47 protein-coding genes, 2 tRNA genes and 1 pseudogene (1 of these 50 running past the window's edge) are annotated in these 57,671 nt (G+C 39.2%); 23 read left to right on the forward strand and 27 right to left on the reverse strand.

The features are described from left to right. A pseudogene (locus C7384_RS08350) lies at positions 1-1,737 on the reverse strand (hypothetical protein); the annotation flags it as partial. Between the two features lie 214 nt (positions 1,738-1,951). Here C7384_RS08350 and C7384_RS08355 point away from each other — a divergent pair. Genes C7384_RS08355 through C7384_RS08370 form a run of 4 tightly spaced genes read left to right on the forward strand, consistent with a single transcriptional unit; the run spans position 1,952 to position 4,042 of the window. Next, positions 1,952-2,107, forward strand: coding sequence for a hypothetical protein (locus C7384_RS08355; RefSeq protein WP_165806800.1), 156 nt, complete (start codon positions 1,952-1,954; stop codon positions 2,105-2,107). Between the two features lie 51 nt (positions 2,108-2,158). Next, on the forward strand, positions 2,159-2,314 hold the full coding sequence (locus C7384_RS08360; protein ID WP_165806800.1) for a hypothetical protein: 156 nt from the start codon (positions 2,159-2,161) through the stop codon (positions 2,312-2,314). 51 nt (positions 2,315-2,365) lie between these two features. Next, entirely contained in the window at positions 2,366-2,521 is a 156-nt protein-coding gene (locus C7384_RS08365; protein WP_165806801.1) for a hypothetical protein, read from the forward strand. A 51-nt stretch (positions 2,522-2,572) separates the two neighbouring features. Then, complete coding sequence (locus C7384_RS08370) at positions 2,573-4,042, forward strand: hypothetical protein (RefSeq protein ID WP_116585386.1); 1,470 nt, start codon at positions 2,573-2,575, stop codon at positions 4,040-4,042. Here C7384_RS08370 and C7384_RS07035 read toward each other — a convergent pair. From C7384_RS07035 to C7384_RS08175, 6 genes are all read right to left on the reverse strand, one after another. Further along, on the reverse strand, positions 4,039-4,971 hold the full coding sequence (locus C7384_RS07035) for a MucBP domain-containing protein (RefSeq protein WP_089940186.1): 933 nt from the start codon (positions 4,969-4,971) through the stop codon (positions 4,039-4,041). The two genes, C7384_RS08370 and C7384_RS07035, sit on opposite strands and share 4 nt — an antisense overlap. Beyond that, entirely contained in the window at positions 4,946-5,743 is a 798-nt protein-coding gene (locus C7384_RS07040; RefSeq protein WP_133240787.1) for a lectin-like domain-containing protein, read from the reverse strand. The genes C7384_RS07035 and C7384_RS07040 overlap by 26 nt, the downstream gene beginning before the upstream one ends. Positions 5,744-5,751: 8 nt before the next feature. Then, positions 5,752-6,369, reverse strand: a complete 618-nt coding sequence (locus C7384_RS07045) for a KxYKxGKxW signal peptide domain-containing protein (RefSeq protein ID WP_089940192.1) — start codon at positions 6,367-6,369, stop codon at positions 5,752-5,754. A 473-nt stretch (positions 6,370-6,842) separates the two neighbouring features. Next, positions 6,843-8,834 (reverse strand): glycoside hydrolase family 68 protein, encoded by a 1,992-nt coding sequence (locus C7384_RS07050; protein WP_243400733.1) that lies wholly within the window; start codon positions 8,832-8,834, stop codon positions 6,843-6,845. Positions 8,835-9,058: 224 nt separating this feature from the next. Further along, positions 9,059-9,679 carry a hypothetical protein gene (locus tag C7384_RS07055; RefSeq protein WP_089940195.1) on the reverse strand — a complete coding sequence of 207 codons (621 nt, stop codon included), beginning with the start codon at positions 9,677-9,679 and terminating at the stop codon, positions 9,059-9,061. Further along, positions 9,669-9,824, reverse strand: coding sequence for a hypothetical protein (locus C7384_RS08175; RefSeq protein WP_165806802.1), 156 nt, complete (start codon positions 9,822-9,824; stop codon positions 9,669-9,671). The genes C7384_RS07055 and C7384_RS08175 overlap by 11 nt, the downstream gene beginning before the upstream one ends. Positions 9,825-10,541: 717 nt before the next feature. Here C7384_RS08175 and C7384_RS07060 point away from each other — a divergent pair. Continuing rightward, entirely contained in the window at positions 10,542-10,721 is a 180-nt protein-coding gene (locus C7384_RS07060; protein WP_089940197.1) for a hypothetical protein, read from the forward strand. A gap of 92 nt (positions 10,722-10,813) precedes the next feature. Here C7384_RS07060 and C7384_RS07065 read toward each other — a convergent pair whose 3' ends face one another. The 4 genes from C7384_RS07065 to C7384_RS07080 all read right to left on the reverse strand — a co-directional run bounded on the left by C7384_RS07065 (position 10,814) and on the right by C7384_RS07080 (position 18,107). Further along, a complete protein-coding gene (locus C7384_RS07065; protein ID WP_089940200.1) occupies positions 10,814-14,698 on the reverse strand; it encodes a glycoside hydrolase family 70 protein in 3,885 nt (1,294 codons plus the stop codon). Positions 14,699-15,008: 310 nt separating this feature from the next. Then, positions 15,009-15,464: an ASCH domain-containing protein gene (locus C7384_RS07070; protein WP_089940203.1), complete on the reverse strand. Its 456-nt coding sequence runs from the start codon at positions 15,462-15,464 to the stop codon at positions 15,009-15,011. 21 nt (positions 15,465-15,485) lie between these two features. Then, positions 15,486-17,495 (reverse strand): ABC transporter ATP-binding protein/permease, encoded by a 2,010-nt coding sequence (locus C7384_RS07075; protein ID WP_089940206.1) that lies wholly within the window; start codon positions 17,493-17,495, stop codon positions 15,486-15,488. Between the two features lie 264 nt (positions 17,496-17,759). Next, complete coding sequence (locus C7384_RS07080; protein ID WP_089940209.1) at positions 17,760-18,107, reverse strand: iron-sulfur cluster biosynthesis family protein; 348 nt, start codon at positions 18,105-18,107, stop codon at positions 17,760-17,762. Positions 18,108-18,252: 145 nt separating this feature from the next. Here C7384_RS07080 and trhA point away from each other — a divergent pair, with 145 nt between their 5' ends. The 5 genes from trhA (at position 18,253) to C7384_RS07105 (ending at position 22,097) form a co-directional block, all read left to right on the forward strand. Then, positions 18,253-18,894 carry a PAQR family membrane homeostasis protein TrhA gene (trhA, locus tag C7384_RS07085; protein WP_089940212.1) on the forward strand — a complete coding sequence of 214 codons (642 nt, stop codon included), beginning with the start codon at positions 18,253-18,255 and terminating at the stop codon, positions 18,892-18,894. A gap of 266 nt (positions 18,895-19,160) precedes the next feature. Beyond that, on the forward strand, positions 19,161-19,814 hold the full coding sequence (locus C7384_RS07090) for a carbonic anhydrase family protein (protein ID WP_089940215.1): 654 nt from the start codon (positions 19,161-19,163) through the stop codon (positions 19,812-19,814). A gap of 100 nt (positions 19,815-19,914) precedes the next feature. Continuing rightward, a complete protein-coding gene (locus C7384_RS07095) occupies positions 19,915-21,801 on the forward strand; it encodes a M13-type metalloendopeptidase (RefSeq protein WP_089940217.1) in 1,887 nt (628 codons plus the stop codon). A 107-nt stretch (positions 21,802-21,908) separates the two neighbouring features. Then, positions 21,909-21,991 (forward strand) — tRNA-Tyr (locus C7384_RS07100). Between the two features lie 34 nt (positions 21,992-22,025). After that, positions 22,026-22,097 (forward strand) — tRNA-Gln (locus tag C7384_RS07105). Positions 22,098-22,187: 90 nt separating this feature from the next. Here the strand turns inward: C7384_RS07105 and C7384_RS07110 are convergent. Then, complete coding sequence (locus C7384_RS07110) at positions 22,188-22,712, reverse strand: HdeD family acid-resistance protein (protein ID WP_165806803.1); 525 nt, start codon at positions 22,710-22,712, stop codon at positions 22,188-22,190. Between the two features lie 457 nt (positions 22,713-23,169). Between C7384_RS07110 and C7384_RS07115 the strand changes: the two genes are divergently transcribed. Continuing rightward, positions 23,170-23,928, forward strand: coding sequence for a hypothetical protein (locus tag C7384_RS07115; protein ID WP_089940365.1), 759 nt, complete (start codon positions 23,170-23,172; stop codon positions 23,926-23,928). Between the two features lie 1,372 nt (positions 23,929-25,300). After that, entirely contained in the window at positions 25,301-26,131 is an 831-nt protein-coding gene (locus tag C7384_RS07120; RefSeq protein ID WP_133240788.1) for a hypothetical protein, read from the forward strand. A gap of 6 nt (positions 26,132-26,137) precedes the next feature. Here the strand turns inward: C7384_RS07120 and C7384_RS07125 are convergent, their stop codons facing one another. From C7384_RS07125 to C7384_RS07150, 5 genes are all read right to left on the reverse strand, one after another. Next, the gene (locus C7384_RS07125) at positions 26,138-27,475 is read right to left on the reverse strand and encodes a reverse transcriptase family protein (RefSeq protein ID WP_089940359.1); all 1,338 of its coding nucleotides are present in this window, start codon (positions 27,473-27,475) and stop codon (positions 26,138-26,140) included. Between the two features lie 1,109 nt (positions 27,476-28,584). Then, positions 28,585-29,343, reverse strand: a complete 759-nt coding sequence (locus C7384_RS07135) for a helix-turn-helix domain-containing protein (protein ID WP_089940354.1) — start codon at positions 29,341-29,343, stop codon at positions 28,585-28,587. 305 nt (positions 29,344-29,648) lie between these two features. Continuing rightward, a complete protein-coding gene (locus C7384_RS07140; protein WP_116585387.1) occupies positions 29,649-30,050 on the reverse strand; it encodes a CPBP family intramembrane glutamic endopeptidase in 402 nt (133 codons plus the stop codon). Positions 30,051-30,161: 111 nt separating this feature from the next. Then, entirely contained in the window at positions 30,162-30,344 is a 183-nt protein-coding gene (locus C7384_RS07145; RefSeq protein ID WP_089940349.1) for a hypothetical protein, read from the reverse strand. A 175-nt stretch (positions 30,345-30,519) separates the two neighbouring features. Next, positions 30,520-30,927 carry a MarR family winged helix-turn-helix transcriptional regulator gene (locus tag C7384_RS07150; protein ID WP_089940346.1) on the reverse strand — a complete coding sequence of 136 codons (408 nt, stop codon included), beginning with the start codon at positions 30,925-30,927 and terminating at the stop codon, positions 30,520-30,522. Positions 30,928-31,052: 125 nt separating this feature from the next. Here C7384_RS07150 and C7384_RS07155 point away from each other — a divergent pair, with 125 nt between their 5' ends. Next, entirely contained in the window at positions 31,053-32,804 is a 1,752-nt protein-coding gene (locus tag C7384_RS07155) for an ABC transporter ATP-binding protein (RefSeq protein ID WP_089940343.1), read from the forward strand. Between the two features lie 45 nt (positions 32,805-32,849). Here C7384_RS07155 and C7384_RS07160 read toward each other — a convergent pair whose 3' ends face one another. From C7384_RS07160 to C7384_RS07170, 3 genes are all read right to left on the reverse strand, one after another. After that, a complete protein-coding gene (locus C7384_RS07160) occupies positions 32,850-33,542 on the reverse strand; it encodes a CPBP family intramembrane glutamic endopeptidase (protein ID WP_089940340.1) in 693 nt (230 codons plus the stop codon). Between the two features lie 506 nt (positions 33,543-34,048). Beyond that, positions 34,049-38,509 (reverse strand): glycoside hydrolase family 70 protein, encoded by a 4,461-nt coding sequence (locus C7384_RS07165; protein WP_116585388.1) that lies wholly within the window; start codon positions 38,507-38,509, stop codon positions 34,049-34,051. Between the two features lie 125 nt (positions 38,510-38,634). After that, on the reverse strand, positions 38,635-41,691 hold the full coding sequence (locus C7384_RS07170; RefSeq protein ID WP_165806805.1) for a glycoside hydrolase family 68 protein: 3,057 nt from the start codon (positions 41,689-41,691) through the stop codon (positions 38,635-38,637). Between the two features lie 344 nt (positions 41,692-42,035). Here C7384_RS07170 and C7384_RS08180 point away from each other — a divergent pair, with 344 nt between their 5' ends. Both C7384_RS08180 and C7384_RS07175 read left to right on the forward strand, forming a co-directional pair. Further along, positions 42,036-42,206 (forward strand): hypothetical protein, encoded by a 171-nt coding sequence (locus C7384_RS08180; RefSeq protein WP_165806806.1) that lies wholly within the window; start codon positions 42,036-42,038, stop codon positions 42,204-42,206. Positions 42,207-42,239: 33 nt separating this feature from the next. Beyond that, positions 42,240-42,482, forward strand: a complete 243-nt coding sequence (locus tag C7384_RS07175) for a hypothetical protein (protein WP_089939976.1) — start codon at positions 42,240-42,242, stop codon at positions 42,480-42,482. A gap of 49 nt (positions 42,483-42,531) precedes the next feature. Here C7384_RS07175 and C7384_RS08290 read toward each other — a convergent pair whose 3' ends face one another. Both C7384_RS08290 and C7384_RS07180 read right to left on the reverse strand, forming a co-directional pair. Beyond that, a complete protein-coding gene (locus C7384_RS08290) occupies positions 42,532-42,702 on the reverse strand; it encodes a hypothetical protein (protein WP_243400734.1) in 171 nt (56 codons plus the stop codon). Next, entirely contained in the window at positions 42,659-43,513 is an 855-nt protein-coding gene (locus C7384_RS07180) for an FUSC family protein (RefSeq protein ID WP_243400735.1), read from the reverse strand. The genes C7384_RS08290 and C7384_RS07180 overlap by 44 nt, the downstream gene beginning before the upstream one ends. Before the next feature lie 470 nt (positions 43,514-43,983). Here C7384_RS07180 and C7384_RS07185 point away from each other — a divergent pair, with 470 nt between their 5' ends. Further along, complete coding sequence (locus C7384_RS07185) at positions 43,984-46,635, forward strand: GNAT family N-acetyltransferase (protein WP_089940020.1); 2,652 nt, start codon at positions 43,984-43,986, stop codon at positions 46,633-46,635. 34 nt (positions 46,636-46,669) lie between these two features. Here C7384_RS07185 and C7384_RS07190 read toward each other — a convergent pair whose 3' ends face one another. Together C7384_RS07190 and C7384_RS07195 are read right to left on the reverse strand one after the other, a co-directional pair. Further along, positions 46,670-47,353 (reverse strand): YoaK family protein, encoded by a 684-nt coding sequence (locus C7384_RS07190; protein ID WP_165806807.1) that lies wholly within the window; start codon positions 47,351-47,353, stop codon positions 46,670-46,672. 174 nt (positions 47,354-47,527) lie between these two features. After that, entirely contained in the window at positions 47,528-48,229 is a 702-nt protein-coding gene (locus C7384_RS07195; RefSeq protein ID WP_089939982.1) for a CPBP family intramembrane glutamic endopeptidase, read from the reverse strand. Positions 48,230-48,359: 130 nt separating this feature from the next. Here C7384_RS07195 and C7384_RS07200 point away from each other — a divergent pair, with 130 nt between their 5' ends. The 3 genes from C7384_RS07200 (at position 48,360) to C7384_RS07210 (ending at position 49,996) form a co-directional block, all read left to right on the forward strand. Beyond that, positions 48,360-48,800 carry a hypothetical protein gene (locus tag C7384_RS07200; RefSeq protein WP_089939984.1) on the forward strand — a complete coding sequence of 147 codons (441 nt, stop codon included), beginning with the start codon at positions 48,360-48,362 and terminating at the stop codon, positions 48,798-48,800. Continuing rightward, positions 48,801-49,001 (forward strand): helix-turn-helix transcriptional regulator, encoded by a 201-nt coding sequence (locus C7384_RS07205; RefSeq protein WP_089939986.1) that lies wholly within the window; start codon positions 48,801-48,803, stop codon positions 48,999-49,001. Between the two features lie 83 nt (positions 49,002-49,084). Continuing rightward, complete coding sequence (locus tag C7384_RS07210) at positions 49,085-49,996, forward strand: magnesium transporter CorA family protein (protein WP_089939988.1); 912 nt, start codon at positions 49,085-49,087, stop codon at positions 49,994-49,996. Positions 49,997-50,054: 58 nt separating this feature from the next. Here C7384_RS07210 and C7384_RS07215 read toward each other — a convergent pair whose 3' ends face one another. After that, a complete protein-coding gene (locus C7384_RS07215) occupies positions 50,055-50,846 on the reverse strand; it encodes a TraX family protein (protein ID WP_089939993.1) in 792 nt (263 codons plus the stop codon). A 441-nt stretch (positions 50,847-51,287) separates the two neighbouring features. Here C7384_RS07215 and C7384_RS07220 point away from each other — a divergent pair, with 441 nt between their 5' ends. Both C7384_RS07220 and C7384_RS07225 read left to right on the forward strand, forming a co-directional pair. Beyond that, positions 51,288-52,868, forward strand: coding sequence for an Nramp family divalent metal transporter (locus C7384_RS07220; protein WP_089939996.1), 1,581 nt, complete (start codon positions 51,288-51,290; stop codon positions 52,866-52,868). Positions 52,869-53,189: 321 nt separating this feature from the next. Next, entirely contained in the window at positions 53,190-53,882 is a 693-nt protein-coding gene (locus C7384_RS07225; protein ID WP_089939998.1) for a CPBP family intramembrane glutamic endopeptidase, read from the forward strand. A 211-nt stretch (positions 53,883-54,093) separates the two neighbouring features. Here the strand turns inward: C7384_RS07225 and C7384_RS07230 are convergent, their stop codons facing one another. Both C7384_RS07230 and C7384_RS07235 read right to left on the reverse strand, forming a co-directional pair. Next, positions 54,094-54,636, reverse strand: a complete 543-nt coding sequence (locus tag C7384_RS07230; protein ID WP_089940001.1) for a DUF4811 domain-containing protein — start codon at positions 54,634-54,636, stop codon at positions 54,094-54,096. Continuing rightward, the gene (locus C7384_RS07235) at positions 54,626-56,104 is read right to left on the reverse strand and encodes an MDR family MFS transporter (protein ID WP_089940005.1); all 1,479 of its coding nucleotides are present in this window, start codon (positions 56,102-56,104) and stop codon (positions 54,626-54,628) included. The genes C7384_RS07230 and C7384_RS07235 overlap by 11 nt, the downstream gene beginning before the upstream one ends. A 138-nt stretch (positions 56,105-56,242) precedes the next feature. Here C7384_RS07235 and C7384_RS07240 point away from each other — a divergent pair, with 138 nt between their 5' ends. Then, entirely contained in the window at positions 56,243-56,791 is a 549-nt protein-coding gene (locus C7384_RS07240; RefSeq protein WP_089940009.1) for a TetR/AcrR family transcriptional regulator, read from the forward strand. Positions 56,792-57,447: 656 nt separating this feature from the next. Then, a protein-coding gene (locus C7384_RS07245) for a hypothetical protein (RefSeq protein WP_089940012.1) crosses the window boundary here: on the forward strand, positions 57,448-57,671 show its 5' portion. Its footprint extends 142 nt past the window's final position; 224 of the gene's 366 nt are visible here — the first part of the coding sequence; its start codon is at positions 57,448-57,450; its stop codon lies beyond the right edge, outside the window.

A 57,671-nucleotide genomic window follows, 5' to 3' on the forward strand; every position in this document is an offset into this window, starting at 1 on the left:
TGAAACAGACGTTGAATCACTACTTGACTTTGAATCAGAATTTGAGTTCGAAGTCGAAGTACTTGCTGACTTTGAAGCTGATTTTGATCCAGAAATTGAATCAGAAATCGACGTACTAGTTGAAGTTGACGTACTCATTGAAGCAGCTGAAGCTGATTCACTGACCGAAACAGACGTCGAATCACTACTTGACTTTGAATCAGAATTTGAGTTCGAAGTCGAAGTACTTGCTGACTTTGAAGCTGATTTTGATCCAGAAACTGAGTCAGAAACCGAAGCAGCACCAGAGATTGACTGGCTAATTGAAGTCGAGTCACTCGTTGACTTTGAATCGGATTCAGAACCAGAAGTTGACGTACTTGCCGACTTTGACTTTGAAGTGGACTTCGAGCCAGACGTTGATTCTGAAGTTGAAATTGATTGTGAAATCGAGTCACTCATTGACTGAGAATCTGATCCAGATTCGGAAGTTGAAGTACTTGCCGACTTAGAAGCTGACTTTGAGCCAGACATTGAATCAGAAATCGAAGCACTCGTTGAAGTGGATTGACTAGCCGATTCCGAAGTTGACGTTGCCTTCGAATCACTCTTTGAAATTGACGTACTAATTGAAGCGGAATCGCTCGTTGACTTTGAATCTGAGCCAGATTCAGAAGTCGAGGCGCTAGCAGACTTTGAAGTCGACTTTGAGCCAGACATTGAATCAGAGATCGAAGCACTAGTCGAAGTCGAAGCACTGGCTGATTCAGATGTTGAGGTTGCCTTCGAATCACTCTTTGAAATTGACGTACTCATTGAATCAGTTGAAAGCGAACCAGAAACTGATGTTGAAGTTGAATCACTGCTTGACTTTGAATCAGAGTTAGATTCGGAAGTTGAAGTACTTGCTGACTTTGAGGTTGACTTCGAATTTGACGTTGAATCAGAAGCAGATGTTGAGCTTGAGATGGACTGACTAATTGAAGTGGAAGTGCTTGCCGACTTTGAATCAGAATCTGAGTTTGAAGTTGACGTACTTACTGACTTAGAAGTCGACTTTGAACTAGAAGCAGAACCTGAGATTGAAGTTGAAGTACTTACTGACTGGCTATCTGATTCAGATGTTGAATTTGACGTCGAATCACTCTTTGAAATCGAAGTACTAATTGAAGCTGAATCACTCGTTGACTTTGAATCAGAGTTTGACCCAGAAGTCGAAGTACTTGCCGACTTGGAGGCTGACTTTGAACCGGATGTTGAATCAGAAATTGACATACTTGTCGAAGTCGAAGCACTGGCTGAAGCAGTTGAAGCTGATTCTGAAGCTGCCTTTGAAGCACTAGCTGACTGTGAATCAGACGTTGAAATTGAACCAGAAACTGAGGTTGAAGTCGACTCACTCATCGACTTTGAATCAGAACCAGATTCGGAAGTTGACGTACTTACCGACTTTGATGCCGACTTTGAGCCGGATATTGAGTCAGAGCTAGAAGTGCTGGTAGAACCAGACTGGCTAGTTGATTCTGAAGTTGAACCAGACTTTGAAGTACTAGTTGAGATCGAAGTACTGGTTGAAGTCGAGGCACTCGTTGACTTCGAGTCTGAGTTCGAGTCAGAAGTTGAAGTACTTGCCGACTTTGAAGCGGACTTTGAGCTTGAAGTTGAATCAGAAATCGAAGCACTCGTTGAAGTCGATTGACTTGTTGATTCAGAAGCTGAGGCCGACTTTGAAGTACTAGTTGATGTTGAAGTACTCATCGAAGCCGTTGAAGCCGACTTTGAAGTCGAAGTTGAACCAGAAATTGAAGCGCTCGTTGAGGTCGATGTACTTGCTGAATTTGTTGAAGCTGATTCAGAGGCTGACTTTGATGCGCTAGTTGACTCACTGCTTGACTTCGAACTTGATGCACTAGTTGACTGAGAAGCCGACTCACTAGTTGACTTCGAATCTGAGTCAGAAGTGGATGTCGATATGCTTGCTGATTTTGAAGCAAAAGTTGAACCAGAAATTGAATCACTAGTTGATGTCGATGTGCTTGCTGAATTTGTTGAAGCTGATTCAGAGGCTGACTTTGATGCGCTAGTTGACTCACTGCTTGACTTCGAACTTGATGCACTAGTTGACTGAGAAGCCGACTCACTAGTTGACTTCGAATCTGAGTCAGAAGTGGATGTCGATATGCTTGCTGATTTTGAAGCAAAAGTTGAACCAGAAATTGAATCACTAGTTGATGTCGATGTGCTTGCTGAATTTGTTGAAGCTGATTCAGAGGCTGACTTTGATGCGCTAGTTGACTCACTGCTTGACTTCGAACTTGATGCACTAGTTGACTGAGAAGCCGACTCACTAGTTGACTTCGAATCTGAGTCAGAAGTGGATGTCGATATGCTTGCTGATTTTGAAGCAGAAGTTGAACCAGAAATTGAATCGCTGGTTGAGGTTGAGGTGCTTGCTGAATTCGTTGAAGCTGATTCAGAAGCTGACTTCGAAGCACTCGTGGATTCGCTACTTGACTTCGAACTTGAAGTCGATGTTGACTGAGAAGCCGACTCACTCTTTGCCTTCGAATCTGAGTCAGACGCTGATGTTGAGGTGCTTGCTGACTTTGATGTCGAAGTTGAGCCAGAAATTGAATCGCTGGTTGAAGTCGAAGTGCTTGCTGAATTGGTTGAAGCGGATTCTGAAGCTGACTTCGAAGCACTCGTGGATTCGCTACTTGACTTCGAACTTGATGTCGATGTTGACTCCGAAGCGGATTCGCTCTTGGCCTTCGAATCTGAGTCAGACGCTGATGTTGAGGTGCTTGCTGACTTTGATGTCGAAGTTGAGCCAGAAATTGAATCGCTGGTTGAAGTCGAAGTGCTTGCTGAATTGGTTGAAGCGGATTCTGAAGCTGACTTCGAAGCACTCGTGGATTCGCTACTTGACTTCGAACTTGATGTCGATGTTGATTCTGAAGCGGATTCGCTCTTGGCCTTCGAATCTGAGTCAGAAGTTGAGGTTGAGGCACTTGCTAACTTTGAGGCCGATGTTGAACCAGAAACTGAATCACTGGTTGAGGTTGAAACACTAGCTGATTCAGTCGAAGCAGAGTCAGAATCAGATGCTGAAGTTGAAGTCGAAATTGACTCGCTCTTTGCCTTTGACTCAGAACCTGAAACTGATGTTGATGTTGAAGCGGATTCACTCTTTGCCTTTGAATCTGAGTCAGAAGTTGACGTTGAAGTACTTACTGACTTTGATGTCGAAGTTGAGCCAGAAATTGAATCACTAGTTGAGGTTGAAGTGCTTGCTGAATTTGTTGAAGCGGACTCAGAAGCTGACTTCGAAGCACTCGTGGATTCGCTACTTGACTTCGAACTTGATGTCGATATTGACTCTGAAGCCGACTCACTCTTTGCCTTTGAATCTGAGTCAGACGCCGATGTTGAGGTACTTGCTGACTTTGAGGCTGAAGTTGAGCCAGAAACTGAATCACTTACTGAAGTCGAAACACTAGCTGATTCAGTCGAAGCAGAGTCAGAACCAGATGCTGAAGTTGAAGTCGAAATTGACTCGCTCTTCGCCTTCGAACCTGAATCAGAAATTGAGGTTGATGTTGAAGCCGTTGAATCTGATCCATTAGCTGAAATGGAGTCACTGGTTGAAATTGAGGTCGACGTTGAAGTACTTGCTGATTGCTTCGAGTTCGACTCTGAAGTTGATGTTGATGTACTTGCCGATTGCTTCGAGTTCGAATCAGAAATTGAGGTCGAAGTCGACGTACTTGCTGATTGCTTTGAGTTTGAATCAGAAATCGAAGTTGAAGTCGACGTACTTGCCGACTGCTTCGAGTTCGAATCAGAAATAGAGGTCGATGTTGACGTACTTGCCGACTGCTTTGAGTTTGAATCAGAAATCGAAGTTGAAGTCGACGTACTTGCTGACTGCTTCGAGTTCGAATCAGAAATCGATGTCGACGTTGACGTACTTGCCGACTGCTTCGAGTTCGAATCAGAAATTGATGTCGAAGTTGACTCACTAGCCGACTTGGAAGTACTGGTTGACTTTGATGTTGACTAACTGGCTGACTTTGAACCAGAGGCCGAAGTTGAGGTACTTGCTGACTTCGTTGAATCTGATTCGGAGGCAGACTTTGAAGTACTAGTGGATTTTGATGTTGATTCACTGGCCGACTTTGAGCCTGACGTCGATGTACTTGCCGACTTCGTTGATTCTGATTGTGAAGCAGACGTTGAAATACTATCCGACTTCGAACTACTATTTGACTGAGAAGTCGACGTTGATTCAGCAGGAGTAATGTAGTGGTAGAGATAAGTAACGGTTCCGTTATCTCCCCAATCGTCCAAATTACCATTAGCTGGCAAACTACCAGGAGCTAGACCAAGATACTTATAGTTAGGGCTAAGATCCAAGGCCTTAGTCTGATAAGTCTTACCCTTTTGCCATCCATCAGGATAGGTAACATCGCCCTTGGCAATTTCGTTACCGGCTTCATCGACATACTTAACGTTGACCGTAGCGGCACGGTAGTAATCCATGCTAGTCAACTTAAAGGTTTGCCTGTTAGACACACCTCCGGTAGAAGCAGAAATTGCCAATCCATCCGGTTGGCTCACATCAGCTTCAGAAAGCTGCTTAGTCCAAGTAAATATCGAACGTGCGGCACCACCACTATCCTTTGTAGTATCACCATAACGAATGGTTAACATTCTTGTTGTGGCATCAAAATCAATACTAAAATCTGTTTCCGTACTCCAACGCTTTGGCGCAGTATATTGGAATGGAATCCGCTTGGGAGTACGATTCTCTCCAGCAGCCTGTTTGCTACCGTCATCAATGGTGATGCGCCCGTTATCATCGGTCGAAACAAAGGCACCGTATGGTCGGTTCTTTTGACCGCCGGAATCCGATCCAGCCCAATCGGCAGGATGTCCTAATTTATCAACCGGACTGGCATTGGGGTCAGTAACTTGGCGCTTGTGCGTCATTATAGAAACTATCTAACTTAAAGCCGGTAACATCACGTAATCCACCGATTCCGTTAAGGGCACCAGAATAACCAACCGAACCAATGTTTTCCTTACTGAAGGCGATTCCGATACCATCGGCACCGTCAGGATAGTACTTAGAACCAAGGTCAATTCTTCCAGTTAAGTGGAAGTCATGCTTTAAATCAATCTTATCCTTGGTAGCGATACTACCAACTTGACTCTTCTTATCTTCCGTTAAAACAACGGAACCATCCGCACTAATTTGAGCGGCGTTATTAATCTTTTGACCAGTTGGATCAAGCGTTGGCTTAGAGAAGACATCGTTAATTCCAGTTCCGTCGGTAACGGTAACTCGACCAGTCTTGTCATCCTTAGTAGTGGCCGCCGAAAGGGCTGGCGTAGCAGCCCGGAAGCTTAACTGATTATCATCTTCATCCCCCAAAGCGCCCATGCGATCTTGGATAGCAAGGGTTTGCGCTTCAGATTGGGAAGCAGCCTGAGCCAAAACCGAAACCTGCTCGCGAGATGTTGATTGGCTAGCAGCGGTTTGAATGGCCAAAGAACTGGCCGCACTTAAATCATGGGCCAACAAAGTACTATCAGATTGTGACGCTACATTACTAGCAGAATCAATGACTGAAGTACTATTGGCTTGTGAAACCGCCTGGCTCAAATCCTGACTATACTGAGTATTGTCAGATTGTGAGTCAACCCGGCTACTTGCCTGACTTAAAGAAGTGCTATTAGCCTGAGAAGTAGCTTGACTCATATCCTGAGTCAAAAGTGTCTGGCTAACGCTAGACTAGGAGTGTTTACCTCCTGAGTAGCACTAGTTGGTTGAGATGTCGTCTGAGTATCGACTTGTGAATCTTGATGGCGTGAAGTATCGCTAGCCGATTGCTCGGACGTTGACGTCTGAGAATTGCTCTGGCTAGCACCCTGATTCCCCGTCGTACTTTGCGTTGCCCCAACTTGTCTTTGAACTTTATCAGTAGCTTGGCTAGCACTGTTACTCAAAGAAGCTTCATTAGAAGCAGATTGTTGTTGTTTGATCTTTGCGTCAGCCTGACTTAGGCTTTGGCTTTGACTCAAAGATGTACTCTTAGATGCGGACTGTTCAACTACAGTAGCTGAATCTGACTGACTAGCAGTAGAATTTTCTGGCGAAAGAACCACCTGACTCTGCTGGGCCAAAGTTGGTTGACTTTGAACCGAGGTCACGGATTGGTCATCAGTTGTATCAGTCTTAGCAGCGGTATCAGCAGAAACATTCGCTGACCCTCCTAATCCAAGAGTGAATAAACTAATTCCAGAAACCAACCATAGCTTTCCAGACTTATACATCTTGAAATGCGTTTTGACCGAATTACGATCAAAAATATTGTTCGATTTCATATCTTATCTCCTAATTTATGTGACATACACTACTTCACGTTTTCCTATTATATAACAACCTGGCAATAATGACGCATAAAAAAGAGTGAACATTCTTCTAATATTTCCCTTTTCAAGCCTATTGTTGACATATAAGGAATTTTAATAACCTTACCAATTCGGCTTGTCAAAAACGTTCCTTATCAGTAGATAAAATCACCACATCTACACACCTAAATATATCGCCAAAGTGACCACCAAAACACCTTAAATAAACTCTTTATTATAGGCATTCTCGACCAATATATCACTCACAATTCTAATAAACCAATTTCAATTTTAGTAAATCCTGTAGGTATCACTAATACACATATTGAATATAAAAATAAAATATTTTACATAGACCAATTTTTATATTTTTTTTAATTAAAAAGTATCCCAATAAATACATATATTGGGATACTTGCTAAATGTTATACCTATGTGAATTTAGTTTAAAACTCATATCCCATCGCACCATCTTCAGAAATAGTCGGAAAGTCAATATTATTACTAACCAATAAGGAATCATCCTGACTATCAGCATTCCAAATCCAATTACCCTGCTTAGTAGAGTGTGACAAGACGGTTGTAGTGTTATCTGGATTTAAACGAACCAAGAAACTAGGCGCCCAGGTTGAGTTCATCCCCGGGCCGGCTACATAATTGCGATTAGTCATATAAGCAGTGATGAGCACACAGTCGTCATGGCCAGCAACCGGCAAGGCATAATATGAATAAGTAGCCGTTCGCCAATTGATTGGCACAGAAGAGGTTAACACAACTCCGGTAGAGTTCAAGGGCTGGTAACCGTCGGTTAGATGGTCAGATACATAACCAATCATGGCGACATTATCACCAATAACCCGGTTAGCCTTTTGCCAGGCGTAATCGTTGCTACCACGATTCAAGCGGGTATCGGCAAACAAATAAAACTTGCCACCAATTTTCACAACATCGGGACGCTCAATCTCATCACTGACCATATTTGCGGTTATCAAGGGTGTATATAATTGGGCAACTGTTGGCGTTTTCCCCTGATCACTCAGGCGTAATATCCCGATAGCAGCATTAGCCCAACTAGCTCGGCTTTTAATATCTTGATTATGAAGGATGGTAAAGAAATCTTGGTAATTTTGATGGTCAGAGCCACCATAATTTTTCCAATTGTAGACTTGATGCTCTCCTTGATAATTTTGAGAACCTGTGGCCCCTTCGAAAACTAAGTAGCGCGAGCCATCGGCATCATCAACGACGTGTGAATCGCGCAAGGCGATGTTATCAGCACCTTGATTAGTAGCTCGCCATTGTGGATAACTTTGATAATAATGACCATCCCCTTCAAATAAGACACGGTTATTTTCAACATTATTAATAACAACATTGCCATCTTGTTCAGATAAATTCACCATGGCAGTTGCTAACTTTTGATGGTTAGAATTATCATCACTGGTATCAACCTGAGTGTAAAACATTTGGATAGAATCGTCGGGATTAACAATCGCTGAACCCGACCATTCTTGTGACAATGGGCTAGCATTATAACCAAAAATCGGTCCAGCATTTTGCCAATGACTTAAATCACTATCGTTATAGCGGTTATACAAGAGGTAGACATGATTATCATTTTGATTAGGCACGCCCATCATGGCCATGACTAATTGATAGCCGTGCCAGTTAACAACTTCACTGGTTTGAGGATTTTGGACCGGCCAACTATCCCAAATATCAAGATGTTCGTATTGACCGGTTTGAGCATCACGGGCATAAGCGGCTGGTAAATTTTCAATTTTCCCAGCATCAAAAACGGGAACAGCATAACGTTGATCACGATCTACTAAACTATCGGCAACGCCCCGAAAATCATGGTAAGTCCACCGTGATCCAGCCGGAGCAGCATTATTATAGTCGATTTTATTGAGCGCCGCTTGATCAACGGGCTGTAAATTATGTAGGTCAATATCGTGATTAACTACTACATGATTACCAGAATCAGATTGACTCGACTGAGAATAAGCATCCAGTGGTATGACTGGACCTTGGTCAGGAGTAGCAGCTGGTACTCCCTGTTTTTGATCAGTAACTGGACTAATTTGGTCCGTTGGATTATTTGTTTGAGTGGTACTATCACTCGTTAAATCAGTCGCATTACTATCTTGGTTGGCATCACTAGTTGCCGAGGTAGGAAGATCACTAGCTTGATCAATGCCACTACTCTCGGGAATGTGGTCCTGTAGATTAACCGCTGCTACGTTTACCACTGAATGGGGAGTGTCAGCCTGAGTTTCCATCTGATCATTAGCTGGCTGATCGTCTACTTGCTCGGTATTCGCACTGGCAGTTGCATCCAGTGTACTTAACAGTAATAGGGTGGCAATCGACGAGCAGAGCCACATTTTACCTTTTTTATACATCTTAAAATGGTTTTCACCACATTGTTGATTCATACCATCATCTCCCAATAAAAGCACTCTAAACATTCATTTAATATACAATATCCATTTAATCACAAATAATGTGAATTTTTAAGAGTTATTGGCTAAGAATTGTTTATTATGGGCAATTGCATGTGAATTTATGATGTGAAAAAAGGTGTTTGGTTGGAGGTTAAGTAATTTTTACGAAGATAAAAATATCTATTGTGGATAAAAAAGAGCCCTAAGGCTCTTTTCTAAACGATATCAAGATGGCGACCAACATATAATTCATCATCATCTTTTTGTTGGTTAACTTTTTTATCACTTTCTGATTTTGGTCCCAATAAAGCAAATTGATATTTTGAATAAAACTTCTGGAATAAAATTCTTTTACATTTTAAAAGAACAGTATCACCACCAATATTTGCTTTTGAAAGTCTAAAAATTGTAAGGCAATCATCTAACATTTCCTTACCAGAAATATCAGTAGCATTCTCGGCTTTTCCAAGAATTCTAATATTATATGCCGGTAAAACTCTCTTTTTATCAAAATGTTGTATCTTACTGTTACTAACTCTTTTAACACTTTTCTTACCAAGAGTTGTATCAGGCATGGCTGGCCCATCTACAAATCCTGGTTGGATACTAAACAAGCCAACTACTTGAATTTTAATTTGCAATGTAGATGTATCAAAACTCGGCTTTAAATACACATACGTCCTAGTAAAGTTAGTATTTTCATTTTTGATTGCAGCAACCTTACAGTACTTTTCTATTGCATCTTCTCTGCATACAAATGAATCTAAAAGAGCTTGAGTTTCACTTTCTCCAAAAATAGCGATTAAATTAGCAAGTGATAATAGTCTAGTATCCAAGAGCCTTTTTAACCCTCTCTAACTTCTCTGGTGTGCTCTTTAATGGGTCTGTAGCAGGATCTGCAACGGAATTTAATTTTGAATCAAATTCTGCAAATTCTGTGTCATCAAGAACAAATGTTGTTCCATTATTGATTAATTGCATGACTGGCCTCCTAATTTTTAGTTACACTATCACGATAATTACCGAAAGTTATAATTTACTGAATTTTAACACGTTTTGCGATATCTAACTTACGAAAGTGATTTCTAGTAATTCACTTATCTTTTAATTTTGGAATTAACGGTTGCAAACGACCCAACTAATCATTAATTTTCCATTCTTGACCGTCACTGATGATACCATAATCCGATTGGTCCATATTTATTCCAATCCTCTAAAAACTCTTCTTGTAAGTTCATCCGACTGAGTTTTTACTGTCACATGTTTAATAACATCATAATAACCATAGGTAGATATTAATTTATTAAAAAATCCTTGTGTAAAGGAAGGTGCGATTCTAGTAATATTATCTGGGAAAATTATTTCTATCCCTTCATCAAAGTTAGAATTAACCTAATTCGCTACCTGTTCTTTAAAATTCTCTTTTCCATAAGAAAATCCAACAAGTCTTCTTAATGAAGAATCAAAATTCAGCTCAATTTTTTTCATTTTCCGCCCTCCATAAAATACTACGTAATTAATACTCTATATTCACATATAATGCATCGCCATTCATCCCTCTACCCCATCTTACGAAAGCCAACCACCAAACTCACACAATTAATAATTTTTCTTTCTTAACCTTACAGTTTGTTAGGAAAACGCTTTCTAGTATTCGCCTCATGTTAGGATGGATGAAAAGCGAAAGGAGGCTCAGCCATGGTACACGGAGGAGTCGAGTGGAACTCAAGTTTTGACAGAAATCAAAGAAACTATCAATTAAAGAAAAGAAATTATCATTTGGAACGGGAAAAACGCCTGCGGTTATACCTAAAAGAGGGCGTCATTTCCAAAGAAGAATTCGAAGAAAAGCTCAATAACATTCGCTATTATTTATAATTAATGCCGATTAAAAAACGTTACCCACTGAGATGAGTGGATAACGTTTTTTAGTTTGATGTTAGAAAATAACCATTAACTACACTAATTAATTAGTGCATACGACGGTAACGCTTGATACCAACCAAGCCTAGGAAACTAGCTGCTGACAAGCCTAGAAGAGCCGCATCAGTTTGAGCTGCCTTAGCTGTTGGAGGTAAGTGAGATCCAGAAGTTGATTCACTCATTGAGGTTGAAGCACTTGGTGGCGTTGATTCACTAGTTGAAGTTGATTGACTAGTCGAAGTCGAGCCACTTGGTGGGTTAGACTCACTTGTCGATTCAGAAGTTGAGGTCGAAGTACTTGGTGGGGTGCTAGTCGAAGTCGAGCCACTGTAGCTGTATGACGTAGAACCACTACCACTATATGAGGTAGAACCACTTCCACTTCCATGATTTGATTCACTACCTGGGATATCCGGCGTACCCGAATTATTCGGACTAACTAACCGGCCAACCTTGTTATAGTGATAAATAATACCATCTCGATAGAGATCCGCATTTCTTAATTGAACCCCATTAGGTAAGAAGAAATACTGCGCACCATTAATGGTTTCATCACCATAAACCATATAACCATTTTGGTCGAAATAATACCAATTATCACCATCTTGAATGAAGCTATTTTTAGCTTGGTAACCACTTGTCGAGTAAAAGGCTACCTGCCCATTTAATTCGGTAAAACCAGTATTCGATATTTCGCCCAAAATCTGTTTAGGTAAGAAATGTTGAGCTGAATCCACTGAGAAGTATTGTTGCGTAGCAGCGTCTCGGAGCACATAGTTAGCACCACGCCCAAGAATATTACTACCATTTAGATATTTAGCTGACCAAGTTTTAATTTTTACCGAACCATCAATTGGTTTTCCAGTAGAGATTTGCTTGGCAGTAAATAATTGAGGATATTTCTCCTGTAATTCTTCGAGAAAGGCTCCCCCGTAGACACTCTGATAATCCGTGCCATTACCTTTGGTATCAGTAACATACAGAGTATTAGCCATTGCATCCGGAATTGGTCGACCAAATATATCTGTCCGAGTGGCCGTTACCACTTCCTTATTTGGCATAGTATACAACTGATCTGGCACCCAGTCAGCCATTGCCTGCATACCTTCACGATGAACAGCTTTAATCGCCTCACGTAATTGCGCTACTGTGCCATATTTAGTAGGAGTGTTAAATCCTAAATCGTAGCGATCAGTGAAAGCGTAACCGTTTTGCACAATTGAATCTAAGAAACTGCCATCTTGGCTCGAACGATATTGAGGAGGAAACTCAAAACTAGTAATACCCAAAGATTTAAAGAAACCAGCATTTTGAGCAACCTTGACGTTCATATAATCGTCTGCACTTTCAGGCATGGACTGAAAGTTAGAAAAGCCTTCATAAATTAAGTTAGAATCCAATGCTTCATCAGAATGGAAAGTCTTGCCGTCCGTATATTGCTTGGTACTGACCAAAGTCCGCACATCTTGCGTATCTGCTGCACCTACAGGTACCCAAACCGCTAAGTAACCGGAAACCTTTGGATTATGAACCCCAGCAATATTGGTAAAGACTAAGTCTCCATTTTGATTGGACATCATGGTTGGTGCACCAGCATCCGAAGAAAAGACATCCAAACCATCTGCCGTCGTTAGCAGAGAAGCCCGGAATAACTGATTAGCATGGGCAGCCCCCATGTGCAGCGTGACCGTTTCACCGTTTTCCAGACGGAAATTATTATCATTACTAATAATGACGCCCATACCATCTGTGTGCTTTTGACCATCATTATCTGAAACTGTATTCAATCCTTTACCAAAACGAACACTAGTGATAATATTGTTCATTTTAGTCCCTTGGCTTGTTCCTGGGGTCATCGTTTGACCACCAGCAACATACTTCACTCGGTCCCTCATTAACTGCGTCAAGGCATCAAAATAGATTGTTTGTTGGGACATATACTGACCGCTATCAGTATATAAATCCCCATAGTACACTCGAGGTACCGTATTTTTATTACTCAATAAGAGCGCATACATCGCTGGAATATTATTCGGCGTTACTTTTTTATCAGTTGCTCTGAAATCTTCATCATAAACCTTCAAGGCTGCTTTTAACTGCTCTTGAGTAGGTTTAAAAGGTTCAATACCAGGATATAATCGTGACAAAATTTGTCCGACTTCATCTTGCGTTTGATTGTCATGCGAACGGATAATGGTATAGTTTGGCGCTACAACATTAGTCGTACTATCCGCCGCCCGATTGGCAACTACCGATTGAATCACACTTGTCAAGGGAGCTCGGTTATCGTTCCAACCCAAGGATTTAATTGTATTATCCTGCCACATTGGATCCATGGAAAGTTGGTTAGAACCATGCGCCGTTAGGTAATCAATATCTCCTTGTGACCAGTCTTCTAGAATCGAAATATGTTGGCTAGCCAAATTATTGTCTTGATCAACGTGAAAGGCTGCTTTCATATAATCAGCCGTTATCTGCAGCAAATCAGCATCGACATTATCCGGCGCATCCACTCGATAGGAATCAAAGTTAGCTTCAGTGTCATTATTTGTAATCGTGCCAAAGTTCAACAGATAATACAGCCAATTAAGTTGCTCAGCTTGAACAACTGGATTGGAATTATCTACATCGTTACCTAGTAATAATTCAAAACCACCGGGATAAAAATCAGTCCGCGTTCCCGTTTGGTTAGTTGGTACGCGATTTAACAAGCGATACTTTGAATTAGCCCATGGGGTCAACTGATTATTCACATATAGTACAGCTCCATGCTGAAAACCACCTAAATAAAAATCGTTAGACGGATCTTCACTCGTCATGTTCCAACCTGGTTGGCTCTTTACAAAATCAGAAATATCCTGACGTAACCAATCAGTCTGGCCATCCTTAGCACTGATCTGCTTTTCAATATTGGCCTGCACAGTCGTGGATAGCTGTGTCAAATAAGCCTGACTATCATCATTCAAATTTGTATTGTCGGTCAACCAACCCTTCGATTTAGCAAACGACAAATAAGCGATTTGGGTATTCTTATCTGGCCACCAGCTCATTAGCAATGGTCGGAAATCATTGTCTCCAGAAGGAACCCAAGTTTGACCATTCTTCAAAATATCTTTAGGACGGTACCAACTATCAGCCGTCATGAAGCCATCTGTAGTCGTAAAGCTAGTCGTCTGCAGATTAGCCGCTGCATTATGCTGGTTGGAGATATTTGTCAATCCATCTGTATACTGGTTACGTAATGACTGTAATTGACCAGTCTCCTTACCAAAGTAAAGCGTTTGATTGTTAATAATAGCAGTAAAATTCTTCTGAATATTACCCTGATCATCAACAAAATAGAACTTTCCATTGTCAAATTTCAGATGTTTGTCTTGCTTTAAAATTAACTGAACAATTTGATCATTGGACAAACCCTTAGTAGTAATATCGCCTAAGTTAAAAATATTAATACTATTGGCTTTATCATCATTGTTCGGCGTGACGGCCGACGACGTAGACGAAGGGGTAGATTCAGATGTTGAGGTATGATTACTGTTTGAGCCAGGAGCCCCCTTGGTTCCCTGACTTTGTGTACTACCATCAACAACCTGGCCATTTTTAGCAGTACTGTCAGATAATTGTGAAGTACTAGTTGTAACGCTACCTACCTTGCTACTGTTTGATAAACTGTCAATTGATGTTGAATTAACTGTTGATACTGGAGCCTGAACGTTACTACCTTTCACATCGTCTGACTGGTTAACGGCATCATTGACGCTCGTCAAACCAACCTGTTGGTGATTCGAGCGACTCGTAACATCATCAGCACTAACTTTTAAATCATTTAATCCGCTCATTCCCAAAAAAGAAATGGTAGCTAAAGAAGCATAAACCCATAATTTCCCGGATTTATACATCTTAAAATGCTTAGCACTATATTCTTGTTTCATAAAATATCTCCTAAATAAACAAACCCATGGCAACTAGCCATTTTCTGTATAGTACCAATTTGAATATTTAGAAACAATTGTGCTGTTTGTGCATGTAAAAATAGAGAATAATAACATTCCCTTTATAGGAATCAATGTATACCAATTAAAGTTATCAAAAATAAAAAACGCCTTACCCAAGGCGTTTTCGGTCATTCATCCCCTTTTAAAAAATATTTCCTAATTTATTACGTTTTTTATATTTTTCATTCCTTAGCGTTCAAAAAAAGACCGGAAAATCACAAAGTGAATTTTCCAGTCTTTCATTTCATTACTTATCAGCTACAGGATAGACTACCTGAAACTTCTCCAGCACAACTCGAGCCGTGTTCGGATCGAACTTTTTACCAAAGGACTGATACTCTTTGGTGAAAAATTCCTGGTGCACTCGGCGCCAATAAGTCAAGCTCCGGTCGCCTTCGCCCTCAGAAAAAGCATGGGCCTGGTTAACCAGTAAGAAGTTTTCAACCTTAACTTGCTTATTTTGGATAATGCAAACCGGCTGATCCCGACCATCTAGGACAATGTCATAAGCGCCAATTTGTGGTAATTCTTCATCCTCTTCATAAACATCAAAACCACTTGCCGTAGCGGTTTTAACACCAGATAGCACTAACTGTGCTAATTCATCAGCATTGACGCCAAACTGAAAGGCTGATTGCAGCACCGCATCACTAGGCACTACGCCGGCATCTTTTGCTGCTTGAAAAAATTCATTTGGTGTCATACTAACTCTCCTCTACATATTTTAATTAGATGATAAAGCATCAATCGTATTCAACTTGGCCGCCTTACGCGATGGCACAAAACTGGCTAACCAAGCAATCAGAATGCTAATCAACATTACTTGAATAATATGGCCTGGCAAAATTTGAATCATATTATAGTGAACAATTTTTTGCACAAAGCTATTAGCCAGTAATTCAATTCCCTTGGCACAACCAATTGCTGCCGCACCGGAAATAATACCGATTAATAAAGCTTCATTGGTAAACAAACGACGGATATCCCTAGCTCGGCCACCTAACGCTCTTAAAATACCAATTTCTTGCGTTCTTTCGGCCACAGACATATAAGTCGTTACGATAATCATAATCGCTGATACAATCAGAGAAATTCCAGCAATAGCAGCCAATACGGTTGATGCCAACTTAACGGTATTGTTAATCATATTTAGCATATTACCGATTGTTTCCACGTTGAAGGCTTGTTTGCCATTTTCATCTTTAAACTTCTTGATATCATCAGCAACTGCGCCAACATTCTTCGTATCATCAACATGAACTTTGACCATATTTGGTGCGGCAACTGCACCAAAGTATTCCAAGGTGCGACGCATCGCATCTGGGGCCATCCCAAACACATTTCCTTGACGGCCACCACCACTAATACCTGATACCTTAGCCAAGAAGTTAATTTTAACCGCCTTGTTGTTATTATCCAAGACAACAAACTCCAAAGCAACCATGCGACCCAGGACTGATTCCCAGTTTTTATCAATTTTTTTGGCGTATTCCTGTGTAATCACAACTTCGTCATCATTTTGCGGAACATTACCAATCTTGATGGCATTATTAGGAATTGAACTATCCCATGACCGCAAAGTCGTTGTGGTCTTCTTATCATTATAGGCAAAATTCACTTCATCAAATTGATAACCGGCATGAACTTGATCAACATGGTTAACTTTCCGTAGTTGTTCAACTGTTTCAGGTGTGAAGGTAAAGATCTTATAGTTGGTATCCCATAGTTTCCGAACTTCAGTCATCTTTTGTTCATCGGTCAAATTTTCATTCACATGGACCTTTTGGGTCACAGTTGGGTAATCTGGATTCAGTAATACATGTACTTCTCGGTCAATATAACCCTGAACACCATTTCCTAACCCTAAGAACAAAATAACTGAAGTCAGCCCGATTAATGAACCAAAGATAATCCAAAAGCTTTGTATTTTTTTGTATTTCAAATGTTCCAGGGCCATGCGCATGATAGTTAAACCGGCAAAAGGTTTAGATTTGATAGCTGAAGTTTTGCGTTGATTGCTCTGTTCGCTATCATTTGGCACCTGATAGGCTGACTGAGCTGATGCCATTTCAGTGATTGTCCCACTTTCCATGTGAACAATCCGGGTCCCATAATTAGCAACCTCTTGCGAGTGGGTAACGGCAATCACAATCTTACCTTCACGGGCAATTTCGCCCAATAGCTGTAAAATTTCCTGGGTATTAATGGCATCTAACGCCCCAGTCAGTTCATCAGCAATAATAATGTCCGGATCACTGGCGATTGCTCGAGCAATAGCGATTCGCTGTTTTTGTCCACCGGATAACTGACTGGGATACTTGTTAGCATGCTCTTCTAAACCAACTCGTTCCAGCAAGCGCATCGCTTTTTGGCGCCGTTGCCTTTTACTCAAGTCAGTCATGTTTAGGGAAGTTTCCACATTTTCCAGATTAGTCTGGTAGTTAATCAGATTAAAACTTTGGAAAATATACCCAACTGTGGCCCGCCGATAGGCATCTAACTGCTTGGCATTCTTATAATTTAGTGGCTTACCACCGACTAAAATTGAGCCATCAAAACTTTTATCCAAGCCCCCAATGATGTTCATCAGGGTACTTTTACCGCCACCCGATTCGCCCAAAATTGAGACAAATTCACCTTTTTCAAAGGCCAGATTAACATCTTTTAAAACCGGAAAATCCTTTTTACCAACTTTATATGATTTATATACGTTACGTATTTCTAAAAACGGCATAATCGAAATTAGCTCCTTTTCTATGTTAAAAATATGTGAACAACACCCGTACCACTGAGTTAAAAAAAACCACTATTGATTTAGTTATGTATTTCAGCTAATTGGTATACTTTACATAGTAATGGATTAATGTGAATTTCAATCTTACGATTTGTTATGTTAGGAATTGATCGGCCAGAACAAAAAAAAAAAACAGCCCTAAAGGCTGCCTTTTAAAAAATTTGGGTTACTAACTTAGTTTAGTATAGAATAAATGGTAACGCCTTAGGCCAAATCCTTAACGCCCATGCTACTGTCAATTTCGCCACCCTGGCCACTCAGGCTGTAGCGGAGATACTTTTCATTGACATCAATGGTCATCTTTTCGTCCATTTGGTCTTTGGAATAAGGCTTAGCATAAACATCCCCCAAGTTACTTGGAATTACCAAACCGAAATCATGCAAATCCGCATCCTGGTTCACAAACAAGAGATTATAAGCGACTGATAGCGTGCAGTTTGCTTCCTTAGAAAAGGGACCCACACCATCATCAAAATCCAAAACCATCTTTACGCCAGGCTTTAAAAACTTTTGCAAACGATCAGCGGCAACTTTTGTAAATGTAATTTCCATGTTATACACTCCTTTACTTCAAACCATTTTCAACATGAGTCAAGTATAGCGCCAAATTACACATAAGTCAAATTGGTATAGTCTTAATTTTAAGAAACCGAATTTATTTATCACCTGACGAATACATAGTTAAAAAGGAATCACCATGCAAATCCACTCAAAAAAATATCAAATTGTCTATGAAGTTTTAAATGCTACCACTCACGGTATTGGTTTTATCTTAGCAGTCCTGGGCAGTATTTTTTTACTATTGCACGTCTATCGCCAACCAGTTTCTGGTTTAGAACTAACCGCTATTTTGATTTACATCATTAGTGTTAGCCTTTTTTTATTAGCATCCACATTATTTCATTCACTGGTATTCACTCGAGCAGCTAAACTTTTCCAATTCTTTGACCATGCCGGAATTTACTTAGTGATTCTGGGTAGTTACACGCCCTATACTTGGTTGGTCATCGGTGGTTGGCAAGGTTGGGCTATCTGGTGGACCATCTTAACCATGACCGTGGCTGGATTAATTTATGATTTATTCTTAATTGGCCGCTGGCCCTGGCTATCAGTTTTAATTTATCTCATCATGGGCTGGGTGATTATTCTAGCTATGCCAATTTTGTGGCAAAATCTTAATCACACCGCCTTTTGGTTATTATTATTGGGTGGAATTGTTTATTCTTTGGGCACGATTTTTTATCTAATTCCCAAAATTCCCATGGGCCATGTTTATTGGCATCTTTTCGTTTTGGGCGGGGCCTCATTAATGTACGCTAGTTTGTATATTAGCTTGTAAGTGTTAATATTTCCAACATTCGCACCTATTTATCCACAGATATTTGGTTTGGTATATCTTGTTTTTTATTCATTTTTTGATAGAATATGTGTAACCAGAGCGAGATGGCAAAATGGTTAACATGTGTGAGTTTCCGGAACAAGAGCAAGACAATAGTTGTCACTACCTTGAGTAGTTTCAGCATTGGATTTTATCCCATTTAGAGAGCGTCGGCATACTTTTGAGTATGAGTCGCTCTTTTCTATAGACTCAAAAAGGAGCACCAAATGGCGCGAATTGACTACCGTGATCAAGATCAATGGTCCCAAACAACCCGCAGTACCAACCAATCTCCGATTAATATTCAAACCAACCAAGTCCAGGTCAGGCCACTTAGCCAAATTCAAATCATCCTAAATAACCTACGGGGAATAACTGCCAAAGAAATCCCCAGTGGACAACAATTTTTTTGTGAAGGGCAAGTAAACATTAATGGTCAAAGTTGGCAAATGGAGCGTTTTCACTTTCATGATGGGGCTGAACATCTCCTTGATGGTCAACGTTACGATGGCGAATTGCATTTAGTCCTCAAAAACGACCAGCAAACGGCAGTCCTCGGTGCTTGGCTGGTGGCTGATGAAAATAAAACCAGTTTAGCCTTAAAACAGTTATTTCATGCCAATCAACTTGCCTTTTCACTACGCTCGTTACTCCCCCAAGCACAGGGTTACTACCATTATCAGGGCACCCTAACCACACCGCCCCTATTAGAAAATATTGAGTGGTTTATTTTAGACCAACCTTTAGCCTTAAATCCCAATGATTTAGCTGCTATTCGGGCTAATTTCCCCGATAATCACCGGCAGATACAGGCTGATAATGGTCGGTTAGTAGAATATTTCCCGGTTCAATTTCACATTGGCAATCAATTTAGCGACTAATTCCAGGACTTTAATTGGCACTGGCAAGCTATCGCGTTACACTACATAAAGATACCAACGCACCAAACTTCATCCGGAATAAACTCAGGAGGCTTTTTCAATGGTTAGATTACAAGACGATTTTTACGAAGCAATTAACGGTGCCTGGATTGATCAGGCCACCATTCCCGCTGATAAACCGGCAACCGGTGGTTTTTACGACTTGATTGAAGATATTGAACAACTAGAACGACAAGAACTAGCTGATTTTGAAAGTGGGAAAAAGCCCATTCCCGCTCCATTAAAAAACTTTGTCGCCTTTCACAAATTAACCAGCAACTGGGACCAGCGCCAGCAGGGCATCCAACAGATCGTGACGCAATACTTGGCGCCTTTACAAGCAATTACCAGTTGGTCAGCATGGCAAAAAAATGCCGGGCAACTCATTAAAAACGCCTATAGTACGGAATTAGCCTTTGGCATTAGTCCCGATTCTAAAAATACAGCCATTAACGAACTATGGTTAACAGCACCCGACATTATTTTGCCTGATACAACTAGTTATGACGACCCTGAAAGTAGTCAGCAATTACTAGCTGTTTGGTCAAAAATGGTCAAAGAAATTTTAGTTAAAGTCGGCTTTGACCAAGCAACTGCTGATCAAATGGTCGAGCAAGCTTTGGCCTTTGACCGTATGATTGCCAATCGCAGCAGTAGCAACGAAGAAATGTCTGACTATTGGAAGAATTATCATCCAACCGCCTTGGCCGATTTGCAAAAACGGCTTCCTGAGTATGACTTATCCACAACTTTAACCGAAATTTTGGACAGCTCCGTGGAGAAAGTTATTATCAGTGATGCCAAGTTTTGGGATAAGGCCCCCGAAGTATATCAGGCCGAAAACTTCGAGGCCATCAAGGCTTGGACGATGATTCAAGCCGTCTTGGAAATTGCACCCTTCCTTAGTAACGATTTGCGCATCCTCGCCGGTCAATATCAACGGACATTATCAGGGACTGCCGAAGCTAGCGAACCAGCCAAAGCCGCCTTTCGCCAAGCTCACGCCTTTTTCGCCAGTGTGGTTGGCCTCTGGTATGGTGAAAACTTCTTTGGTCCTCAGGCCAAAGCCGATGTTACTAAAATGGTTAAGAGCATCATTAAGGTTTACGAACAGCGTTTTGAACACAATGATTGGTTAACCCCAGCCACGCTAGAAAAAGCCAAGGTCAAGCTCAACGCCTTGACCATCAAAGTTGGTTATCCGGACTTTATTCCTGACTATTTGATCAATCGGACGGTGGATTCGGAACAATCGTTAGTGGATAACATTATCCGCTTTAGTAAGGAAGCCGTTGCTTACCATTTGAGCAAATGGCATCAAAAGCCTAATGCCGAGGTTTGGGGCATGTCAGCTGACACCGTTAACGCTTATTATTCACCCGACTTCAACCAGATTGTGTTCCCAGCGGCCATTTTGCAAGCACCGTTCTACCAGTTAAATCAAAGTGCTTCGGCTAACTTTGGTGGCATTGGAACCGTGATTGCCCACGAAATTACGCACGCCTTCGATACCAACGGCGCTCGTTTTGATGAGCACGGTAATTTGCATGAGTGGTGGCAACCAAGCGACTTTGAAAACTTTGAAGCCCGTACCAAGTTGATTGAAGAACAATTCGACGGGTTGGAAAGTGCTGGCGCAAAGATCAACGGCCACCTGACTGTATCGGAAAACGTCGCTGATTTAGGTGGGATTTCGGCCGCTCTCACAGCTGCCCAGGCTGATCCAGCCTTTAATGTGCACGACTTCTTTGAAAATCAGGCCCAGATTTGGCGTCAAAAGGCCAGCGATGACTACTTGAAACTACTGGCCAGCATTGATGTCCATGCGCCTGCTAAATTACGAGTGAACGTACCAGTTACTAACTTTGATCTCTTCTTTGACACTTATCAGGTCAAAAAGGGCGACGGTATGTGGCGTGAACCAGCTGATCGAGTTCAAATCTGGTAATCTTCGTAAAATATTTGTCGGTTTTAATCTTAATTTAAATAAATACGAGATAAACCCTTGTCAAGCAACTAAAAGATTGTTATTATAATATAGTTGTTTGAGACAACGGGAGTGTAGCGAAGTCTGGCTAAACGCGACGGACTGTAACTCCGTTCCTTCGGGTTCGTAGGTTCGAATCCTACCGCTCCCATACCGTATCATAGCTAACGGTTATAAATAGCTATTGCCCCTTGGCCAAGTGGTAAGGCAGAGGTTTTTGGTACCTCCATGCGCTGGTTCGATCCCAGCAGGGGCAATCAGATGAGACAGTCAATGATGGCTGTTTTTTTATTACCAATATTAAAAAGGCCTTGACGGGAAGAAATCGTCAAGGCCTTTTTGCTGTCTTAGAAGGCATCTACAATGGCGGAAACCCCAAAGAAGAATAGGTAAAAGACAACCATGTAAACCAATACTGTTGCTGCCATAACCGGACTAAACAAGAGGATAATCCCTAATGCCAAGCTAATTGCCGCAATAATAATTGAAAAAGTCCCCATGATGGCGCTGATATGCAAGCCAATCCGACTCATATACAACTGGGCAATTGAATCAACGATAAACCAAATAGCAAACAAAATTCCAATGGTGCTGACCCCGACGCCGACATGAAAGATAAAGATGAAACCAACTAACACATCAATCAACACTTTAAAGAGCCAATAATTATTATTAACTAAACCATCTTTTTTAAATTGACGGGCTTGAATGGTTGTATGCACAGCACCAACCCAAGCCATAATGCCAAATAGAAAAGAAAATGAAACCAAAAAACTAATTGGGTGATTAAAAATAGAAATCGCCAAAATAATGAACAAAATGCCCATTAGCATTTCCAACCAATTAATTTTATTTTTTGTATTATTACCCATATTACTGTTCCTTCCCATATTTATAAACTGTCCAATGAAGTAAATTATAATATTTTCTCTTTGAACATTCAAATAAAAGCCCCACAAAACCTAGTTACAAAACACTTTGAAAACTGCATGATTTTTTATGAAAGCACTTTCATGTTCCTAACAAGGAATATCGTGCTATACTCACCTTGTGGTTAAGTTCCTGTATAGGAACGATAATCTACATTTGCTTTTAGTGTTTGTCTATGGATTGAAAGAGAGGAATTGTTATGGACAAGTCAATTTTATTTCGTCGGCAACTTAGCATGGGCTTTTGTATCATACGTACATATCACTGAGACTACTGTATGATAAAATATAGTAACTATAATAAATGCTAGTTAACAATATTCACCAGCATCAGCATTAAAGCTAAACAATATAATCATAGTTAATATATATTATGTTTTATCAAAATAGGAGTGGTTAGATGAATAATCAAGAAAAACTGATTTCCGTATTTGAACATACTCTATTGAATAACGGGGAGGATACTGTATTTTATTCCCCAACATCAGTCGCTAAATATAGAACTACGCTAAATATAAAAAATGCTTCAATCATGCGAGAAGTTTCATATACTCTTCAACATCTAGAATACATGTGTTTTGAATTCGAATGTGTCAATCATCATATTATAGTCAATCAAATGCAAATTAAAAATTTTATTATTTCGGCTGCTTCCATCATAGAAGGGATGCTGACCGATTACGTTTACCGCAATGGTTTTACAAAAAAAGGTTCTCCATGGAAAATACTTGGTAAAGAATTTCATTCACAAAAGAATAACATTCTTAATTTTGTGAATGAATTTAACGATAAAGAAACAAGAATAACATCTACGTTAGAAATTAAGGTAGATGAGAATGAAAGAGAAAATTTAGATGTAAGTTTACAAGAATTAATTGAATTAATAACTAATAGTAGTAAAAAAAACTACTACATACATGGATTAGGAATACCAACAGAGGATTTACAATTTCTCAGAAATCTACGAAACATGGTTCATCTCACCATGGAAGAATCTAGTTATAAAGAAATGACTTTTCCAAATTTAAAAAAAGTAAGAAATATTCTTTATAATTTTTTAAAAAACAAAAACTTTATGACTGAAAATTCAGAAAATAGTAATATATATGAATATTTAATTGATAGTAGTCAGATAAACATCCCTAATTCGTACGAATAATAGGTTTACTCCTATACTACACTCCGAAATCCTTTATTTTTAGGAAATTCCCCCTGATAATAATGATGTGAATCCCAGAATTGAGACAAGAATTCTGATACTTTTTATTATGCCACCAAAAGCTTGAGCTGGCCATTGTGGATCTGTATCATGAGAACCGTTCTACTAACTCACTAGCCAAAGAGTAACATCCTAGTTGTCCAAACGGTTACAGACTGGATTAAAAAAACTAAGTTGTTGGTCAATTACACGTGCTGAATTTACTAACATGCAACAAGAACTAGCCCTTTTACAAGAAAAAACGAGATTTTAAAATTAGTAATCGTTTTACTGGGCGAATACCACAAGTAAAGCGTAAAATCTATTTCCCTCTAATCCAGAAGCCATTAACACATTAGTTTAAATTAGTTCGAGTCTTAAAAAAACTCAAAATACCCACCAGTACTTATTTTGAGTAGATTCATTATCAGCCAAGTAGACCTCAACAAGAAGACCAGCAATTAACCCAAACGTGGCGTAAGATTTGACAGCAGATTTATAAAACTTACGGGGCACCCTGCCCACGAAAGACCTTGCTTACCTTGAACTGATATTGTAATGTTCATCGGATTAATCATTTCATGCACCAAGCTAATATCTGTTCGCTGATAACGTATCACTGGAAGAAAACAACTACAAAGGTGGACTATCCTCAACGACCTAATTTGATCAAACAATTCCACAGACAAACGCTTGGAGTATGGATATTACCTATCTGCAACTAACCAGTGCTCAATGTGCCTATTTGGCGTCCATACTAGATTTACAAAGACATAAGATTTTGTCACCAAGCAAGATAGATACACGCCTAGTGTGAGTGCCCTCCAAACGAACTTTAAACGGGGCAACTCGACCAACGTATTTACACACTGATATGGGAACTAAATTCACTAGTTTGGCCTTTGAAACGCTGTTAAACAGGTGATAACTTGCTCAAAATTAGGCTATCCCTGTGACAATACAAAGAATGAAAGCTTTCATTCTTTGTTAAAACGTGAGTTTGTTTATCAATTTCGTTTTCCTTAATTGGCAAACCTCACCTTATTCGGGGCGTCGACCAGTACCTACAGTAGTTTAATACAGAACGAATCATATCACCCACAGTAAGGACTTATTTGCTTAAGGAATGAGCCCTATGAATAAATTATGCCTTAGTATTAGCATGGGATTATAAATTAGAAAATCAGGAAATTAAATACGCAACTTAATGTGTAGCCAGTACTCTAATTTATATTTACTTTGTATTAGTCCTTGTTCGACTTGCTTCTTTTATAATTGTATATAATAATTATGTCTATATCGAATTAGGGAGTTATCTATGTTTTTTTTCTGCATGTTTGCCATCATTACAATTGTTGCGATTATCAAAACATTTTTTGGTTCGTATATTAAAATAATTTTAAATAATTTACCAAAAATATTTTCTCGTATTACGTATGTTACTATTATCATTATTTTTTCCATTGGTTTAAGTTTTATATTTGCATATTTTGTTAAATATTTCGGCACACTTCCTGATGGGTTTTCTATTAAAAATCTAATGACTCCTAGCATATTATTACCTACCACTATTGGATGCACCACTATATTTTTAAGTTATATATCTTTTAAAAAAAGTTTATTAAATTCTAATATCTCTGAATTTAATAATCTATTTAATACTTTAATACAAAAGTCTGAAAATTTAGATGCAGTTATTTTCAAAATTCCACATAAATCCAAAGGAATAATTAATATCGCTGGAACATTGCTCGACCGAAGCCTATTGTTAATTTCCAGTCCTAAACACCCCTATACTATACAAAATAAAACAACTTTTTTTAATAATCCCAAAAACGATTACATTGAAGATGATAATTTTTTGAACCAACTAACTGAAATTTTAATCTTTATAGATAATACATTCGAAGATAAGAATTATAGTTATAATAAAAATCGTTGTATAAGACAAATTAAAAATAATCTTTCCCATACAACAATGATGTATATTTACTTATATATAACCTATTCTGATAAATGGATAAAATTAGCCAAACTCATTAAAAAGATGGATTTATTTGGCTTCGATTGTTCCAAATTACCAAAAGAATCAGATACATTTTATAGTGAAAATGAATATGGTCTTGTCATTCGAAATTTTTTTACAAAAAAAGCATTGACTTAAGGAACTTTAATGACTCTGAAAATTTAATTTCTCAATTAAAAAAATAGGAAAACTATGCAAATTAAACTTAAATAAGTGATTATTTTTAATTATAATGTGCCTATAATTTTTATTATAAAAAAGATTATATTGAATACTATTATATAATTCTTTTATCTTAATTAATTTTGAATTAGTTGGCATAACTTGAGAATAGTATTCAATCAAACTATGGATTGTTAACAGTGCTATACAAAGCATACATAATGATCGCTCATTGTCATCTCTTATTGTTTGTAGCTCTTCCTCATGAGAATTACGCAGTTGATATTCATCATAGAATTTTTTAATTTGTTTATCTACTGCTATAATCCCCATTCTATAATCAAGTATCGTTAACGTTTTACCAATATTAATTAAGACAGACCTAGCTCTCACTAATTCATCTTTACCAATTGATATTTTTTTATTGACAACAATTCCAGTAACAACTTGTCTATTCCAATAACTCATAACTCTTGTTTTAGAGCCCTTAATTGTTAAATGGTTTTGTTCTAATAAATTATTTAAATAATCACAGAATTGTAAACGTTTACCGTTTTTTGGTTTTTCACTAAAAATAGAATTATTGTACAAAACACTATAATTATTGGTTGAAAGAGCAACATCATCAGCATATCTAGAATAATAAATCCCTAATTTTTTACACTCTTTATGGAAAGCTTTATCAAATTCATAAGTCGCTAAATTGGATAAATATGGAGATGTTGGCGCTCCCTGGGGAAGCCCAACTTTAAAATGAGTAGTAATACTTGTTAATAAAGTACACACAAAATCCGAGAATTTAAAATAACCCTTAAAAATCCCCCTAATTCTGTTTGGTCTAATCGTGGTAAAAAAATTTTCGAAATCAAACGTTATAACCAATTTTTTATTTGTATGATGACTAGCATGGACTACGTGACTGGGAATTCCTTTAGTGTGTCTATTTTTCAAATCCAATTTATTAACGTAAAATTTATTGTGGCTACCTATTTTAATTGATTTAAATGCTGGACTAATATAATCATAATTCGATGACCATTTGGACTTCCTTATAGACAACCTTTGGTATTTTTTCAGAACACCAAGAAGCGCTTTTTGTAAATGCTTAAGCTCTTCAATCGGTATTGCTAGTTCTCGATTACCCCCTGCCTTTTTTGAAATCATTTTAGTGGTATAAAAATCACCCATATTTTGTGTTTCATTAATTCGCTGAAGGAAATCCTTAGAAAGCGTCCTTGTTAAATATTGATATTCACTAAAGGATTTTATATATTCAATAAATTCTTGATAAGTAGATATATTAGTAAAATCTTTTTTCAATTTAATTTCCCATAACTATGTACGTGGTATATACTCCAACCAACAGGTGAACGTTAAACAATTGTTGGCTAAGATGGGCTGAACAATAGTAAAGATAATAAACGTGTAATGCAAAGGAACCGCATTACATTAAGGTTGGCATCGGATGTTTATGATACACATCTCTTTCCACCAACTAAGGAGACTGAAAAGACAATCCCCATCTATATACCACATACCTGATTTTAACATATTCTTTATTGAAAGAATTAATCAATTTTAATACAACAGTATTTGAAATGAATTCCTAAATAAAAATATTACATCCAGGCTTTTAACATCCCTGCACGACGTTTTTGATTCACTCCTAGGACATATGTTCTATCTCGTCATGAACCTCACAATTCTGAACTAAATAATTATCCACAACTAATTAGCCTAATCCTTTTAAAATGCGTGACATCACTTTTTCTAACTGTTCCAAAAGAAACGACCTTGAAACTACTATTTCTCAATTTTTCCCAAACTAAACTAGTAGGAACACATCATCACACCGAATTTTATGGGCCACGGAAATTTATATTTATATACCAATTATAGTATCCTTGTGGTCAGCCGTAGTTCCTTTAAAGCTTACAGGTAAGTTTTATACTAATTTAAAGCATCATAAAGTGAGTAACCATATGTCATTAGTAAAAGTACAATTTTCAACCGATATGAAGGGCAAAAAAACTTTTTATGTTAGCACTCCGAACAGACGCTTACTTAATGCTATTAAGAGTAAAAATTATATAGCACTTAATTCAGCTGAAGCAGGATTAGCCTATTTGGAGGAATAAAGTGTAGAATTATCAAAAGAGGGCTTTATTAAATACAGTTCAAGAGGAGAAAATGTTATGCAGAAAATCAAGAATTATTATCCCCATGTTGGGATAACGCTAACTGTCTTTATGCTCATATATTTCGTCTCCATCATTTTAAATGATTTACAGGTTATCCTTTTACCGCATTGGTTAAGAGATAATTTCCTCTTTGGATTGATTTTTTACACACTGGCTATATCTAGCTTAAATAAGAAAAAATAACAATGGATTGTATTAGAAAAAAGTATGCCCAGGCATACTTTTTTTCTATTTATTTTCGGTATTTCCCAACTTCTGTACCGTCATTGAAAGATGTTTTTTATCATGGAATGGCTTGGCTTCTTTTACATCTACCTTCTTTTTACTGGTTAATAGACTATCTAGGGCTGATAAGTCCCCCTTAACCAGGGTATTAACCGCACTTCCTGGCACAATTCGCGCGATTTTAACGTAACTACCCTTGTGATAAACCATGACATAGGGGTCTTTGACACTCGGATTGAGACCAGTAGTCAGCGTCAGCTTTGACCATTGACTCCCCATCTCATTATCGGTAAACCAGGCCGTCCAATAGCCGTGTTTGCTATTATTGGGACTAATTACCTTGTCACTTGGCAACTTAGTGTAGGCCGTTGTATAGCTTAAAAACGGGTTAAACCGGTCGATGTCCGACACACCATTTATGTAACCAACCGTTAGCACCCCCACCCAAAGCGCTAGGGTAGCAACGATACTACCCAAAATGAGGGCTATTTTTTTATAGCGCCCTTTATTAATTAGATCCTGATCAACCTTTTCAGCAATCGTTTTTTCCGGTTTCATTGTGATTTCTTCTCCAAATACTAATTTTTCGAAAGAAACGCCAAAAAGTTGGCTTAACTCACGCAAAATATCAAGATTCGGATAATTTTTACCGGTCTCCCAGGTGGAAACAGTTTGCCGACTCACGTGCATCTTATCCGCCAATCCCTGTTGGGTTAGACCCTGCTCAGTCCGTAATTGCTTGATATCTTCCTTAAAGCTCATATCTTTCTCCCTCATTAAAACTGGATTCCTCTCCTAATGGTAGCAAGAAAGATTAGCATTTTAAAAGCAAGTAATACTAGCAGAGGGGAAATATGTACAAAAAAGCTAGTTTTACAGAAAATTTTATCATCAGGAATTGATAACCTCTTTTTAAGACGCATGGCATCTAAACGTATCCAGGTGTTACAATAACCACACGAATGATTCAAAAAGGATAGCACCCTTTTCGAAGTCCGTCGCCGGCTAGCGATGGACTTTTTTAATACCAAAAAAAGTTCCGACCACGGTCGGAACTTCCTAAAAAATCAAACAAAATTTAACACAGTTGCCACCGTATTATTCAACATATGCAAAGCAATCGAGACTTCGATACGATCCGTTTTAACGTAGGCGTAAGCAAAGGACATTCCCATCACCGCATAGATGGCAAAACTGATGGCATTAGAACTTTGGTGCATGGCCGAGAAGACTAAACCGCTAATCACAATGGCATAGATGGGATTCACATTCGGTAGCAATCCCTTAATTAATAAACCACGAAACAACAATTCCTCACAAATTGGCGCAAAAATAATCACCGATATGACCATTAACACTAACGAAGCTGAATTGCTGTCCATAATAGCTTGAATCGCTTGATCATTTTGGGTTTCAGTCTGGTGATAAAGCCACTGGTTAAGATATGATAAACCACGATCCAATGCCATTGCCACCAGATAGCAGGTCACAATTAAGATATAATCATTTTTTGCTAAATTATGAAGGGGCTTTTTATATAATTTTTGATAATAAAAGTAGCTCAATAAAATAACAACGGTCTAAGCTACAATATAGGCAATTCCCCACAAGATGGTTTGGACCAAATTAACATTGAACTCACTGAGTATTCCCAAGGGAACATCGGCAAATTCCATTGCCACTAGTAACAAAAATAAAATTCCCGCTCGCCCCAAGTAGCTTTTAAAACCGATTTTCACTGCATCTGGTTTAAAAAAATTCATCAAATTCCTCCGTTCATTTCACTGTATGCTTTATAAATATAATCTTATAGAAAACACTAAAATAGCAAATGAATTACGGTAAATTTAATTATTTTTAAACTCTTAGAAGGCTTTGTTACCAATTATTACGCCAATAATGGGGGCAAAGATACTATCAGTTGCATACCAAACTGAATCAATCACTAGCCACAATCTTCTTCAAAATCCGAATCAACTCTAATTGATCCTGATCATCTAAATTCTTAGTCAAGATACCATCATAGGATTTGAATTTTTTCAGCATACTGTTGCATAAATCTTCGCCCTTAGCGGTCAGATAGATTTCTTTAGCTCGGACATTATCAGCCGGCACTTTGCGCTCAATTAGCTCCTGTTTTTCTAAATTAACCAAAATATTAGAAATCGTCGGATTGCGGCGGTGTAACAATCGAGCCAAATCACTTTGAATAATCCCTGGTGTTTGGTGCACAATCCGCAAAACATGGGCCTGTGGCATGGTAATCGGCATATCTTTCACAAGCTGATGACGATAGTAATAGCTGACTTGGTGCATTAATTCTTGAATTTCTTGACTATTAGACATATTTACCTCGAAAATTTGTTGACAGTTAGGTATCTAACTATTATACTACCCGTATGTTTAGATATCTAACTATTAGCAATGTAACTATTTGCACTTTTATTCTACTATAATTTGAGGTAAATTTTATGAATACAGCAACAAAAACACCTAAAACCCGCGAAAAATTTAATTTCAAACGGTTTGTCAACTTGGTTCAGCAAACCAAACCGAAGTACTGGCAATTATGGCTAGGCTTAGGATTAAGTTTACTGTCTACCGCCGCCCAATTATTGGTGCCTAAAACGGCTCAATCGATGGTTAATAATTTTGTCAAAGGGATCGACCCCGTGCTCATCACGGCCCTGTTAATTTTATTCCTAGGTAGTGCCCTAATTAGTGCCTTATCGGGGGTCCTTTTGGGATCCTTTGGTGAAAATGTGGTCGCTAATTTACGTAAACTACTCTGGCATCGTATTTTACGCTTTCCGGTCAGCTACTTTGATGATGTCAAAACCGGTACAATGACTTCCCGTTTAGTCAATGATTCCGATCAGATTAAAAATCTATTGGCCGTATCATTTCCTAGTTCGATTTCATCCATCTTCCAATTACTAGGGGCCTTAGTCATTATGCTTTTGATGGACTGGAAAATGACGATTGTGATGTTTATCGCCGTACCAGTTGTTACCTTAGTCATGCGCCCCATCATGGGTCGAGCCCGCAAAGTCGGCCATCAGCGCCAAGATGAATTGGCTAATTTTTCAGGTAAAGCCGAAGAGACCCTTAATGAAATTCGCTTGGTAAAGTCTTCGGATGCCGAAGATTATGAAGCCCAAAGTGGTAACAAGATGGTCGATAAACTCTACCAAATCGGCCTTAAAGAAGCTCTTTATGATTCCGTGGCCTTTCCCTTGATGCAAATGGTCATGATGGGATTGTTTGTCGGAGTTCTTGCTTATAGTGCCCATCGAATTGCCGTAGGTACAATGACAGTCGGCACCATGTTTGCCTTCCTAATGTATCTTTTCCAAATCATCGGTCCTTTGAACTCCTTGGCACGTTTCTTAACTGATTTATCAAAGGCCAATGGCGCAACCGACCGAGTGCAAGACCTGATGGAAGAAAGGCAGGAAGACTTCGTGACTGGTCATGACCAAGCCGTTGATGATCAGGCCCTTGAAATGGTAGATGTCAAGTTTTCTTATGATTCCGACCAATTGATTTTAAAGGGGATTAACATGGTCGCCAAACCCAATACCACGGTCGCCTTTGTGGGCCCTTCCGGTAGTGGTAAATCAACCATCTTTAGTCTGCTAGAACGTTACTATCAGCCAGATTCCGGTTCAATTAAAATTGGCGACACCAATATTACCGATATTAATTTAGCTGATTGGCGTAAGCAAATTGGCTTTGTTTCCCAAGATTCAGCCATCATGGCCGGAACCATTCGCCACAACCTAACCTATGGCCTAGACGGTGACTTTTCAGACGAAGAACTTTGGCAGGTCTTACAATTAGCCTATGCCGATGGTTTCGTGCATGAAATGTCCAACGGCCTTGATACTCAGGTTGGCGAACGCGGGGTGAAGGTTTCTGGTGGACAACGTCAACGTTTAGCGATTGCTCGTGCCTTTCTCCGTGATCCACAAATTTTGATGCTGGATGAAGCCACTGCCAGCCTAGATTCTGAATCAGAAGCCATGGTTCAAAAGGCTTTGGCGCAATTGATGAAGGGTCGGACAACCTTGATTATTGCCCATCGACTCAGCACGATTGTCGATGCCGATGATATTTATTTCATTGATCATGGTGAAGTGAGTGGCCACGGTTCCCACCAAGAACTGCTCAATACCTTGCCACTGTATCAAGAATACGTCCAAATTCAATTTAAACAGTAAAAAAACAAGCTTTCCGGCGTGATGGTTGGGAAGCTTGTTTTAATTTTAGAACAATGACAGCAAGGTAGATAGACCATTGTTGCACATGTGCAATACAATTGGTACCTCAATTTTGTTTGTTTTATTAAAGATATAACCCAGGGTCATACCAAAGGCCGCATAGACAGCAAATTCTAAAATATTGGAAGTACTATGTAACGCACCGAAGGTAATCCCACTGATGATAATGGCATAGATTGGCTTTAAATTGGTACAAATACCTTTCATTAAAAAACCACGAAAAATTAGTTCCTCCGCAATTGGTATAAAAAAGACGGCTAGAATGTTTATAACAATGGCGCTCGCCTGATTAGTATCCATCATCTGCATTATCTGTTCCTGATTAAGACTAGTTTCATGGCCAAATAGATGTTGATTTAAGTAGAGCAAAAGGCAACTGAGTGGGTAAAACACTAAGCAACATTTTAAAATTAATAGCCAATCGGACTTAGTAACTCGATGGCTAGCTTGGGTATAAACTTTGTGGTAAAAATAATAAATCAGGGCAATCACAGCTGTAAAACTGACAAAACTCAATAAACCTAGTAGGATGGCTGGCTCCAAGCTATTTCCCACGTGTTCTAAAAAAGAAACTGGTAAAAAAGCCAGTTGTTCAACAATAATTAAAAAGATAAAAGTAGCTATGGCAGTGAAATACCAATTAAAACCCAATTTGGGGGCATTCGGTTTAAAAAACATGATTAAATAATCTCCCTACAAAAATTTATCCTAGTGCAGTGTAATAATAGCTTCAATCAAAGTGGCTACTAATAAAAATATATTAACTCATGTATGGTAATAATAACTAATATTTCAACAAGGCACAAAATATAAATTCATGACCTTAATAAACCATCATGACAACTTTCTCCGATAACGCTTAATTCCAACAATCGGAAAGTTTGCTGTTTATACTAAATTTACAACCAAAGGGCATCCCCCTTGATAAATAAAAAAAAGCTCCGGTTGCGGCCGGGGCTTTTCAAGGAGGCACTGAGCGCTCTCTTATATTCCTAATTGGCAAAGTTTTTGCAATAGTTAATATTGCGATTGCTGAAGCCATAAAAGACTACTACGCTAATAAGCGTAAATAGTTGGAGAGGTCTTTTTGTTTTTCGCATCATTTGTCCAAATTTCAAGGTTCATATCACTTTAACTTTTGGGATATACGTCACAATTACGGTAACTATTTACACCATCCCTCATTACTGTTTTTGATAGCGTTTAATGCCCACAAAGAGCATGGCATTAACCATCACCAAACCCAAAAGAGTTTCGGAATCATGGTCTTGCTTACCAGTTGGTGGTAGGTTCGGTGGGGTTGTCGAAGTTGAGGTTGAAGTGCTAGTAGACGTCGAGGTGCTAATCGAAGTCGACTGACTAGGTGGCGTGGATTCACTAGTTGACGTCGAACTACTTGGTGGCGTGGATTCACTCGTTGAGGTCGAAGTACTTGGTGGGGTGGACTCACTAGTTGAAGTTGAAGTACTTGGTGGGGTGGACTCACTAGTTGAAGTTGAAGTACTTGGTGGGGTAGATTCGCTCGTTGAAGTCGAAGTACTTGGTGGTGTGGATTCACTCGTTGAAGTCGAAGTACTTGGTGGGGTGGATTCACTCGTTGAAGTCGAAGTACTTGGTGGTGTGGAGCCACTTTGAGAAGTCGAACCTGAACCCGATCCGGAGCCATAAGGACTGTACGGACTATAAGGATTATAAGACGTACTTGAATCACCCGAATGGTCTTCACTGTCTAAGCGACCAGCAGCATTATAATAACTGGTCGTACCATTACGGTACAAGTAAGCATCTTTCAATTGAACCCCATTTGGTAGGAAGAAATATCGGAAACCATCAATTATTTGGTCGCCATAAACCATATAACCATTTTGATCAAAGTAGTACCAGTTATCGCCATCTTGAATGAAACTATTTTTAGCTTGGTAGCCACTAGTTGAGAAGTAAATCGTTTTACCATTTACCTGACTAAAGCCGGTGTTAGCTGTTTCTCCTAAGATTTGTTTAGGTAGGAAATGTCCATTTTGATCCACCATGAAATACTGCTGGGTAGCAGCATCCTTTAATACATAAAAGGCACCACGTCCTTGAATATTCGTACCATTAAAATACTTGGCTGACCATTCCGTAATTTTTTCATCCGGATTCATTGGCTGGCCGGTAGAAATCTGTTTGGTAGTAAATAAAGTTGGATACTGAGCCTTTAATTGGTCTAAGAAAGCACCACCAAATTCCTTTTGGTACTGACCGCCCCCAATTGTATTAGCTACATAAAGGGTATTATTAATGACTGCATCTTTAATTGGGTGACCAAACGCATCCACACGCTGAGCAGTAACCACTTGCTTACCCAGCAAATTATAAAGTTGGTCAGGCACCCAGTCATTAATCGCTGAAATGCCTTCTTGGTGTAAAGCCTTCAAAGCGTCAACTAACTGCCCGGCCGTACCATATTTAGTTGGACCATCATAACCAATATCATAACGATCTGTAAAAGCATAGCCATTTTGGATAATGGCATCTAAGAAACTACTGTCCGTGCTGGAACGATATTGAGGGGCTAATTCAAAACTAGTAATTCCCCAAGCTTTAAACAACGAGGCATTTTGAGCAATTTTAATGTTTGTATATTCATCGGTGGTCGTAGGTAGCGCTTGAAAATTAGAAAAGCCTTCAAAAATCAATTGTGAATCTAACGCTGCATTCGAATGAAAAGTTGCGCCGTCTTGATGGGGAGTAAGGCTACCAGCAGTACGCGCATCTTGGCTTTCTTTTGCGCCCACTGGTACCCAAACAGCTAGATAACCAGATACCTGGGGATTCCGGACACCATAGATAGTCTGTTTATCAAAGGTCAAAACGCCGTGACTATCGGTCCAAACCACCGGTGCTTGGTCAGTAGTATAGCTTTCCAAGCCATTAGTGGTGGTTAATAACACAGCTCGGTAGGCCTGGTTCTGATGGGCCAAGCCCATATTTAAGGTTACTCGGTCGTTATCGGCCAATTGCAAATTAGGATTATTACTAATTATAACTCCCATTCCCTGGGTTCGAGTTTCAACCGTACCAATTGAATCGTGCGTATCGGCACCTTTACCATAGCGAACGGACGTTAAAATCTCTTTACTACTATCAGCTGCCATTGCATCGGTCCCATGGACCGTTTGCACAGCCATATTTTGGCCACCAGCAACGTATTTAACCCGACTCTGGAGTAAATTGGTTAGCGCATCGTAGTAAATCGTTTTATGGGCCATGTACTGGCCATCGTCACTGAATAAATCACCGTAATAAATCCGCGGTACCGTATCCTTATTGGTTAATAACAAGGCATAGGCAGCTGGTAAGTTGTACAAATTATACTGTTTATCGGTTTTAAGCTGATCGGCATTGTAAATTTCAAAGGCCTTTTGAATATCTTCTACAGACATATTCAAACCATCAGCATTGGGGTTAACCTTTTCGCGGACAATTTGAGCGATAACTTCTTGCACCAATGAATCATGGGCCCGAATAAAATTATAATTCGGTTGCTCAACATTCTCCTGATACTTATCACCGCTACGATTAACCAACCCACTAGAAATATAATTAGACAACTTTTCGCGATGTCCTTCTGAGTTAGTCAAAACACTCCGCGAAGCTAAGTTACTAAGAAAGTCCATAGTGAGCTGATTATTACCATGGGCTTTAATATAGGCTGGGTCCTGGAAACCCCAATCTTCTAAGATTGATAAATGTTTATTAGCGTTAGCATCATTTAAATCAGTCCCATAGGCCAACTTAAAGTATTGACTGGCAATATCTAACAAATCCGAATCGACATTATCCACAGCATCGACACGATAACCATCAAAATTACCGGCCGGATCGTTAGCGACAATTGAGCCGATATTCATCATGTAATAGAGCCAATTCAATTGTTCAGCTTGAACAGCTGGATTTGAATTGTCAATATCATTAGCTAACAGTAATTCAAAGCCACCCTGATTAGGATGGGATCCATCTTGGTTAGTGGTGTTGCGATTTAACAAACGATAAGGTGAGTTAGCCGCTGGCGTTAATTCATTATTAACATATAACAGTGAACCCCCCTGGAGGGTATTCCCATTAAATTGTTCACTACCAATGTTCCACCCGGATTGGCTCTTCACAAAATCAGAAAAATCCTGACGCAACCAATCAGTCTGGCCATCTTTAGCACTGATTTGCTTTTCAATATTGGCCTGCACGATATCAGATAGTTGCGTTAAGTAACTCTGGTTAGGGTTAGTAACATCAACGTTATCTGGTAACCAGCCTTTAGTTTTGGCATAGGCCAAGTAGGCGATTTGTGTCCCCTTATCAGGCCACCAGGTCATCAGTAGCGGCCGAAAATCAGTCGTAGTTGAAGGAGTCCAAGTCGTCCCATCTTTTAAAATATCTTTGGGACGGTACCAGCTATCGGCCGTCATAAAGCCATCAATCGTGTTAAAACTACTATTTTGTAAAGTCGCAGCAGCATTATGCGCATTAGAAATATCAGTTAGGCCATCCGTATATTGATTGCGAAGGGCCTGCAACTGCCCCGTATCTTTACTAAAATATAGCGTCTGGTTGTTAATAATAGCGGTAAAATTCTTTTGAATATTACCCTGATCATCAACAAAATAGAACTTACCTTGATCAAATTTTAAGTGCTTGTCTTGGGCTAAGATGGCCTGCACAACTTGATCATTAGTCAGTCCGCTGTTCACCAGATTTTCCAAATTGAAAATACTGATGTTGTTGGCCAAAGATAAACTCGTTGACTGACTGTTAACCGTGCTATAGGCAATCGAAGTCGCTTGACTGAGATCTTGACTTCGACTTTCCTGTTGACTAAGCGAGGTACTGTCAGCTAAGGAACTGGCCTGACTCAAATCCTGAGACAAAACCGTACTGCGCGTAATCACCGCCACACTTTGACTAACGGCCGTACTTTGAGCCATGGACTGAGCCTGAATGACATCATTATCAACCATGGCTGCTGCACTAGTACTTTGTAGAGAACTAGTACTCTGAACCAGTGAACTAGCTTGGTGTAAATCACCATCAGTACTGGTGCTGCCAGTTGCGCTAACATCCCCAGCACTCTCATTTACTGGCATCGTCGCCGTGCTTTGACTAGCAGCTGTAGCGGTTGCTACGGCCAACACCGGTAATTCACTTTCATCCAAAAGGGAGCTGCTGGTTTGGACACTACCAGCATTCAGAGTTGAATCAGTACTTGATAATGTCCAACTATTTGAGCCAACAGCTTGACTAACTGCCGCCTTACTATGACTAGCTGAACTGAGGCTGCTAGTACTTTGACTAGTAACCCGACTGGTACTTGGTGACAGCGAACCACCATCAGACAGCGATGTCGGCTGGAGGGCCATCGATTCAGCCAGTGGTAAAGCGGTCATTTCACCGGATTGCAACTGCTGGTATGGGCTGGTTGAATCGGCACTGTTTTTAGTTTGAATATTATCGGCAGCCGCTGAAATTGAGCTTCCCACTCCCAAAGTAAAGACACTAATTCCAGAAGCAATCCAAAATTTTCCCGATTTATACATTTTAAAATATGATTTAGTTGGGTTCTGACTTGGTATCTTATTCCTATTCATACGGTCTATATCTCCGAACATTACCTGTACAATCTCACAACTTCATTATATAAGAAAGTTTTATAAAATTCATAATAAAGGAAATTTTGAACAAGAAAAAAGACCCTGACTATCCAGCCAGAATCTGCTTAATAAAAATATATTGATTATAACGACCGTCGACGACGATAACGGTTCAAACTAACAAAGAGTAAGGCATTAACTGCGACAAATCCCAATGCTGCATCTAAATTGACACCATTTTTACTAGTTGGTGGCAACCCTGGGGTAGTTGAAGTTAAAGTACTCTGTGAATTGGAACCACTGGTTGACGTTGAATTACTTGTAGAAGTTGAGCTACTTTGTGAATTCGAATCACTAGTGGACGTTGAGCTACTAGTCGATGTGGACGTACTCTGCGAATGAGAATCACTGGTAGAAGTTGAGCCACTAGTTGATGTAGACGTACTCTGTGAACCAGATCCACTGTCAGAGGTTGAATTACTGGTTGAAGTAGACTGACTATCAGATTTGGAACCACTATTGGAAGTTGATTCGCTGGTCGAACTAGACTCACTCGTTGATTTTGATTCGCTACCCGAATCACTAGTAGATGTCGAAGTTGATTCACTCGGTGGAATTGGCAAAGGCGTTGGAATTCCTGGAATTGGGGTTACACAAGATAGCCCCGCATTGTTGGTACCAGGTTTTTGATGAATTCCCGGTTGAATTGGTACATAGCCACTACCATCATCAATCAAGGCGCCTTGCGGCAAGGCGTAGGTATCCACAACACTGGTTGTATCGCCATCAATTTTAATCAAGAAGTTCGGGGCAAAGGTCGCCCGGACATCATTTTTATTCAAATTGAATCGCTCATGGACATAATTTAATACCACAAAAGTATCGTTGTTATCATCCCCATTATTTAAAATCAAATAAGAATAAGTATAGTTCAAATCCGGTTGGCCTAGATTTTGTTCCAGTACCGAACCATTCCCGTTTAATGGTTTGTAAGGTCCATCAAAACTATCCGCAACAAATCCTAGCAAGTGAACATTTCCAGGATCAGCATCTGATGAAGCAAAACGACCATCTCGGGTTACCCCAAACAGGTACCACTTACCCTTGTGTTCAAACAAGTTGGCTCGCTCAATTTCATCGGTGACAGCATTAGCGCCCAACAGGGGTTTATTAATATTTTTTACGTTAAAGTCGTTATCTAATTCAACCAAACCCAAGACATTATTATTGTCTTGAACCATGTGGGACCAATAGTTACTCTTGGCAATGTCTTCTTGAACTAATTTATTTTGTTCATAAGTCCCACCGTAATAGGCCATATTGTACAAATTATTCAGTCCCTGAGCACCACTATCAGTCCCAGTATTGGATTCAAAAACCAGGTAATACTTACCATCATGCTCGACAAAATGCGGATCACGCATGGCAAACTCATTATTTCCCTTATCAATACCAACCCCATCCTTTAGGAATTGATCATAGGTTTCATAAATTTTACTATCACCGGAAAAAATAACTTTCCGATCGCTGGTAGCAGCATGGTCAATGACCAAACCATTTTCAGTCGTTAACACCTTTAAATTAGCAGTTGCCAAGGCTTGGTTTGGATAAGTATCAGTGACACCTGGAACGGCATCCATTCGAACAGTTGTGTACAGCAGACGCATATCATCGGATTGGGGATCGATTAAAGCAGCGGAACCGGACCAATTTTGACTACTTTGATGAATAAAGCTTTGATCGGCTGTGGTCCCTTCGGTATAGTTTTCAAAGACCTTACCAGCTAACTTCCAAGAATCGGCCCCTTGATTTTGCGTCCCATTCTTTTGATAAAAGAGGTAAATATCAGTATCAACAAAGGAATCGGGTTCGCCACAAAGAGCAAACATCACGCGGTAACCATGATAATCGGCCACGGTTCCATCTGGATTAGTCAAAGGCCAGCTGTCCCAAGTATCCATATTCCCAATACTAGCAATATTTTTAACTTGGTCACTATTTAGAAAAGGCACTTGCTGGGATTGCGGATGGTTAGCAATCACGCTATCCATATTTTGCCGAGTAAAGTGTGAGTAACCATAGTCATCATAAAAGTTAAGCGGCTGACTGCTGACACTACTTTGATCAATATACCCATTCAAATTATCCACAGATACTGGAATACGATTATTAATGATGTTCTTTTGTTCTACTGTGGCCGGTACATTATGATCATTTACAATGTCAATGATGTCACTACCTTGGACATCAGCGAAAATTGGTGCGCCTTTTGTCAAATAACCCACAGTTTTTTCTAGTTTATCTTGAGCAGTAGCTGTTGACAATCCGGAACCGGTTTCATTAATAGCCTGACTAATTGACGTACTTTCAGCCAAAGAACTCGCCTGGCTTAAATCTTGCATCAAAAGAGCATGGGCAATACTTTGACTGGCAGCCGTACTGTTGGCTAATGAGGTCGCCTGACGCAAATCTTGATCAGCCAAAGCTTGACTGGCACTTTGGCTCAATGCAGTGCTATGGGCAATCGAAGTCGCTACCTGTAAATCTTGATTCACTGTCTCAGTACTGGCACTTTGAACTGCGTTGGTACTATGGGCCAGTGAAGTAGCTTGGTGTAAATCAGTGTCAGTACTTGTACTATCAACTGCAGGCACCTCCACCTTGGCCAAACTAACGCTATCTTGCGTTTTAACCGCTTCGCTTTGATCAGCAGCGGTACTAGTTGTAGCCAAGAAAGTTGCCGGCGTATTACTTTCATCCAAGAAAGAACTGCTCGTTTGCGTACTAATCACGTTTTGCGTTGAATCAGTACTCTCAGAAATCAAACTATTTTGCTCGGATAAGGGTTGCTGGGAAGTACTGGTAAGTTGCGGATTAACCCGACTTTGACTGGTAATGGCAATCGCACTAACCGATGTGGTATTTGAGACTGGCACTGCATTACTCGTAGATGCCGGCTGTTGTAAAGTTGCCGCTGATGTTAGCGCAATTGACGTACTTTGTGGTAGGCCATCTTTTTGCTGGTAAGTGGTCGTGGTATCCGGTTCTTTCAGCGTTTCAACGTTATCAGCCGCCGCGACCGAACTACCAAGTCCTAAGGTAAAAACACTAATACCGGACACTAACCAAAACTTTCCAGACTTATACATTTTAAAATGCAAACGAGCCGGACTATGGTTTAATGTGTTATTTCTATTCATACGTTCTATTCTCCCAATATTAGCTTTACAATCTCGATATTCATTATATAGGAAAGTTAAGTGAAATACATAATAAAAGGAAACTAGCATAAATAAAAAAACTCCAACAGGAATAATAAGGTTGCCATTCCCGTTGGCGTAGTACACATAATACTATTATTTTTAATTTTAGTTTTCGATAAGGGGAGGAGTAGGGCACCTAGGAAGATACTTCGGAAAATATATTCTTCAGGAATGGCCGCAATTAAGCCAAACCTCTTCTTCCATCTTTTTAAGGATTCTTATTGTATTATAATGGAGAAAAGCACCATTCTTGTTGAAATGCTCAATTAAGGAGAAGGTTTATGATAGTTATTGGCATTTTATTATTGTTATACGGTATCGCCGTGTTTTTCTATACCCGTTCCACCTATTTTGATGAATATGTTAAAAACGATACAACCGGGCAACCACCTTCATTTAAAAAGGCCTATATAAAGAACTTTCTTGATATCGCCTGGGTTTTGACATTATAATGGCCGATCATATCCTAGGAGACCAACTAATTTATGTTTAACAATGTTGTACAAATTGTAATCGCATTCCTAGCAGGCTGTGGGTTTTTTGCTAGCTGCTACCTTCAAACCAGCGCCAAAGTCAGTAAACCGAAGCAAAAGCTATATGGTGATTTGGGTTTTGTGTTTCTTGGTTTACTATTTTTAGGAATCGGTATCTTTAAAACCGCCCTCCTGCCGGGACTCATCACTTTCTGTGGTGCCTTTTCCTTATTGTGGGATTTACGAAAAATGTAGTATCAATTTTACTAGTTGAAGCGAGCTCCGTTATCTACGGGACTCGTTTTTAATTCTCTAATTTTCTAATCAACCAGTCATAGTACCAAACACCAATCAAACCAATCATGGTGCCCAATAAAATTGCTAAAATTCGAGTGACGATGAGGTCATTTCCTAAATCAGGGCGCACAATTTTAAATAAAATCAGGGCAATCGGTGTCGTAAAAAAAATTACCAACTAGATAGCTTTTTGGCATAAATAGACAAATTAAGGCCATAAATAACAAAGCGAGCAGGGCCAAAAGAAAGATGGCATCAACCCAGCTATAAATAACAAACGCCAGCACTGTCCCAATCAAACCAGCGCCAATATATTCCAACTGGCGCTTTTTTGCTGTCATCACATTTTCAGACTGCAAAATGGTCAGGGCAGAAACTAGGAGCCAATAATAGTTATTTAAATGCAAATGATAGCCAATAAAATAGGCCATAAAGGCAAACAAACCAATAATTAGTGCCCGTAAATTGGTTGGTAAATCCGTATTGGTGAATTTAATTTCAGGCCACGACAAAGAGTAGTGCTCATACTGCCCGTTTTCAATTAAAGCCAGTAAAGTGGCAAATAATGCACCAAATATGGCATAAACAGCCAACAAACAGACGGTATTTAGGGGCATGCTATGCAAACTAGCCAACATCCCATTAATCATCAGCAAGAAAAAAACACCCGGGCCAATAAAACGATTGGCACTCATGATCAATTGTAAAAAGAAGGCTAAGCCGGCAATCCAAAGCATGCTGACCCATTCAACCCGTGAAGCTAACGCACTGAGTGGAAAACTGATCCAAGCACATAAATTAACCACCAGTAATTGATTCAGCGTATTATCTCGATTAACCGGTACATAGTACATAAACAATAAGGCCCCAAAACAGCCCATTACACCCAGCCAATTGTTATGCAGCATTGTCCCGACCAACAACGGGGCAAGTAGGGTGCATAGGCCATAAAAAGCATGTAGGTAATTGCGCTTAGTAAATTGAAACATAACAGCTCCTTTAGACAAATTTTTCCATCCTAACATAATCTGATTGTGTTCGTCAAAAAATATACATCGTTAGATCATGAATTTAGTTGCACAAACTAATTTGAGTTTTATTAAAAAAGTATTAACCAATAAATCCCTAAGTTTCCTTCTCTATTCCTATTTAGGAACAAATATTTTAGCCCATCTTTACTTTTCTTAAGAAAAACATAACTCTGTAAAGAAAATACTAAGAGGAAAAGTTAGTCATACCAAGGATTAATATAATTAAAAAACAAATTAATTGGTATTGTTGCTTTTTAGACCAATTAATCTTAAAAAAGTTAATACAAAATTAATTCATTTAAGGATACTTTGTTGTACTTTTAATTAAATTCCCATTCTGATTAAATGCTGTTATATTAGGCATGTTTAATAAAAAATGAAAATTATTTGGTTAATTTCATTAATAGTATTATGGGAGTTATCAGGGTATGAAAAATGTAAATAATCATTATTTAGTTAAAGAATCTTTTAAAATGTATAAGTCAGGAAAGTTTTGGTTAGTTTCTGGAATGGGCTTATTAACAATCGGTTTAGATAAGAATGCTTCAGCTGATAATACTGGGCCGAGTTCGGTTTCTCAATCAGTGCAGGGAAATAACGCCTCACCGGCTAATCAGCAGGCCATGTACTTAAATCCCAGCACAACTAGCACGGCTAACTCAGCTCCAACTAATGTCATTAATAACAATAATCAGCAACAAGGCTCTACGAATATTAATGTTATTCAGCAAGGATCCAATAACATTATCAATAACAACAACTACGTAATTAATATCTATATTGATTCCATGTGTTGTTCGATATCGGGCTCCAACAGCACTTCGGCTTCAAGTTCACAATCGCAATCAACCAGTGCTTCAATCTCGACGTCTGAGTCCAAATCGGCTTCTTTGAATCCAAGTCCAAATCCAAATCCAAATCCAACACCGACATCTGATAGCACTAGCACCTCTAGCTCCAAATCTGCCAGTGACTCAATCTCAACATCGAGTTCACAGTCAACAAGTAAATCGAATTCTGGGTCAAGCTCCGATTCGAACACACCTAGCACTTCAACTTCGACCTCTGAATCAACGTCGAAAGCCGATTCAACACATTCGACTAGCGAGTCCACATCAACTAGTGATTCAACGTCTAAGTCTCCTAGTCAATCCACTAGTATCTCAACTTCGACATCAGATAGTCAGTCCACCAGTGAATCGACTTCCAAGTCGAATTCAACTAGCGATTCAACCTCGAAGACACCTAGTCAATCAACTAGTATCTCAACTTCGACATCAGATAGTCAATCGACCAGTGAATCAACATCCAAGTCGAATTCAACTAGCGGTTCAACCTCGAAGACACCTAGTCAATCAACTAGCACTTCAACGTCGACATCGGATAGTCAGTCGACTAGTCAATCAACGTCAAAGTCCGATTCTTCTAAATCTGAATCGACCTCAGCGTCCACATCTGGCAGTAAATCTACCAGTGACTCAATTTCAACATCTACCTCTGAATCAGCGAGCGCCTCAAACTCAGCCTCTGATTCTAAGTCAACCAGTGATTCTCACTCGGCTTCACGCTCAAAATCAGCCAGTGAGTCAACGTCAATTTCAACTTCAACGTCGGCTAGTCAATCAAACAGTGCTTCCGGCTCGACGTCAGCTAGTCAGTCAAACTCGACTTCACAATCAACATCGGCAAGTCAATCAACTTCGACGTCAACTTCTAAATCAGCCAGTGAGTCAGCTTCAGCCTCAACATCGAGTTCGGTTTCAACCTCAGAATCAACTCCTGGATCTACATCTACTAGTAAATCGGCCAGTGAATCATCCTCAACTTCGAGTTCACAATCAACTAGTCAATCAACGTCGTCATCAAGTTCAACGTCAGCTAGTCAATCAGCTTCGACTTCAAGTTCTAAGTCAGCTAGTGAGTCAACATCAACCTCTGATTCCAAATCTGCTAGTGAATCAACATCGGCCAGCAAGTCAACTTCAGCTAGTAAGTCGGCCTCGGCTTCAAGTTCTGATTCAGCAAGTCAATCGACTTCTAAGTCCGACTCTAAGTCGGCCAGTGAATCAACCTCAGCTTCAACCTCTAAGTCCATAAGTGATTCTGGTTCGACCTCGAATTCACAATCTAGCAGTTCGTCGACTTCAACCTCACAGTCAACATCGACTAGTTCCTCGACATCGAATTCTACTTCAAAATCAATTAGCGAATCGATTTCTGGTTCAACTTCACAATCAGATAGTATTTCAACTTCAACTTCAACCTCAGAGTCTAAGGCAAAAAGTGAATCAAGTTCCGCCTCTGAGTCAACTTCAACTAGCCAGTCTAAGTCAGCTTCAGAATCAACTTCGGCCTCGAATTCGACATCAAATTCTGACTCAGACTCAAAGAGCGCATCAGAATCAGTTTCTAAGTCTAAATCAAGCAGTCAATCAGAATCAGATTCGGCCTCTAAGTCAGCGAGTGAATCAACTTCTACTTCTGATTCAACCTCAAAGAGCTCATCAGACTCGGCTTCTAAATCCCAATCAAGCAGTCAATCGGAATCAGAGTCGGCTTCCAAGTCTGCTAGTGAATCAACTTCGACCTCTGACTCAGCCTCACAAAGCTCGTCGAACTCAGCGTCTAAGTCCAAGTCCACTAGTCAGTCAGAATCAGATTCAGAATCGACTTCATCTAGCAAATCGGCTTCTAAGTCAACTTCAGAATCAGCTAGTGCATCGAATTCGGCTTCCGCATCCACTTCGACTTCCAACTCCAATTCAACACCAGGAGATAAATCAGGAAGTGAGTCAGCAAGTACGTCAACATCCACTTCAACATCAATATCAACTAGTGGATCTGGTTTAGGGGCTAAATTAGTCAGACAAATTCTGCAATTGTGTAGTCAGCAGTGGCCAGATAAGAACATCGAAATTGAAGCCCAACAGCCGGTCGTTGGCTTTTATGAAAAATTCAATTTTATTCCTGAAGGAGAACCTTTTATTTTTGAAGGCACTCCTCATGTCACTATGATTTGGCAAAATAAGACAAATGACCATTTACATGGTCAGCCAACGAATCGTTCAAATTCTAACTAAAAATGTCCCACCAATTAAACTGGTGGGACATTTTTTAACGTTCAGAAGCTGATTGATTTTGACTAATGATGATAATCAAAATCATAATAATAAATATCAAGGCAATTGGCACAACTAGCGCATAAACACTCATAAGTTTAATAAATAGACCGGTTAAGGTCGCTCCACCAACGAAGCCGCCAATAATTACTAGGGTATCTAGAAAAGCATGTCGTGCCGCTTTTTGCTTAAAAATCAGCCAATCAATCCCGGATTCTGATATTTTTCGTAGATTCCCAGTCATCATAATCGGGGTAAAGGGCTTACCTTTCAGCATTTTGAATTCCTGTAACTCACTAGCCGCCGCCATTGAAATCAGAGCAGTCGACAAAATTCCCAAGTGTTGCTGATAGACATAAAATGAAGCAACTAACAAAGCCGTCTGATAAACAAGTATACCAATTTTCCGAAAATTGGCATTCGTATGGCTATCATTAAATTTATGTTGAATATATCGAACCAATATAGCTCCTAGGGCAAAGGATACAATCGAAAAAATATATTGCTGCATTGCCACTAGATTACCGTGGCTAATTTCTATTCCTAATAAAATGAGATTTCCTGTCTGCAAACCCGCAAAAACACCACCATGAATTAGAAATGAATAAGCATCAATCGATCCCGCTAACATGGTTAACAAGGCGCCCATAAAAAGGGAGTCATTGTTTTTAATGATCATATTTTGATTCCTCCATCCAATCATTAGACATAATTTATCTATAACTAGTTTAGGCTGCAGATAGCTATAGATACCAAGACTAACACAGTCTTTACTAATAAAACAGTTCACCAGTCCTTAACATCAGCAAAAAAAGCAAGCCGCTAAGCTTGCCTTTTAATATTAAATCCGAACTTAATTAACACCCCAAAGCATCGGAATCAACGCCACCGCATTATTAATCATATGTACGGTAATTGAGGCCTCAATTTTATCCGTTTTAGCGAAGACATAGGCTAAAATCATCCCCATCGTAGCATACAAGGCAAAACTAATCGGGTTGGAGCTAAGATGAACACTGGAAAACAAGAGCCCACTAATGATAATGACATAGACTGGCTTCAAATTAACCAAGATTCCCTTCATTAGAAAACCTCGAAAAATTAACTCCTCCACAATTGGGGCAACAAAAGTTCCAAATATACAAGCTGTCACTAAAATAATTGAATTATGACTCATTAAGGTTTGAAGGACGACATCATTGGCCGTATCTTCTTGACCGTAAATTTTACTGTTTAAGAAAATAAAGGCTTGCGACATCACGACCGTCACCAGATAACTACCAATAATCAGATAAAGATTTGACTTAGTTATTTTATGGCTGACTTGTTGATAAACCTTTTGGTAGCAATACCAGGCATACCAAATAATCAGCGCAACCGCCACTAGGCTGCAAATTAGGATAAAAATTATCCATGGCAAACTCAAATGTGGCAGGGCCAACATAGTCATAGGTACTTCAGCCAGTTGATATAAAAACAGCAACAAAACCAACAGCCCAATCCGTTTCAAATACGTCTGCCACCGAATCGGCTTTTTTTCTTTCACAAAAAACATGTTTCCACTCTCCTCTAAAAAATAACTTAATATACTTTATTTTATATAATAACTCGTTAAAGTCAAATATGTTTAACTTTTAGTATTTTATAGTATACTTAATGTGACCTAAATTTAGAGAGGGAAGTCTATGTTAAAAAACAATAAAGATCGCTGGGGACGCGACGAATTTCAGGTCGCTGAAACCGGTAAAATTGATACCCGCGGCTTATATATTGCCATGGGCTTACTGCTAATACTAATGGTATTAGCGCTATTTAAAATTCATTGGGCCGCCACTGAAACACAGCTGTTCTTCATTCTGGCCGTACTAACTATTCACCAGGCCGTGGAACAAACCTTGCGCTCAACCGATACTCTGCTATTAAAAATACCAAAGCAATATCAGCTCATCATAGCAATTGCCTTTTTACTATCTGGTATTTCGTACCTCCATCATTTCTTATCCCAACCATCATTCCTACATCATCAAATCACCTTTGTGGCCATGCTAAATCTCATGGTTGGCATCTTCATGACCATCTACGCCGGATGTATCGGCTGGATGCTGTATAGAGGAAAAAAGAACTAGATGAATAATCAAAAAAATCTAAAAATTAAAGCGGCTCGTACATTAGCAGGATTAACCCAAGCCGACCTGGCCAAGGCTGTGGGCGTTTCTCGCCAAACCATTATCGCCGTAGAGTCCGGAAAGTATAATCCAACCATTAATCTTTGTATCGACATTTGTAAGGCGTTGAATAAGACCCTAGACCAATTATTTTGGGAATAAGGAGTCGGAAAAAGTATGAGGACAGCAGAAATACTTCGATAAATATCGCTAGCATAAGAACTTTATTAATTGGGAGAAAAACGATGATTAATCCAAAAGATTTACCAAGTTCAGCAACTTTTCAATGGTTAGATATTGTTAATTTAGATCAAACAGATATTGCCAAGTTAACCGATACCTATAACTTAACGAAAACCATGATTGGCTATCTAACCGACAGTAACGAGCGGCCCCATTACGATTATGATGCCCCGCTCAATTCTGATTTATTCGTGTATGATATGCCCATCTGGAGCCAAGATGAGAGCGGTGAAACCCATTTTACCGCTGAGTCCGTCAAATTCTTAGTGATTGACAACACCTTGTTGAGTTTTCATTCAGACAAAGTCAACTATATGTTTGATACCCTCCCAACGACCACTAACACACAGAATCTACCAACCTTTTTATTGAATATTTTTCTATCTTCAACGCAGTATTTTCACCAGGCCATTAAGGAATTGGACGGTGTCCGCATCAAATTAGATGCCCGCATTAATCGTGATATTACCAAGGATGAACTAATCGACGTCGCCACCGTACAAAAAAGCATCGTCTATCTGGCCAGCTCAATTGACAACAATAACTTGCTGTGGCAAAGTCTCCAAAATAATCAGCATTTCATTGCCGGTCAGAAGCCTTTACTAGCCATCGTCGATGACATCCTCATTGAATCTAACCAATCCATCCAAATGATTACAACTTCGCAAAAAATCATTGAAACCCTGTCAGCCACTGCCAACAGCATTATGGATAGTAATCTAAATGATTCGATGAAATTTTTAACTGTCTGGTCAATTATCCTCACGGTACCAGCCATTATGACCGGCTTCTTTGGTATGAACGTCGGCTTACCCTTTGGTCATAGCAATTTTGACTGGGTAACGGTCATTATTATCACCCTAATTATCATGATGGCTTTAGTCGCTTATATGAAAAAGAAAAAGATAATTTAACACCATCTTCACTATATTAAAAAGCCGATAAAATTATCGGCTTTTTAATATATTTTACTTATGAAAACCACTGCGAACTAACAAAGCAGGAGATTGCATACAAAATCCAGATATGGATTGGATAGAAGAGATAAAAGAAATTACGCATCCCCGGACCCTTTTGTCCGTTGTAAAGGAGTATCGGAATAATGGCCAACACCATAAACCACTGGCTAGTCCCAAAGGCTAACGAACCAATCATTGCTCCCAGGGCAATCACAGCGCTTTGGACGAGGCGGTTGTTTCTGAAACAATACAATAGAGGAATCATGTAAATTAGGAAACTATTTTCAGCAGTTAACATGCTGGGTACCAAGGCCGTATAGCCTAAAATAACTGGTATGGGTAGCATGGTCATAAAGACCATCGGTAGTGCCAATAAAATTGGTAGTAACAGTAGACCAATGCCTTTCCACAGGTCAGCCTTATGTTTATTAACTCGATATTCGACAATAAAGTCGACCCCATACATCAGAATCACACCCAAAAACAGATCACGGAAAATGTTATTGGATAGGCCAAAGTTTTCCATCGGTCCGGTGTGTGCTATCCAATCACTTAAGAGCGGACTACCCAAGCTCATCACAACTGTCCCGATGTAAAGTCGTGATAAATATTTCCCTTTATTACGTGTGTGAGAAAAGCCAATTACACTGACAAAGAAAAACATGGTCGCCACCGGCCGACCGAACCAATCTACCCAACTGGGTACCGTATAAAAAAACATTTGATGAATATGATCAATCACCATCAAAATGATTCCAATAACTTTGATGTCAAAAGTGGTGAATCCTTTTTTCAAGATAGACATAGCAGGTGTCCCTTCCAAAACTGTTGTTATGCTTACATAAATTGAGTATACAGATGTATGTAAGAAATTAAGCTTACAGTTTGTTAGGTTACAGAAAATGCCAAATAAGTAACCAAATATGCCCAAAATACCTGAAATCACCACATTTTAATTGACTACCCGGTAAAATACTGGTATCAACCGATAACTTGGTATATGCTGTGGGCAGGGAGGTTTAAAAAGTATTATCCAAATAGGGAAGAGGGGGCGATTAACAGCTTAGATAAATGCGGATTGGATTAGCTTATCACTGCTAAATCAAGCTCTAAGAGGCTTTATCACAGCACTTTTACAATTTAATAGTTTTGGTTTACAAGTATTTGCTAAATTCATCCGCAAATAAATAGTAGAGCAATCGAGAATTTATTTGTTACGACACATTAATTGTGAGGAGGAATTTTTGTGGCAGAGAATGTAAAAAAACACCATTTCATAGAATATGCGAATGGTAAATCACTACAAGAGATTAACGGAACGGTCGAGGTGCCCAAAGACATCGGTTTTTGGAAAACCTTATTCATGTATTCCGGACCTGGCGCCCTAGTTGCCGTCGGTTATATGGATCCCGGTAACTGGTCAACCTCAATCACCGGTGGACAATCGTTCCAATACTTATTGATGTCCATTATTTTGATTTCATCTTTAATTGCCATGTTGTTACAGTATATGGCTTCCAAACTCGGAATCGTCAGTCAAATGGATTTGGCCCAGGCCATTCGAGCCCGGACCAGTAAAACCCTAGGAATTGTTTTATGGATATCGACCGAATTAGCCATCATGGCGACTGATATTGCTGAGGTTATTGGTGGGGCGATTGCCTTGTATCTTTTGTTCCACATTCCAATTCTACTTGCGGTTTTGATTACCGTTTTAGATGTCTTGGTGCTATTGTTACTGACCGCCATTGGTTTTCGAAAAATTGAAGCCATCGTGGTCTGCTTAATTTGTGTTATCTTTTTGGTCTTCGCCTATGAAGTCGCCTTGTCCAATCCGGACTGGTTGGCGGTTATGAAAGGCTTAGTCCCAAGTATTGATACCGTTAAACAAACCCCTGAAGTTGGTGGTATCACGCCTTTGAGTGGAGCTTTAGGAATCATCGGAGCGACTGTCATGCCCCACAACTTGTATCTGCACTCATCAATTTCACAAACTCGAAAAGTGAACCATGATGATGTTGAAGATGTGGCTCGGGCCGTGAAGTTTTCATCTATGGATTCCAATATCCAGCTGACCATGGCCTTCTTCGTTAACGCCTTGTTGCTAATCATGGGAGTGGCCGTCTTCAAGTCGGGGGCCGTCCAAGATCCTTCATTCTTTGGTTTGTTTCAAGCCTTAAAGGATCCGGCCTTTATGAGTAATAGCATTTTAGCCGACGTGGCTAAAACTGGTATTCTATCAACTTTGTTTGCCGTTGCCCTATTGGCCTCTGGACAAAATTCAACCATTACTGGTACTCTAACTGGACAGGTGGTCATGGAAGGGTTCATCCACATGCGCATGCCACTGTGGGCTCGTCGCTTAATCACCCGTGTTCTTTCAATTATTCCGGTAGTTATTTGTGTGATGCTAACTAGCCGTAATTCAAAGATTGATCAACACGAAGCCTTAAACGAATTAATGAACAATTCTCAGGTCTTTCTAGCCTTGGCCTTGCCATTTTCAATGTTGCCTTTGCTAATGTTTACCAACAGTGCCACTGAAATGCAAGGAAAACGATTTGCCAACGCCCTTTGGGTTAAAATTTCTGGGTGGGTATCCGTGATTGTGCTGATTATGCTCAATATGTACAACCTGCCAACTTCAATTCTTGGTTTCTTCGGCGATAATCCTTCCGATAGCGAAACCTTGATATCAAATATCATCGCTTATAGCGCCATCGTTGGTATTTTGGCCTTATTGGCTTGGGTGCTTTACGATTTGCACAAAACAAATCTAGAATTTAGCCGCCGAGAAGAAGCTGAAAAAGTATCTGAAAAACTTTAACTTCTAAATAAGACAACCATGATGGTTGTGAGTGTCTTTTTTGGAATTTAATGAATAAACGCTATCGTCAGTAGTGACGGTAGCGTTTTTGGGGTGATTTAGCGTTCGGACCCATATGATAAAATATTAACAATGGTATCAATAACTTTAAGATTCCAAAGTATGTTCTATTTTACAAAAGGGAGGGAGTACTTCAGGTTAGATAAAATATTTTTTCACTTAGTTCATCATTTCAATGGATATTAGTACGAGCTGAATAAAGAAATTTACAAATATAGGTGGTGTAACTTTTTTTACTCAGCTTTTTATTGAGGAAGGGTCATGTCGAAATTTATTCAAAAAACAACATTTTTACTTATTCAAATTGCATTACTTATAGCCTTATCAAAAACAATCAAATTAACGAATTTAATACAAAATAAAACAATTAGTTTTTTTATCTTCTTGGGAATTTTAGCGTTATATATTTTGGCTATATGGCTTTCAAAGAAAATAAGTACAGATGTTTTAAAAGTTAATTTACAATTTTCTCGTATAAATGCAGATGAGCTGTGGCTAATTGTAAAAACTTATTTAATACAGATTACTGCAACTATTCTAATCAACTTATTAGCTATACATTTTATAGGACATGTTAAACAAGTCAATCAAGATAATATTAATCACTTTTTATCCCAGCTAAGCCCGGCAAACCTTTTACTAGCGGTCATGTATGCTGCAGTGGTTGGCCCCATCTTGGAAGAATTTGTATTCCGAGGCTACTTAATGAACGCCTTTTTTAAACCAAATCAACAACTTTATAAAATTCTATTATCGGCGTTCTTGTTTGCCATCCCGCATATGCACTCCATCTTCCTTACACCAGCAACCATTCCCACTTTTCTTAGCTACTTGGTATTAGGATTATCTTTTGGGTATGTATATAGTCGATCCAATAAAATTACGGTTAGTATGGGACTGCATATACTGAACAATACAATTTCTCTAATTCCTGTATTTCTTTTTATGAATTAGTTACGAAAAGCTAACGGCTTTTCTGTTTAAATCAAATTTTCCACTTTTAATGATAATTATGAAATGCTTTTTTATAAAAAAGCTACTATGAACAATGTTGTTTATGGTAGTTATTACTTAATTATTTTTAGTTAAATGACCAATTAAAAGGGCAAACATCAGCATATTAATGTTTGCCTTTTTATTTTGAACAATTTCATACAGACATGGGTTACTTTTCCATCACTTGCCAATTTTCTGGAACCTGTAACGTATATTTTATTGATACTGTATTATCTTCATTTTTATGATGGAAAAGATTTTTCCATAAGTCAGATTTATAAGTCCAATTGGTCGTTACTGTCTTTATTTGCGCGTTTTCAATGTTTATTTTTTCATAATTACTCGTCGTCTTTGCTGTTTCCACAGTATTACTTGTATCAGGGGCAAAGTGTGGACTCGCTTTTGCATCAGATTCAGAATTCTTATAAATTAAAACATAGTTATTCGAGCCAATCTTTTTTACAGCAACTGCCTTAATAGGTGATTGGGTAGGCGTCACGGCATAAACTTGCTTCGTTGTGGTTGTTGAAGTTTTTTCCATACCAACATGGCTATTCATATTGGCTGAAAGCAAAACGATGGCAATGGTAGTTAGGAGGGCAAAGACACCACCTAATGTGTAACGAACAACCTTATTCCCAATTAAAAAGATGGAAAGAAAAGTTAATACCGTTAATGCAGCAATAATCCAAATTATCATCTTATTTGCCATCCTTTTGGTTATTTTTCATAAAGAAGACAAAGATAAAGCCAATAATGGCGAAAATCAATGAAATCAAGAAGGCCGTTTGAAATCCGTCCATCGAAGCGTTTAAAACTTTACCAGCATACTGAACGGGATCTGTTTTCTTTAGTGAAGAACTTGGTGTGTTGTTATTAATTACATTCTGGACAATTGATGTTAACAGGGCCACGACAACAGATGACGAAACTTGACGGAGGGTGTTGTTGGCTGCCGTTCCATCGGCTCCCTTTTCATCAGGTAAAGCACCCATAGCTGCCGTTGTTAATGGCATCATTACAAGTGCAATTCCAGCCATGCGCAAAGCATAAAGAACGGAGATAACAACTGTCGGAGTTGTTTCATTTAAGAAGATATAGGGGACAGTTCCAAGCGTTAGCACGCCAAATCCGAAGAAACAAAGGAGTTTCACGCCGACTTTGTTATACAAAATACCAGCAACAGGTGACATAAAGCCCATGAAGAGGGCGCCCCACATCAGCGTAATACCAGAATCTAAGGCACTAAGACCACGTACATTTTGCAGGTAGGTTGGTAGCATCATTTCGACACCATACATCGCCATGGTTGCCAATAAGAGGGCAATCGTTGGAATTGTAAACTCTTTTTTTGTAAAAACGCGCATGTCTAGGAAAGGCACTGGTAATTTTAGCTGACGCCATACAAAGACCACTAAGAGGAGCATCCCAGCAACAATTGGGGCAATAACCTGTCCAAAATCACCCCAACCTTGTGAGGCAACGTTAGTGAAGCCCCAGAGAAAGAGTCCAAATCCAATCACTGATAGAACTAGCGAAGCATAATCTAGTTTTAACTGCTTTGTTTCCATGACATTCTTCAACAAGAATGGCGCCAAGATTGTGGCAATAACAATGATGATAAATGGAATAACAAAAATTGAACGCCAATCGTTGGATAAGGTCAACCCTAAAATATTGTGATCCTTTTCAAGAATCCATCCTGTTAGGGTGGGGCCAATAGCAGGTGACATACCAACTACCAAACCCATCAGTCCCATGGCACCGCCACGTTCCTCCGGATTATACATATTGATAATTAAAACCTGCAACATTGGCATCATTATGCCGACCGCCATAGCAGCCACGATACGGCCTGCCACAAAGAGCCACCACATGTCCTTTTGCTCAGGCGTAAACATTGACATGGCCACACCAATTAGTAAAAGAACGTAAGCAATGATATGTAGAATCTTCGTGGGTACCCGATTTGCTAAATAAGCTGACAAAGGAATCATCATCCCATTTACAAGTAAGAACCAGGTTGTTGCTTGCTGAGCTGTTGACAGGTCAATATTGAATGCCCTCATTAAAGTTGGGAGTGCTGTCCCAAGAGAAGTTTGCATCAAAGCTCCCGACATAGCCGCAATCATTAACACTATAAGAATTAACGTACGATTATATGGTCGTTTTTCTTCCATAAATTTTCTCCATTTCTTTATGATACAAAATGTACCACATGAATACTAAAACTATAGTATCAGAAAATTTAAGTGTGTCAATATGTTTCACATGTATTCCTTGCTATAATAATTTTAGTAAGTATATCGGAGGAAGCTATGAATTACGGTCAGCAAGAAAATGTACGTGTTAAAAATCAAATTGTTGATGGATTATTTAAAGAACTCGAAACTAAAAAGTTTTCAGAAATTCGAATTGCTTCTTTAATTAAGTCGGCCGGAGTCGGCCGAGTTTCTTATTATCGTAATTTTGACAATAAAGAAGAAATTTTAGACTACTATTTGAAAACAATCATCGAATCTCGACAAAAGCAAAGGAGAACCCAGAATGTCATTTTGACAAAAAAGTCCGTCAAACAGGACTTAAGTAGTACATTTTTATTCTTCCTTGAACAAAAAGATCGCTTTCTGCTCCTATTCAATAGTGGGCTTTCCGCCTACGTTATTGAATATTTTCGTTCTATTTCAAATGAGCTACACCATCAAGATCCACAATTGTCAAACAATCTGTACCTTACTTCATTTTTAACAGGAGCTCTAAGTTCAGTACTATTTGAATGGTTACAGCGAAATACGCCCGAAACACCAGATGAAATGGCTGATATCGTACTAAACTTACTACCAAAACAACTCCTTGAAGAAAAATAATAGGAAAATTGCGACTAATTGAATACATTTACTCTGTTCTTGTATTGAGCGCTAATTGCATTAAACTGACGTTTTTAATTGCAATAATTGTGTTGACTTAATATAATGCATCTGGCCATCAGTAGTAATAATAGTTAATTAAAAAGACACGTAATTTAAGCTTTACGTGTCTTTTACTTCATTATGATGCATTATCCTACAGCTACAGTATCGACGTGTAATCATCAGAGGGGGGTGCAAGGTCCGCTCAAACCACGTCCGAACCTTGAGCTAAATAGATGTTCTATTTAGCTACGATCAAGGGGGCAATGAGTACTTGGAATATGGGTCAGATCGCCCTGCAAGTGAATGGCAAAAGGATTGGCATGTAGATTAACACCTATGTGGTTTAGAACGTTCTGAAAACGATTTTAAACGGTGTCTGACGTGTCTTAGCCTTAGATGTAAGGCTTTTTCTATTGGGCAGACGATAGAAGAGTAAATAGGCGAATACGTGGATAATACAAGCGAGATAATGCTTAGCTGCACCTTGTATTGTTTAAACCCTTAAAACTAAGGGTTTCCTCTGCTCAAATTCAAACTTGCTACCCTTGTTTAAGTTTAGTAAATTATTTTTAATAGTTGTATTATTTAATAATAAAAGTAGAGAATAAATTATGAAAGATGAAAAAATGTTAAATTTGAATGATTTAAATCATTCTTTTATTGCTAGTTATGCAGATGACTTGGGTTATATCTCTCGTTTGTTAAATCTTTATAAGTCTCATCCTTTTGCACCTGCAGGTATTTATTATCATGGTTTTATATTTAGAATTGCAGTTATATCTGTTATTGGTAACTTTGAAACCATATTAGGAGAATGGTCTGATAAAGCTATAGA

The sequence above is a fragment of the Convivina intestini genome (assembly GCF_003096575.1).
Classification (GTDB): domain Bacteria; phylum Bacillota; class Bacilli; order Lactobacillales; family Lactobacillaceae; genus Convivina; species Convivina intestini.

Excerpts from the sequence above, each read along its gene's own strand:
- C7384_RS07040 (WP_133240787.1), bottom strand. The coding sequence starts at position 5,743 with ATGAGTCAAGCTACTTCTCAGGCTAATAGCACTTCTTTAAGTCAGGCA.
- C7384_RS07210 (WP_089939988.1), top strand. The coding sequence starts at position 49,085 with ATGATTAATCCAAAAGATTTACCAAGTTCAGCAACTTTTCAATGGTTA.
- C7384_RS08175 (WP_165806802.1), bottom strand. The coding sequence starts at position 9,824 with ATGCAATTAATCAATAATGGAACAACATTTGTTCTTGATGACACAGAA.
- C7384_RS07170 (WP_165806805.1), bottom strand. The coding sequence starts at position 41,691 with ATGAATAGAAATAACACATTAAACCATAGTCCGGCTCGTTTGCATTTT.
- C7384_RS07200 (WP_089939984.1), top strand. The coding sequence starts at position 48,360 with ATGTTAAAAAACAATAAAGATCGCTGGGGACGCGACGAATTTCAGGTC.
- C7384_RS07090 (WP_089940215.1), top strand. The coding sequence starts at position 19,161 with ATGGCGCGAATTGACTACCGTGATCAAGATCAATGGTCCCAAACAACC.
- C7384_RS07120 (WP_133240788.1), top strand. The coding sequence starts at position 25,301 with ATGTTTGCCATCATTACAATTGTTGCGATTATCAAAACATTTTTTGGT.
- trhA (WP_089940212.1), top strand. The coding sequence starts at position 18,253 with ATGCAAATCCACTCAAAAAAATATCAAATTGTCTATGAAGTTTTAAAT.
- C7384_RS07045 (WP_089940192.1), bottom strand. The coding sequence starts at position 6,369 with ATGAAATCGAACAATATTTTTGATCGTAATTCGGTCAAAACGCATTTC.
- C7384_RS07205 (WP_089939986.1), top strand. The coding sequence starts at position 48,801 with ATGAATAATCAAAAAAATCTAAAAATTAAAGCGGCTCGTACATTAGCA.
- C7384_RS07035 (WP_089940186.1), bottom strand. The coding sequence starts at position 4,971 with ATGACGCACAAGCGCCAAGTTACTGACCCCAATGCCAGTCCGGTTGAT.
- C7384_RS07075 (WP_089940206.1), bottom strand. The coding sequence starts at position 17,495 with ATGCCGTTTTTAGAAATACGTAACGTATATAAATCATATAAAGTTGGT.
- C7384_RS07080 (WP_089940209.1), bottom strand. The coding sequence starts at position 18,107 with ATGGAAATTACATTTACAAAAGTTGCCGCTGATCGTTTGCAAAAGTTT.
- C7384_RS08180 (WP_165806806.1), top strand. The coding sequence starts at position 42,036 with ATGATAGTTATTGGCATTTTATTATTGTTATACGGTATCGCCGTGTTT.
- C7384_RS07110 (WP_165806803.1), bottom strand. The coding sequence starts at position 22,712 with ATGGGTAATAATACAAAAAATAAAATTAATTGGTTGGAAATGCTAATG.
- C7384_RS07135 (WP_089940354.1), bottom strand. The coding sequence starts at position 29,343 with ATGAGCTTTAAGGAAGATATCAAGCAATTACGGACTGAGCAGGGTCTA.
- C7384_RS07150 (WP_089940346.1), bottom strand. The coding sequence starts at position 30,927 with ATGTCTAATAGTCAAGAAATTCAAGAATTAATGCACCAAGTCAGCTAT.
- C7384_RS07230 (WP_089940001.1), bottom strand. The coding sequence starts at position 54,636 with ATGGCAAATAAGATGATAATTTGGATTATTGCTGCATTAACGGTATTA.
- C7384_RS07155 (WP_089940343.1), top strand. The coding sequence starts at position 31,053 with ATGAATACAGCAACAAAAACACCTAAAACCCGCGAAAAATTTAATTTC.
- C7384_RS07235 (WP_089940005.1), bottom strand. The coding sequence starts at position 56,104 with ATGGAAGAAAAACGACCATATAATCGTACGTTAATTCTTATAGTGTTA.
- C7384_RS07165 (WP_116585388.1), bottom strand. The coding sequence starts at position 38,509 with ATGTTCGGAGATATAGACCGTATGAATAGGAATAAGATACCAAGTCAG.
- C7384_RS07065 (WP_089940200.1), bottom strand. The coding sequence starts at position 14,698 with ATGAAACAAGAATATAGTGCTAAGCATTTTAAGATGTATAAATCCGGG.
- C7384_RS07050 (WP_243400733.1), bottom strand. The coding sequence starts at position 8,834 with ATGAATCAACAATGTGGTGAAAACCATTTTAAGATGTATAAAAAAGGT.
- C7384_RS07195 (WP_089939982.1), bottom strand. The coding sequence starts at position 48,229 with ATGTTTTTTGTGAAAGAAAAAAAGCCGATTCGGTGGCAGACGTATTTG.
- C7384_RS07070 (WP_089940203.1), bottom strand. The coding sequence starts at position 15,464 with ATGACACCAAATGAATTTTTTCAAGCAGCAAAAGATGCCGGCGTAGTG.
- C7384_RS07180 (WP_243400735.1), bottom strand. The coding sequence starts at position 43,513 with ATGTTTCAATTTACTAAGCGCAATTACCTACATGCTTTTTATGGCCTA.
- C7384_RS07225 (WP_089939998.1), top strand. The coding sequence starts at position 53,190 with ATGTCGAAATTTATTCAAAAAACAACATTTTTACTTATTCAAATTGCA.
- C7384_RS08365 (WP_165806801.1), top strand. The coding sequence starts at position 2,366 with ATGCTTGCTGATTTTGAAGCAGAAGTTGAACCAGAAATTGAATCGCTG.
- C7384_RS08360 (WP_165806800.1), top strand. The coding sequence starts at position 2,159 with ATGCTTGCTGATTTTGAAGCAAAAGTTGAACCAGAAATTGAATCACTA.
- C7384_RS07160 (WP_089940340.1), bottom strand. The coding sequence starts at position 33,542 with ATGTTTTTTAAACCGAATGCCCCCAAATTGGGTTTTAATTGGTATTTC.
- C7384_RS07185 (WP_089940020.1), top strand. The coding sequence starts at position 43,984 with ATGAAAAATGTAAATAATCATTATTTAGTTAAAGAATCTTTTAAAATG.
- C7384_RS07115 (WP_089940365.1), top strand. The coding sequence starts at position 23,170 with ATGAATAATCAAGAAAAACTGATTTCCGTATTTGAACATACTCTATTG.
- C7384_RS07140 (WP_116585387.1), bottom strand. The coding sequence starts at position 30,050 with ATGGCATTGGATCGTGGTTTATCATATCTTAACCAGTGGCTTTATCAC.
- C7384_RS07095 (WP_089940217.1), top strand. The coding sequence starts at position 19,915 with ATGGTTAGATTACAAGACGATTTTTACGAAGCAATTAACGGTGCCTGG.
- C7384_RS07215 (WP_089939993.1), bottom strand. The coding sequence starts at position 50,846 with ATGTCTATCTTGAAAAAAGGATTCACCACTTTTGACATCAAAGTTATT.
- C7384_RS08355 (WP_165806800.1), top strand. The coding sequence starts at position 1,952 with ATGCTTGCTGATTTTGAAGCAAAAGTTGAACCAGAAATTGAATCACTA.
- C7384_RS07175 (WP_089939976.1), top strand. The coding sequence starts at position 42,240 with ATGTTTAACAATGTTGTACAAATTGTAATCGCATTCCTAGCAGGCTGT.
- C7384_RS07190 (WP_165806807.1), bottom strand. The coding sequence starts at position 47,353 with ATGATCATTAAAAACAATGACTCCCTTTTTATGGGCGCCTTGTTAACC.
- C7384_RS07060 (WP_089940197.1), top strand. The coding sequence starts at position 10,542 with ATGGTACACGGAGGAGTCGAGTGGAACTCAAGTTTTGACAGAAATCAA.
- C7384_RS07145 (WP_089940349.1), bottom strand. The coding sequence starts at position 30,344 with ATGAATTTTTTTAAACCAGATGCAGTGAAAATCGGTTTTAAAAGCTAC.
- C7384_RS07240 (WP_089940009.1), top strand. The coding sequence starts at position 56,243 with ATGAATTACGGTCAGCAAGAAAATGTACGTGTTAAAAATCAAATTGTT.